Below are 48,373 nucleotides of genomic sequence, written 5' to 3'. Positions count from 1 at the left end.
AGACCGCTCCGGTGATCATGATGAAGAACACGAACCCCACGCCCGCCAGGATCATCGGGACCTGGGACCGTGGCGTCGCCTGGGGGCCCCTGAGCGGGGGGACGGGGGGCCGCGCCTGCGTGCCGCCCAGGTCGAAGGCGATGCCGCAGTAGCCGCAGGTGTAGTGCGTCTGCCCGGGCTTGAGCGCGAAGGGCGCGTTGCAGTCGGGGCAGCGGGGTGCTCTGGGTCCGGTCCGAGCCATGGGGTGGATCTACCATCCCCGCGCCACGGGCTGGCCGGTTGAAACACAGAAGCCCCCTTTCTCCAGCGTGGAGAAAGAGGGCTTCCGGACTCCCGTCAGGAGTGTGTTTCAGCGACTACGGGACGGTGGCCTTGATGGACACGCCCGTGAACGCGCTGTAGCCGCGCACGGAGACGTACCAGGTGCCCGCGGCGGGGCTGTTCAGGGTGCACGTCTCCGCGTTGCCGCTGGCGTACGGGCGGCAGTTGTAGGCGCTGGTGGTGGGCTGCGAGCCCTGGCGCACGTAGAGGTCCGCGTCACCCGTGCCGCCCGACTGCACGACGGTCAGCGTGGTGGCGCCGGCGGGCACCGTGATGGCGTAGTGCGTGAAGGAGCTGGCCGCGCCAGACAGGCCCGTCTTCTCCAGCAGCGTCGTGCCCGGAGGCGTCGTGCCGTTGATGGTGTTGTTGATCCACGTCTCGAAGGACGACACGCGGCCGTACAGGCCCGGGTAGCGCGAGTCCGCGCAGCCGTAGCCCCAGCTCACGATGCCCGCGAGGACGCGGGTGCTGCCCTTGAGGACGGTGAGGGGACCGCCGGAGTCACCCTGGCAGGAGTCCTTGCCGGGGGAGGCCGCGCCCAACTGGTCCGCGGAGATGACCTCGTCGGGGTACTTCGCCTGCACGTCGGCGTTGGTCATCAGCGCCACGTCGACCGTCTGGAGCGTGGTCGGCAGCGAGGATGAGCCGCTGCTCAGCGTGCCCCAGCCCGTGACGCGCGAGATGACGCCCGCGGCCGTCACGCCCGCGGCGGCGTCCGCCGCCGTGACGATGGGGATGGCCTTCGCGTTCGCGCCGGTCAGGTCCAGGGGAGCGGACAGCTTCAGCAGCGCCGCGTCCTTACCGATGTTCGCGTCCACGTAGCCCGGGAACACGACGACCTGGGTCACCGTGCGGACCTGCCCGTTGGTGGCCGTGCGGTTCGTGATGCCCGCGACAACGCGGCCCGGCTTGCTGATGGTGCCGCCCGAGTTCACGCAGTGCTGCGCGGTCAGGACCCAGTTCTCGTTGATGATGGAGCCGCCGCAGAAGTGGCTGCCGCCCGTGCTCTGCAGGGACACCTGCCACGGGTTCGCCGCGATGGTGGTCGCGGTGCCGCCGACGATCTCCTGCGTGGTCTCGGCGGGAGGCGCCTCCGTCGGGGCCTGCTCCTGGCTCGCCTGCGGCCCACAACCGATGACCAGCAGCGACATCACGCTCGCGGTAGCCCAGCCACGCACGACCTGACCTGAAAGCATGTGAACCTCGTCTAAGGGGGATTTGTGGAAACGGGCGCATTGTGGAGGAGCCCGGAGCTTCTTGTAAACTCCTCAAGCGCGTTTTTTATCGCAACCGGATGACAACAGTATGTTTCATTGGATTTCATCCGTTGACGCTGCCCGGTCGTTCCCACGGCGGAATTCCAGTGAACGCTTCGACGAGGAAGTCCACCATCACCCGGACCTTGGCGCTCACGTGGCGGCGGCTGGGGTAGAGGGCCAGCACGTCGATGTCCGGCAGGTGATGGTGGGGCAGCACGCGCACGAGCCGGCCCTGTCTCAGGTCCTCCGCGACGAGGAACGTGGGCTGCCAGGAGATGCCGGTGCCGGCGAGTGTCGCGGCGCGCAGGGTGTCACCGTTGTTGGTGTGCATCACGCAACGCACCTTCACGCTGGAGGACGCGCCGGTGTCATCCACGAGATGCCATTCGTCGGCGGTGGCGGAGTAGGAGTAGCCCAGGCAGGCATGGTCGCCCAGGTCCGCGGGGACCTTGGGGCGTCCGTGGCGGCGCAGGTAGGCCGGTGACGCGCACACGAGGTTGCGGGAGGTGGCCAGCTTGCGCGCCACGTGGGTGGTGGCGCCCGCGCGCGAGACGCGGATGGCCAGGTCGTAGCCCTCGTCGATGATGTCCACGACCCGGTCGTTCAGCGCCACGTCCAGCTCCACGTCGGGGTAGCGGGCCATGAAGCGGGGCCAGAGCGGCGCCAGGTGCAGGATGCCGAAGCTCACCGGGGCGTTGATGCGCAGCCGCCCGCGCGGCTGCAACGACGCGGAGGACGCCAGCGCTTCGGCTTCCGCCACCTCGTCCAGGATGGAGCGGCCCCGCTCGTAGAGCGCTTCACCTCCCTGGGTGAGCGACAGCTTGCGCGAGCTGCGGTTGAGCAGGCGGGTTCCCAGATGTGACTCCAGCTCGTTCACATACCGGGTGACATTGGCAGGCGATGTGTCGAGCGCATGCGCCGCCCGCGTGAAGCTGCCCTTCGCCACCACCGTCACGAAGACCTCGAATGCGCGCAGCCGGTCCATCCCCTGCCTCCTCAAGATTCACAAAAGCTGAAGGGTTGAACCATCTTCGCTGCCTTCTTCCAAGGGAAGCTGAACCCTATGTTTCCTTCATCGACGGGGCACGACGCCTCGCCGGGTGGTTGCTCTCCCTTCGCGTCCTGGAGTCCGTCATGTCCTCCTTCTTCACGTCGTCCCGCCGCACCCTGCTCGCCGGCGCCGCCGGTCTGGGCGCTTCGCTGATGATGGCCTCCGCCGCCAGGGCCGCGTCGGGCCCGTCGCTTCCCCGGGGCTTCGAGGAGCGCTACGCCGACGTCAATGGCACCCGCCTGCGCTACGTCATCGGAGGCCAGGGCTCGCCGGTGGTGCTGCTGCATGGCTACACGCAGACGGGCCACATGTGGCTGCCGCTGCTGCCCGGGCTCGCCCAGCATCACACCGTCATCGTGCCGGACCTGCGCGGCGCGGGTGGCTCCTCCAAGCCTGCTTCCGGCTACGACAAGAAGACGCTGGCGGTGGACATCCACGCGCTGACGACCTTCCTGGGCCATGAGCGCGTGCGCATCGTGGGACACGACATCGGACTGATGGTGGCGTACGCCTTCGCGGCCCAGTTCCCCCAGGCCACGGAGCGGTTGGTGTTGATGGATGCGTTCCTGCCTGGCGTCGGGGACTGGAAGCAGGTCTGGCTGCTGCGGGACCTGTGGCACTTCCACTTCACCGGCGAGACGGCCCTGGCGCTGGTGAAGGGCCGGGAGCGGACGTACTTCGAGCACTTCTGGAACGACTTCGCGGCGGATCCGAAGCGCTCGGTGCCGGAGGCGGACCGGAAGTTCTACGCGAAGGCCTACGCGCAGCCGGGCGGGATGCAGGCGGGCTTCGAGTACTTCAAGAGCTTCGAGCGCGACGCGCAGGACTTCGCCGGGTTCGCGGCGACGCCGCTGACGATGCCGGTGCTGGTGCTGACGGGGGAGAAGGCCAGTGGCAACGGCCTCATCGAACAGGCGAAGCTCGTGGCGTCCAACGTCCAGGGCCAGGTCGTCCCCGGCTCGGGGCACTGGCTGATGGAGGAGGCGCCCCAGGTGGTGATTCCCGCGCTCACCACGTTCCTGGATGCACCGTGAGGGACGCGGCTTTGGCGCCGCGCTCGGGCCAGGGCACCACGCCGAGCGCATCCGCCGCGAGCAGGAAGTCGCCCACCATCCGGCCCTGGGCTTCGAGCATCGCCGGGGAGGCCGTCGCCGCGAGCACTTCGCGGCCCCGCTCGCGCCACGCCGCGTCCTGCGTGAGGGCGTGCAGCGCCGCGAGGAAGCGCGCCGCCGCCACGTTGTGCGCGAAGGGACGCTCCCGCCTCGCGAACATGCCCACCGCGTCCCCGTCCGGCGTCTGTTCGTAGAGCGCGCCTCCTGACGGATCCGCGAAGTCCCGCGTCATCGCCCGGCCCACGCGCAGGGCGGCCTCCCGGTAGCGGGCTTCCCCCGTGGTCCGCGCGAGCAGCGCCAGGGCCCGGCCCAGTGCCGCCGCGTCAGCCAGGAAGCGCGGGCCCGAGTGGGGCGTGGCCTCGCGCCACACCTCGCCGTCGCTTCCCACGTGGGTCGCGAGCAGCACGTCCAGGGCCTTCCTCGCGGCGGCGAGGGATGCGGCATCGCCGGTCGCTTCGTGCAGCGTGACGAGCGCCGCCACGGCGAGCCCGTTCTCGCGCGCGTACACATGCGTGTCCACCCACGGCATGCCGAGCGCCCGGCGGCCCGCGTCGTCCCGCGCGTAGTACACGTGCCCGTCGACGAACGGAATGCTCCGGTCGTGCGCGCCCACGTCCGCGTCCTGGTTCGCGTGGAACGTGCCGTCCGGTGCCTGGAGGAAGCGCTCCAGGTAGCGGGCGATGCCGCGCGCGTCGTCCAGGAGCGTGGGTGTCTTGAGCAGGGCCCAGGCCCGCGCGTAGGCCTCCAGGTTCGAGGCCTGCATGAACATCAACTTCTCGAAGTGTGGGGCCTTCCAGTGGGGCGCCGCCGAGTATTGATAGACGCCGCCCCACACGGGGTCGAGCACCGCGCGCTGCCGCTCCAGCGTGTGGGTGATGCGCTCGCGCGCCGCCGCATCCCCGCGCGCGGCGCGGAGCACCTCGAACTCCACGTTGGCCCCGAGCGGCGCCTTCTGGGTGCGGCCCCAGCCACCCTCCTTCGGGTCGTACCAGCCGTCCATGCTCCGGGCCACGCTGGCGGTCACCCACGGCAGCATCGCGGGGGACGCGCGCAGGTCCAGCGACAGGGGGCGCGCGGTGTCTCGGGATTCGGCCTCCAGGGCCTCCACGCGCTGGAGGAGGGCGCGCAGTCGCTCCGGCGCGAGGTAGCCCCGGTACTTGCCCACCTCCTCCGCGCCCGGCGTCAGGAGGATTGTCGCGGGCCAGCCGTAATCCACCCAGCGCTCCGCGAGGTCCGGCCGCGCGTCCACGTCCACGCGGATGGCCACGAAGCGCTCGCGCAGCAGCCGGCCCACCTCCGTGTCGCGGTAGGTCGTCTCGTCCATCACGTGGCACCAGTGACACCACTCGGCCGCGCCATCGACCAGGATGTAGCGGCCCTCGCGCTTCGCCCGCGCGAAGGCCTCCGGGCCCCACTCCTCCCAGGTGAAGGATTGCGTCTGCCCCAGGGCCCGGGCCCGGACGATGTCCACCGCCGGGGGCGTGCCCTCACGCACGTGGCCTCCGGGCGCGGCGGCGCGGTGGCAGGCGGACAGGGTGAGCACGAGGAGCAGCGCGAGGGGCGGTGGAGCACGGTGCATGTGCTCCACGGTACGGCTCCGGGGCCTGGACGGTTTCACCGGCGGGTCAAGGCAGGGGGCCGTTGGTGACGACGAGGTCGTCGATGAAGCCCCGGGAGTCGCCGGACGCGGCGGGCTGGTCGTCACTCACGAGGGTCCGGTCGCCCGTCTTCCCGGCCAGCCACGGGTCTGCGTTCGTGATGGGGAGGTCCACGTTGAACATGCGCGGTCGCGCTGGCGTCCTTGGCCGAATCCATGAGCACGGCGATGCCCGTGTGGAGGGACTCCGCTCAACCGTGCTTTTCCGTACCACCTGCGCAGTGTCAGGGTTTACGCAGCCGGCGCGTGCGATTGCTTGCCGCGGGATGGAAGACGGGCTCGTGCCAGGCTGCTTCCTGGCGGCTGTTGTGGATTAGGATTGCAGCGCTGGCGTGGCCGGGACCGCCCGCGGGTCAGGGGATGATGAACATGCAGTGGATGTCGGGTCGGATGTGGGCTGTGGTGTGGGTGATGGGCAGCTTGATGCTGGCGGGATGCGGATCCTCCACGTCCTCACAGGACGCGGGCCCTCCGGACGATGCGGGCACCCTGGACGACGCGGGCTCTTCTCCCGACGCGGGTCCCTCTCCCGACGCTGGCAATCCAGACGGTGGAGAGACCGCGGAAGGCCTTCCGTGCGAGCGCACTCTGGGCGTCTGCGCGGGAGCCCGGCGCGCCCGGGTCGACGGTGTCCATGAATCGGTGTGCACGTCGCGCTCGTATGGCGCTGCGTACGAGGACGTGGAGACGCGCTGTGACGGCGTGGACAACGACTGCGACGGGGTGACGGATCCTCCCGCCCGGTGGTCGAAGGTCGCGTCGCTGACGGAAGCCAGCACCCGGAACAATGTGAGCAGCCTCCGCGTGGCGGACGGCGTGCTGCTGGCGACGGTCGGCTCGGTCGGGGTGGCCCGGCTCACGCGGCTGGATACCTCCCTGGCTCCGCTCGAAACCACGGAGGTCTCCGTGGCCGTCGTCACGCCGGAGTCCTTCAGCACGATGTACAGCCAACTGCTGGCCACCTCGCGGGGGCCCGCGCTGTACTACTCCTCGTCGGATGGGATGCCGGACAACACGCGGGGCTTTCTCATCCCGCTCGATGCGCAGGGGCATCCCCAGCCGGGGCCGCGGGGCGGCACGGTCCTCTTCGACCATCCCGTAGCCCGGGTCTCCAGCCGGGTGGCCCTGTCGGCGGACGGTTCGCGGGTGTTCGCGGTCTGGAAGGACGCTGCCAGCACGACCAGGACGGCCCGCGAATTGATTGGCACGGTCACGGACCTGGATGGACAGGTGCAAGTCGCCCCCAGGTCCCTGTTCCAGATCCGGCCGCCGTCGAGCGCCACCCTGACGGATGTGGATGTGTTGCCCTTGCGTGATGGCGGCTTCCTGGTGTCGGTCATCGAGGACGCCCTGGAAGCGGAGGGGGGAACGCTCCGGCTCCAGCGCTTCGACAGCGAGCTGCTGCCCGTTGGCGACGAGCGCTCCTACGAGCCGGGATACGAGGCCCGGCCCAGGCTCGTGGACCTGGGGGCGGAGGCCGGTGGGCCGCAGGCGTCCGCGGCCCTGGTGATGCGCAACCTGGAGGGCTTCTCCTCGCTGAAGCTCATGAAGAACCTCTTCGAGGGAGGCGCCGCCGAGCCCCTGACCCGGACGACCTCCAGCGAGCACGCCTGGTTCGAGCCCCGGATGACGTCACGGGGACTCCAGGTGGCCTGGCTCTCCGCCAGCTATCAGCCGCCGTCGGGAGGCGAGGACTGGTTCAACTGGCGCGGTCGCTTCTGGGGCCTGTCGCCGGGCGGTACACCCAGGGACTGGACCCCCGGCACCGAAGCGTTCCCCCTGCACCGGTACGCGCAGTGGGTGCTGCTGGAGGAGCTTCCGGAGAACTGGATGGGGGCCTTCGTGATGACCTCCACGCAGACGCCGGAGACGCACGAGCTCCAGGCGGTCCGCTACTGCGCGCCCTGAAGTCCGGGGCGCGCTACTCCGCGATGAAGGTGAAGCCCCCGGCCACGTCCAACCGGTAGCCGGGGTCCTCGAACACCACGCGCGTGCCGGTGCCTTCCAGCATCTCGCGCACGTGGCTCACGTGGACGCGCAGCGAGTTGTCGTGCAGCCGCGGGTCGTAGTCCGCGTTCCACATGGCGCGCACGCAGTCCTCCTTCGACAGCGTGCGTCCCGGCTGCCGGGCCAGCGCGTACAGCAGCCGGCGGGGCAGGGCGCGGCGCTCCAGGGAGACGACGCGCCCCGGGGCCCGCAGCTCGTGGCGTTTCGCATCCAGCACCACCGCGTCCGCTGGGCTGGCCGGCGCGACCGCGACCGCTGCGGGTGGGGAGGCGAGGGTGCCGAAGAGCTCCGGAATCAGCTCTGGATCCACCTCGCCCTCCGCCGCCGTGCGCGCGGCGTGCTCCAGCGCCTCCTCCGCTTCCCTCGCGCGGCCCGCGTGCCGGTGGAGCGCGGCCCGGGCCAGATGGCCCAGCGCCCGCTCCAGCGCGAAGTCCACTCCGAGCGCCATCGGCTCCAGCGCGGCGAGCAGCCCCGTGGCCCGCACGGAGTCCCCCTGCCGTGCCGCGCTCCAGGCCGCCAGGGCGCGCTGCCGGGCCGCGATGCCCGGGCGCACCTCGCGCGGCTCCACCGTGACGGGGACGTCCTTCGGTCCTGGCGCGTCCAGGGTCCTCGCCACCTGCACGGCCCGCAGCAGCCCCAACACGCCGCGCGCCCGGATGTCCGCCTCCACCGCGTCCAGCAGCGCCTGTCCCTCCGCGCGCCGGCCCAGCTCCAGCAACATGCGGCCCGCGCCCACCCGGCAGAGCAGCCGCACGAAGAGGTAGCCGGCGCGCTCCGCCCGGCCTTCCGTCTCCCGCAGTGCCAGAAGCGCCGCCCGCCGCTGTCCCAGCTCGCCCCGCACCCACGCGGCGATGCAGTCCAGCTCCAGCGCGAGCCGGGGCGCCCCCAACTGTCCCAGCCGCTCCCGGGCGCTCGCGAGCGCGGCCTCGGCTTCGGTGAAGCGCCCCAGCCGGCTCAAGATGCCCGCGGACATGGCGGCGACGAGCGGGCCTCGCGAGTCGAGCGGCGCGTCCTCCAACAGCGACACGCACCGGGCCAGCGGCTCCGCCAGCTCGCTGTCGCGGCCTTCAATCCACAGCATCAGCGCGCGGGCATAGGCGCACCAGCCCAGCACCCGCCGGTCCCCTCCGGACTCCGCGTCGCCGCCGGCCGCCGCCGCGGCGCCGTCCAGCATCGCCAGGGATTCGTCCAGGCGCCCCTGGAAGAAGCGCAGCGCCGTGAGGGCCAGGAGCTGCTGGAGGAACACCTCCGCGCTGCCAGGCACCGGCATCGCCTCCAGGGTGCGCTCGCACGCGTCCGGCTCCAGGGCGAAGAGGGCCACCCGCACCAGCACCGTGCCCACGCCCTCGCGCAGGGCTTCGGTGCCCGGGGCTCCGTCCGACGCCTCCAGCGAGGCCCGCAGCGCCAGGAGCTCCGGATAGGCCCGGCGAAGGTCCAGCAGCCGCACGCGCGCTCGGGCATGCGTGAGCCGCACCTCCGGCGTGCGCAGCGGGGCGGGCAACGAGTCCAGCAGGGAGAGCAGCTCGTCGGCGGCGCCGTGGCGCACCAGCGCTTCCCCCTGCGCGACGATGAAGGCCGCGCGCGCCTCGTGGCGGCCGAGCGCCTGGAGGTGGCGGCACACCGAGCGCACCCGCACCACGGCGGGCAGGGGTTCGAGCTCCAGCACCTCCAGCAGGGTCGCGTGCGCGGCGTTCACCTCGTCCGGTCCGAGCATCGAAACGAGCGCTTCGCGCACCAGGTCATGGACGCCGTGCCGGCCCCGCGCGTCCGTCTCCACCAGCAGCCGCGCGCCCAGCCGCCGCAGCGAGGCGTCCGCGGTGCTTCCGGGCAGCACCGCCTGGAGCGTGCTCGCGGTGAGCGGCACCGCGCTCAGGGCCAGCACCGCGGCCAGACGCCGCTCGTCGTCGGGCAGCGCCGAAAGCGCCGCGCGCACCGGTTCGTCTCCTCCGGTGTCGCCGGCATGGGCGCGGCGCAGGAGGAAGGGCAGTCCGCGCGAACGGCTCCACGCGGCCTCGAAGCCCTCCCGCTCCCCATACAGCGTGCCCAACTGCCGCCACAGCAGGCGCGCGGCCTCTTCCGGCAGGCCATCCAGCCGCAGCTCGAAGCGGTCCGGGCTGGTGGCGTGCCGGGGCACGGACTCGCGCGAGGTGGCCAGCAGTGTCCCCTTGCGCAGCCGTCCGCCCAGGTCCTCCAGCAGCACTTCACGCTCCGGGGGCCCCAGCACGTGCAGGTCGTCCAGCACGCACAGCGCGCGGTGGGACTCCATCTCCCGCACCAGGTCCTCCAGGCGGGACGCATCCGACAGGGCCTGGGCCACGGGCGCTTCGCGCAGGAGGCGGCGCACGTCGTCCACCACCGTGTCCAGCGTGTCCCCGGGCAGGACGCGCCGGTGCACGACGGGGCCCCGGTGCCGCGCGGCCACCGCCGCCACCAGCGCGGACTTTCCCGCTCCGGGCAGGCCGTAGACGACCCCGGTGTGCACGCGCCGGAGCATCTCCCCCAGCCGACGCACCTCCTGGGCACGGCCCACGAAGACGGCGGGTGGACCGAGCCCCGGGGTGGATGGCGTGCGCATGGCGCCCGCCATTGTAGGGTCGGAATGGCCCCGGCTGGCAGCCTGCCGTTATTTCGCGGTGACCGTGCCCGGCATCGGTCCGCCGCCGATGTCGTTCAGGTAGCTGGACATGTAACCCACTCGGTTGGCCACCGTGCCGACGTCGCCGTTCGCCGTCGGGGACATCATCAGGGAGATGGCCTCCTCGGGCGTCGCCGCATTGGCGATGTCCATCGCCCACTGATCCGGCCCGAGCAGCCTCATGTTGTAGGGGGCAATGCCGTGCTCGGGGTCGTGGGCCGCGACCCAGTCCCTGGCGATCTGCTGGACCTGCTGGGCCTCCTCGTTCGTCCAGGTCATCGTCACCGTCTCGCCAAAGCCTGTCATTCCTCCGAAGGACTGCCGCAGGCCATCCACACTGCCCAGGTTCACGCCCGAAAGGGTGGCCGCGTAGGTCTGGGTAGATGGGTCGCCCACGGTGCCCGCGATGTCGAGCGTCACCGGGCCAATCTGGCCGGAGTATTCGAACTCCTTCCGGCCGTCGTCGTAGGTCGTGTACGTGTACGCGTCGCTCACCGGGGTGTTCTCTCCCAGTGAGATGCCCACCGTCAGCTCCGTGGACACCTCTCCGGAGACGACCTGGACGGTCGCGGCGTTGGAGGTGCCCTTCGCGGCGTCGTTGCCGGGCAGCTCGCCGGTGGCCATGAAGCGGTCATAGGCCTCCTGGCCCGCGGGGGTGGAGATGTCGAAGTCCACCTGCCGCGCGGTCTGCTGGTCCACCTTGCCCGTGGTGGACAGGCCGACCTCCACGTCCGCCACCTTGAGGCTGAGCCCGTTGGTGCGCGACATCATCTCCGTGGGCCCGATGGTCACCCGGGCCGTCTTGTCGTCCACCTTGTTGATGGCGATGGACATGCCCTTGGCGCGCTCGACGCTCTCGTTCACCGTGACGTCGAGCACACTGGCGATCTTCTTGAAGGTCACCGACAGGCCGGTCTCCATGAAGGCCTCGCCGTGCATCTCGATGGTGGTCCCCACCGGCAGGTTCTCCGGCGCGAAGGGGCTCAGTTGCACGGCGGCCTGTTCGACAGAGGTGATGCCCGCCGCGGCCGTGGTGGGCACCGACACCTGGTAGGACCCGCGGGCGCCCACCGCTCCGGAGGCGGTGGCGTCCACGCGGGACGTCTCCACGCTGGCCTCTGCCTTGACGCCGACCTCCGCCTCCACGCTGAAGGTGGTCATGTCGCCGTCGGTGCTCTGGCTCCGCTCCAGCTCGCTGTACGCCGCGACCTTCACCGTGAAGGGCTTGGATTTGAGCTCCGCCTCCACCTCGGCGCTCTCCTTCACCGACACGCCGTTGGCGGTGACGGTGAGGCTGCTCTCCATCCCCGCGCTCACGGAGAGCGAAGTCTTCGCCGTGGCCGGCAGGGACGGGGCCTGGGGGAGCGCGGGCGCACTGAAGGGGTCCAGTACGGGGCTGCGCTGGGGGCTCCGGGCCAGCGCGGGCGTGAAGCCGTCCGCGAAGAGGCTGGGGCCCTGCTGGGGCTTCGCGGCCGGAGCCGGTGCGGGTGCCGCCGTGCTGACCGTCCCCTGCGGCCTGCCCACGTTCGGCTTCTGGATGAAGAGGCTGAAGGGCTTGTGGCCCTGGATGAGTCCCGACATGTGCGTCCCCCTGGTGATTCCCCTGGAGGCGTTGTCGCCCAGGTCGTGAATCCAGTGGCATTAAGCCGGGTTAAATCCGCGTCGCTCCCCCTCAGGTGTCATCGAGGCTGAGCCCGCGCAGGTGGTTGACGTCCCCCCAGGTCACCATCCGGAACTCACCTGCGTGGAGGTCGAACTGGTTCCAGCTCGCGTTGAGCACGGAGAAGGCGCGCGGCGTGGTGGGGGGGATGCCCAGGCAGGCGCGAAGGAGGCTGCTGAGCAGGCCCCCGTGCGTGACGACCACCACGCGGGCCTCCGGGTGCCGGGCCCCGAGCTCCTCCAGGCACTGGAGCGCGAGGCGCAGTCGCTGGGACGTGCTCTCCCCCTGGGGGATGGAGAAGTCGGGTCCGCCGGCCGCGTACTCGGAGAAGACCTCCGGGTGGCGCTGCTGGGCCTCCGTGCGCGTCAGCCCTTCGAGGATGCCCAGCCCGCGCTCGCGCAGGCGCGGGTCCTGGCGGACGTCGTGGCCCGTCTTCGTGGCGATGCGGGACGCCGTCTGCACCGCCCGGTCCAGGTCGCTGCAATAGAGGGCCTGGAAGGGCAGGGAGGCGAGGCGCGCCGCGAGCGCGTCCGCCTGCCGCAGCCCTTCGCGGCTCAGCGAGCTGTTCAGGTGCCCTTGCAGGCGCCCCAGGGCGTTCCACTCCGTCTCACCGTGGCGGAGCAGGATGAACTCGGTCGTCATGGGCCCCAGCGTGGCGGGACGCCAGCGGCGGAGCAAGCCAGATGCGCGGTAGGCTCCCGGAAGACGCGGTTGTCTGGCTTTGTGTGAGGGATTGCGTGGGGTTCGTGATAGGCTTCAGGCAATGAAAAACAAGAGCGGGTGTTGGTTGCTGGGTGTGTCCCTCTTCCTCTTGCCCCTGGCGCCTCCGGCGGAAGCGTCAGGTGGACGGGGAATGAGCTGGGCGAAGGTGTCCCATTCCTCGGGAGTCGACGAGGTCGGGTGCTGGGGTTGTGATGCCTATGTCGGAGAGACCTCCTGCACGACGGCCCTCCCCTTGCTGTGCATCCGCCAGGATGGCTCGGCGCGGCCAGCCCAGACCCCCGCCAGCTACTATCCCTCCTGGGCGGCCGGGAACATCGCGACGACCCTTCCCATCTCCGGCTCGCTGCTGACGAGCCTGTCGTCCGCCAACCAGATGTGCGTCCAGTTCTTCGGCGCCGGCTGGCGGATGGCGGAGTTCCACGACGCGGGCGGGTGGGGGTTCAACGCCTACGGCAACGTCCGGACCGACACCCGCTTCTGGGTCCACATCAACGACCAGCCCGCCAACTGCTGGAATCCCTGAACCGCGTTGACGGTCGTGGCGGGAGGAAGGGCCACAGCGCCTCCTCCCGCCTGACGCGGCGGACGACTCGAGGGTCTAGCGCGGCGACGGCGACCGGCAGCCGGAGCCCTTGCCCTGGTTGTTCACCACGATGGTGTAGTCGTTGTAGTCCACCACCTTGTCATTGTTCAGGTCCGCCGCGGGGGGCGCGGGAGGCACCCGGTAGCCATAGTTGCTGAGCACCAGGTTGTAGTCCGTGCCATCCACGCAGTAGTCCTGGTTGGTATCACCGAGCACCGGTGCGGGCTTCGAGTCGGCGATGCCGGTGAACGTGCCCCCCGTGGCGGTCGACAGCTTCTGGAGGAAGGCCTGGAAGTTGGAGATGGACGCGAGGGTGCGCGGCGTGGGCATGTCTCCCTCGATGATGACATCGCGGGGCTCCGAGGGCGTGCCGGTCAAGGTGATGAACGGGTCCATCAGCGTGGCGTAGATCGCGACCGGGAATGTCGTGATGGGACTGGGGTTGTTGGGGTTTCCCGTCCGGGCCTTGTTGAGGAGCTTCCAGTTCCACGAGTTCACGGTGGGGGTGGTGGGGTCCTGCGACGTGCTCAAGGGGCCGGCGCACTGGTCCGTGGGCAGCGTGTTGTTGTCCTCTCCATCGGAGTAGAGGTGCAGGAGCTTCGCCGCGTTGACGCTGTCCTTCTTGTAGGCGTCCAGCGTGTCGAGGGCGGCGCAGGCCGCGTGCGCAAGAGGGGTTCCTCCCGTGGGACCGAGCATCGCGTTCAGGGTGCCAAGGGTCGTCCCGGCGGACGCGAAACCCTGGACCTGGGAGGAGGTGGAGTCCTGGAAACGCCACACCGCGAAATAGTGGTTGGAGTTGTTGTTCGCCACCGCGCCCTTCGCCAGCTCGATGGCCGCCTGGAACCGGGTCTTGCCGGAGCCATCCGTGCGGAGGGTGGCCATGGAGCCGCTGGTGTCCACGAGGATGAGGTGGTGGAACTCGGTCGGAGGCGGCGGGAACTGCGCGCGGGCCTCCTGGAGGGGCAACAACAGGCTCAGTGCGGCAGCCGCCAGCGTCGGAATGGCAAGTCGCTCAAAACGCATTTGCATGCTCCGGGGGTGAGGGGTCATTGCTCAAACGTCGGGGGCTTCGTGCGGCAGCCTGTTCCCTGGTTGTTGACGACAATCGAGTAGTCGGCGTAGTCGACCACGCGGTCGCCATTCACATCCGCGGCGGGGTTCGCGGGCGGCACCCGGTGGCCATAGTTGCTGAGCACCAGGTTGTAGTCCGTGCCATCCACGCAATAGTCCTGGTTGGTGTCGCCATACACGGGCATGGGGCTCGTGTCGGAGATGGGCATGTAGGTGCCTCCCGAGGCCGTGGATACGCCCGACAGGAAGGCCAGGTACGCGGGCGGGAGCGTCGCGCTCATGGACTCCTCCGGGCGCTCGGTGCCGCTGTCCTCGCGGACAGGTTCCCCGGAGCCCGCGAAGGTGAGCTGGTTGGCGAAGACATCCACGTCGAACACCAGCCGGAACGGCGCCGCGCTGTCCCGCAGCGGGTCCCCCGTCTTGAGCATGTTGCGCACCTTCCACTGCCAGGAATCGACGGCGAGGTTTGGCCAGGCCGTGGTGCTGGACGGGCCGTGGCAGAGCGTTCCGGGGGGCGTGCTGTTCTCCTCGCCGTCGGAGACCAGGTGCACCACCTTGCGCGCCTCGACACCCGGCTCGTGCTGCAACAGCTCATCGACGGCATCACAGACCGCGTAGGCCAGGGGCGTCACGCCATTGCCCACGGCCAGCTTGGCCAGGGTCGCGATCGTCACCTTCGCGCTCGCGAAGTCCTGCGCCTTGACGTACGTCGTCCCCTCGAACGTCCACACCGCGTAGGAGCGGGGCAGCGCCGACGGCAGGAGCGAATAGGTCCGGGCGCGCGTGATGGCATCCGCGAAGCGGGTCCGGCCGGTGGACGGACGCACCGCCTGCATGGAACCGCTGCGGTCGATGAGCAGGAGGATGTGCTCCTCCGTGAAGTTCTGCGCCTGGGCTTCGCCGCCCCTGAGCATCAGCGCGAGACCGGCGAAGGCCAGCGCGCGCAGGGCGGCGCCGTACACCGTGGATGTCTTCATTGCATCTCCTGGGAGGACTGCTGGAATGTCTGTCACCGGGCTTCAGAGCCCCTGGGGCTTCAGAGCCCCTGCACCTGGACGGGCAGGAGCGTGTCGTCCCGCGTCCCGTCCCCCAACTGGCCTTCGCCGTTGTAGCCCCAGGCCCAGGTGGAACCGTCCGAACGCCGGGCCATGGAGTGGTAGTCCCCTGCGACCACGGACACGACGTTGCTCAGGCCCGCCACGTACACCGGGGTGTAGCGGTGATCGAGCGAGCCATCGCCCAACTGGCCATCGAAGTTGAAGCCCCACGCCAGCACGAAGCCGTCTGACTTCAGCGCGAGGGTGTGGAAGTCCCCGGCGACCACGGACACCACGCCGCCCAGCCCGGGCACCTGCGCGGGGAAGGCCCTGCTGGAGATGGTCCCATCCCCCAACTGGCCCGTGGCGTTGTAGCCCCAGGCCCACACCGTGCCGTTCGAACGCAGCGCCAGCGAGTGGTAGGCCCCGGCGGCGATGGTCACCACGCCTGTCAGCCCCGTCGCCTGCACCGGCAGGATGCGCCAGGCATTGCTGCCATCGCCAATCTGGCCGTCGAAGTTGTAGCCCCAGCTCCACACGGTGCCATCCGAGCGCAGCGCCAGCGAATGGCTGTGCCCGGCCGCGATGGCCACCACCCCGGACAGGCCGGAGACCTGCACGGGCAGCAGTCGGTCCGTGGTCGTCCCGTCCCCCAACTGGCCGTAGCGGTTGAACCCCCAGGCCCACACGGTGCCATTCGAGCGCAGCGCCAGCGAGTGGTAGCTGCCCGCGGCCACGGCGGAGATGCCCGACAGGCCCGCGACCTGGAGGGGCAGGGTGCGGTTCGTGGTCGTCCCATCCCCCACCTGTCCCCGCTCGTTGCCCCCCCAGCTCCACACCGTGGTGTCACCCTTGAGGACCACGGTGTGCCGGTACCCGGCGGACACGGACACGACGTTGCTCAGGCTGGTCTGCCTTGGGATGAGGCTGTCGATGTCCGTGCCATCGCCCAACTGCCCTTCGAAGTTGTCCCCCCACGTCCAGACCCTGCCGCTGGAGTCGAGCGAGACGGAGTGGAGCTGGCCCGTGCTCGCTCCCGCGTTGCCCAGGGTGAGGTTGCCCGCACGCACGGGGCTCACCTTCGGTTGGAAGGAGCCATCCCCCAACTGGCCGAAGGCGTTGTCCCCCCACGACCACACCGAACCATCCGCGCGCAGGGTCAGCGAGTGCTTGTAGCCCGCCACCAGGGTGGTGCCGCCCGTGAGGCCCGTCTGGAGGGGCAGGAGGCTGCTGGTGGTCGTCCCATTGCCCAGTTGACGATAGCGATTGTCACCCCAGGCCCACACCGCGCCGTCCTCGCGCACCGCCAGCGAATGGTAGTTGCCGGCGACCACCGCCATCAGGTCGTTCAAGCGCACCTGCACGGGCAGGGAGCGGTTGACGGTCGTCCCGTCGCCCAACTGGCCGTTGGCATTCAGGCCCCACGCCCAGGCCGTGCCATCCGAGCGCAGCGCCACGGCATGCGAGGCCCCGGCCGACAGCGTCGACACGTTCGCCAGGTTCTTCACCAGCGCTGGCGCACCCCGGGACGTCGTGGTGCCGTCCCCCAACTGGCCATACCGGTTCTCACCCCAGGCCCACACCGTGCCGTTGGATTGCAGCGCCAGGGAGAGGTTGCCGCCGGCCACCACGGCGATGATTCCGCTCAGCCCCGTCACCCGCACCGGGACCGCGCTGCTGGTGGCCGCGAGCGTCCCCAACTGGCGCGCGCGGTTGTCACCCCAGGCCCACACCGTGCCGTCCGAGCGCAGGGCCAGCGAATGGGCGAACCCGGAGCCCACGGAGAGCACTCCATTCAGTCCGGAGACCCGCACGGGCACGGTGCTGGCCGTCAGCGTCCCGTTGCCGAGCTGGCCGGAGGAGTTGTCTCCCCACGACCACACGCTGCCGTCCGCGCGCAGGCCCAGCGAGTGATAGTCGCCGGAGGACACGGCCACCACGTCGCCCAGGTTGCTCACCCGCACGGGCGTGGGGCTGTCGGTGAGCGCGCCGTTGCCAAGCTGGCCCTGGCGGTTGAACCCCCAGGCCCACACCGTTCCGTCCGAGTGCACGCCCACGGAGTGGTACTGGCCCAGGGCCAGCCTGGACGCCGAGGAGCGGCCGCCCAACGGCGAGCGCACCTGTCGCAGGCGCGGCGCGTCGTCGCCGTCCACGGGCCCGCAGGCCGAAAGCAGGCACGCGCCGAGCAGCACTCCCAAGGTCAGACGCCAGAGCCCCGTGGGGGGCTGCTTCATCCCGGACATGTGCATTCCTTTTGTCCCGGGTGCCGTCAACGACGGCACCAGGTCTTCCCTTCGGGGTCCTTGCAGCCTTCCAGCACCCAGCGCGCGATGAGGCCCCGCACCTGCGCGGGAAGCTCGGTGCCCGCCATGGGCATGCCGGGCTTCGCCGCGACCAGTCCGTGCTCCGCTTCCAGGGAACGGGTCTCCAGGCGGCGCCAGAACTCCTCGCCTGACTTGCGGCCCAGGTAGGCCTTCAGCCCCTCCGCGTCCGCCTTGAAGGCCCCGGCCGCGCGCGGGCTGGTCGCGTGGCAGTGGACGCAGGTGGCGTCCCGGAAGAAGGAGCCCCAGAGGTAGGGGATGAACGCGGGCGGCACCGCCTGGGGGACCGCCGCGGCCTCCAGCTTGAGCTGGGCGACGCTCGCATCCAGCGCGCCCTCCGCTTCGGTCCTCGCCGCGCCGAACCAGCGGTAGAGCAGCTTCGCGTCGTCCAGGGACAGGTCCACCACCGGCATGAGGCGCGTCCTGCCCGGCACGCTGGCCTGGCCCTTCGCGTACGCGTGCAGCCACTGCGCGGTGTGCAGCCCCAGCGCCAGGGGACCCCGGCCCGCCATGGGCTTCGTGCCGCCGTGGCAGGAGCCACAGCGCGCGGTCCACAGCGCTTCGGCTGCCTTCTTCTCCGGCTCCGTCAGCTTCGCGGGCACTTCCTCACGCAGGGGCTCGCGCACCGCCAGCAGCGCGGCCACGGAGCGCAGCGCCTTGGGGGTCAGCGCGGGGTAGGCCATCATCCGGGGCGCCCGACCGCCGTCCTTCGAGGACAGGCTGGCGGGGCGCCGCAGGAAGGCCGCGAGCCGCTCCCCGGACACCCGGGGCACGGCGCCGCCACCGGGCTCCACCGCCTCCGGTGCATTCATGTACGACAGCGGCGAGGTGGCCATGCGCACCAGCTTTTCCTCGCGCACGGGCACGGCGAAGTAGCGCGCGTCGCGCTGCCCCTGGTGGTTCAGGCGCGCGACCTCGTTCAATTCCGCGTGGCAGCCGTAGCACTGGCTGTCGTTCCACCGGCCCAGGCCGTTGCCGAAGCGGGCCTGGGGCTCGGTGCGCTTCGGGGTGTGGCAACCCACGCACTCGGTCGCCTCCGGCCCGCTGGCCGCGGCGAGGACGGGCGTGCTCCACGCCAGCAGGAGCAGGACGAGCAGCTTCATCCGCCGCTTCCCGGTGAGGCGGTGATGCGCACCCAGGACGGCTCCGCCTGCAGGTCGGCCATGCCTTCCGTCACGGCGCGGAAGTCCGCCGCCGTCGACGTCTCCCCGGCGTCCAGGCACCGCGCATAGGCCTCCACCAGCACGTAGCCGGACACCGTCCACGCCTCCGCGCCCACCTGCGCCGGGGGCAGCTTCTGGAGGATGCATCCGCGCAGCTTCTGCTTGCGCGCTTCCGGGTCCTCCGGTTCGACGCCTTCATTGCCCGAACACGCGGCCCAGCCGAAGAGCCCCGCGACGACCCACATCCCTCTCCACATGGTCAGACGTCCTCCTCACGCCGGAGGCGGCCATGGCGCGCGCCATGGCCGCTTCCGGGAGTTGTTGCCGCGAAACGGGAAGCCCCCGGGGCTATCCGAACGTCAGGGACAGCGGCGCGGGCGTGCAGATGTAGGCCTGCTGGCCCGCGGTGAGCGCCGTCATCGTCGCCGTCTGGGCGGTGAGATCCAGGGTGAAGGACTTCATGTAGATCTCCCAACCCACCTGCGGATCCGACGTGACGAACAGGTAGGGCGCGGTCTGGGCCAGCTTCGCGGACTCGAAGAGGACATCCCAGCTATTGCCCACCAGCTCGCTGGCGGCGTTGGTGCTCAGCACGCCGGCCTGCACGAGCCGCTGGTTGATGGGGCCCAGGCTGAGCCGGGCGCTCGCCGGGTCGCACAGGGGCACGGTGGCGCGCATCATGATGACCGCGTGCGTGTTGATGAACGCCATCGTCGCGGCCTCTTCCTCGGGGAGGAAGTACACGCTCAGGCTGCACAGGGTGGGGTAGTTGCCGGCGAGGACCTTGGGCCGGTAGGCCTCCGGCATGTAGGCCGTCATGGCCTTGATCTCCTCGGACGGCTGGCAGGCGCTGGCCGCGGTGACCGCGTTGAGCCGGGCGTCGGTGATGCCGTTCTGGGAGATGAAGCTGTTGTATTGGTTCAGCCGGTGCGCCGTCGGGGTCAGGTTGAGGATGACCCGGCGGAACCCGCTGGCGCCGGAGACGCCCGTCGAGACCTGCTCATACTTCGTGTAGTAGACGGGGCCGCGCGTCATGCCCATGTAGGGCACGAAGACCATCTCGTTCTGCTGGATGCGGCGGACGTAGTCGAGCGGCGGGGACGTCTGGGCATTCGCGGCCGGAGCCAGGACGAGCAGGCTCAGCACGGCGAGGGTGATGGCGTGTTGGATGCGCATGGGGGTGTCTGCCTGGAAGGAGGAAAAGGAAGACGCGGGGCCACGGCCCCCCGGGGGGAAACTCCCCCGGGAGACAGCCGGCCCCGCGCTTCCGGTCAGGCCCTTACGGCTGGCCCAGCATCGCGCGGCAGCCGGCGTCCGCCATGTCCCAGTAGGTGCGGCCCGACTCGAACCCGCCGATGAGGCACGTCACGTTGAGGTTGGTCTTGGCGTTGAACTCGGTGGGACCCGGGTTGTACTGGACGTAGACGACTTCGTTCTTGTCCAGGATGAGCTTCTCGTAGTTGGCGCGCAGCGTGAAGACGGAGTTGACCTGGTTGGAGACCTGGCCGTTGACCGGCGTCGTGTAGCGGCGCACTTCGTTGAACAGCTCCGTCTGCAGGCGCTGCTGGACGGCGTTCACGACGTTGATGAAGTTGGCGTCATTGGGAGCGCGGGGACCCCAGGTGCCGTTGGTCTGCAGGTACTCGATGCGGATGCCGCACGCGTTCTCCGCCGTGCACTGGGTCAGCCGCTCGAAGAAGCCGCGAACTTCGATGTCCACGCAGGAGCTCAGGTGGAAGGCGGCGAAGGTGCTCGCCTGCTCGAACATGGACTTCCAGTTGATGTTGAAGCGCGCCTGGCGGGTCAGCTCGCTCGTGCGAACGGTCCACTCGACCTGCGCGTTGACGACGTGGTCCCACTGACCGCCGCTGCTCATCATGGCGCGCAGCGGGCCGGCCCAGTTGGGCAGCGTGGTCGCCTGGAACGGGATGTCCTGCGCCACGGTGCTGTTGCCGACCGGCGGCGCGCTGGTGAACTTGTACATCACGTTCGTGTCCAGGTCGTACGGCTGCGTCGGGTCGTCGTGCGTGAAGCACTTGGGAATCGTGACGTTGCGCACTTCACCCGTGGACGGGCTGGTGACCTGGATGATCTCCTTGTCGCACTTGATCTCCACGCGGCCGTTCGGCGGCGCGTAGCCGGAGAGCATGAACTGGCTGCGGGCCGCCTTCGACGGGGCCGGGGCGATGCGGAAGCCCTTGTTGAGGGCCTCCGTCTGCAGCAGGCCCAGGGCGCCCAGGTCGCTGGTGGTGGAGAACGAGCCACCCAGCGTGGTCAGCTCCTCGCCCGCGAAGAAGCCGAAGGACGGGGTGTAGGCGGTGATGTTGAAGCGCGGGATGGGATTGGTGCTCAGCGGCGACTGCACCGCCACGCCACCGCGGCGCGGGATGTAATAGACAAGCTTCAGGTCGTCCGTGTCACCCAGCAGGGTAAAGGCATCCTGCACGGTGGCGGAGAAGTTCTGTGCCACGGGGCGGGCCGAAGGAGACATCGGCGCGGCCATGGCCTGGGTGGAGGAAAGCGCGATGACGGCGGCGGACATCAGCAGTTTCTTCATGTGTCTGGGTCTTCCTTGATGCGTGTGGGGTGTAACAGAGGGCACACCCGTCTCGTGTCCGCGCACCGGAAGGTGGCGGATTGTGTCTGGCATTACCGTGGCACGGCTGTCTTCCAGCGCGTGCGACAGGGATTTGCATGGAGTCAATGCCCAGGCCTGTGTGCGCAACGCGTGGTTCGCACACTGGGTCTGCTGTGAGACGTGATGGATTCCCCCCCGATCCAGGGCACGGCAGACCTGCCTGGATGGGACACAGCATACAGAAAGAAGACATCACGGAAAGTGAAAATCGAACTAGTCGAGAAAAATAGTTATTCCTGCGATGTGCTGAATTGCGTCATTTGTGTGTCATTATTCAGCGGGTGAATATTGCTGTCTGGTTTTAGCTGTGACGCGACCCAGGGGGTGGGGTCACTCCGGGTGAATATTGCGGACGTGGGCGTCCGGTGATGTCGCGGTGCGGCGCGCGGGAGGGGTGGGTCCGGTCGCTCCTCCTGGCCCTTTTGCTCCGGGGTAGGCTCCCCCGGGTGCTCCGAGGGGAAAGTTCCGTATGAGCGAGGCCTTGGCTGTCGCGGTCTGGTTGTTGGAAGCGATGCTGGCCGTCATCCTGGTGGGGACCCTCCTCCTCGCACTGGCCTTGAGCAGTGCGTCCCACCGCCGTGGGAGGCGCCTGCTCCATTGGGGGCTGAACGGGTTGGCGTTGCTGCTGGCGGTGCTTCCGCTCGGGCTCACGCTCTGGGTCGGTTACCGGCACTTCCTGTTGGGACGGTCCTGGGGAAGCGTCCCCCTGAGCCTGGGGCTGCTCCTGGGCGTGGGCGTGGTGTGCGCGGGGGCGTCCCTGCTGTTGCTCGTTGCCGGCGAGTGGGTCTCGGGCTTCGGCACCGCGGGCCAGGGCCAGCGGCGCCGGGCGGAGATCCGCGAGAAGGTCGAAGGCGGTCGCCTGGACCTGGCCTGTCATGTGGTGGCGACGGACCCGGACGCAACGCCCGAGGACATGCGCCGGTGTCGCACACGCATTGAATCCCTGACCGACCCGAAGGCGCGCTGGGCCGCCTTCCAGCTCTTCCTGGAGCGCCATTTCGAGCTGAAGACCTGGCATCCGCAGGAGGTGGGTCTGAGCCGCTACTGGGACCTCAACGAGGGCCTCGTCGTGGTCCGGCACGACCAGGAGTGGTTCCTGCGCACCTTCTATGAGACCTGGCTCGCGCAGCCGGAGGCGTTCCAGTCCCTGGAGGACCTGGAGCGACTCCAGGCCTGCCTGCGGCGCACGACGCGCTCCTTTGGATGGACCCTCGCGGCCCTCGAGGGGCTGCGCACCCAAATCCTGCCGGAGCTCCTCCAGCGCCTCGAAACGCGGCCTGGGCGCTCCCGGCCTGACAAGGAAGCGCTGCGGGACGCATCCCGGAAGAGGATCGCCACGCTCCTGGAGACGCCGGAGGCGGGGGGCGGTCCGCCGGTGCCCTCGCTTCCGGACGCGCCCGCTCCGGACGCCATCGGGGTGGCGCGGATGGGGGACGACGACACGCTGCACCTCTGGATGCGCGCCACGGCGACCCATGGCCAGTTCGGCGACGTCTACTTCTGCTTCGCCCGGGAACTCGCGGAGTACAACGGGTGGATGACCGTGCTGGGCCCCATGCGGAGAGGACAGGTCCGCGGGGTGCCTCCCTTCAAGCTCCCATGAAGACGGTTCCTGCAGTGGAACCGTGGATTCCGCTCCTGCTTACCTGAGAGGGTGGAGGGCGACCTGCGAGGACGCGGCCAGCGGGAACCGCGGCTGACCGGGTGGCCTTCAACGCCGCCCGGCGCCAGCGCCGGGCGGCGGTCCTGCTTCAGGGCAACCACTCTCCGTTGAAACACACCTTGAGGCGGGATGTGTCCGGCGAGGGGTCCTCGAAGAAGCGCGTCACCATCTCGCGGAAGTCCGGCACGGTGTACGCGGGCAGGTCGTCGCACACGTCGTTGGCGGCGTTGAACGGCTTGAAGGGCAGGCGCCACGAGCCATAGACGCCGTGCAGTTGGGAACCCACGCGCGGATCATCCGAGGGCGCGAAGAGCCAGCGCACGCCGGAGTCGCGCATCTCGCGCGCCATCAGGTCGTCCCACTCCTGCAGGGCGGCGTTCGTCTTCGCGCTCAGGTCCGTGAGCCCGTGGTGGGTGGTGTACACGGGGTCCCGGCGGTTGGTGGCCGCCAGCGTCCGCAGTCCCAGCCCGCCCCGGGCCACGGGCAGGTGGAGGGACGCCACCGTGGGCAGGCCCGCGAAGCAGTCGGACTCCTGGCGCCCCGCGGCCCTCGCCAGCGCGCGGCACTCGGGGCTGAACTCCGCCTGGTAGAGGGTGGCGAGCTGTGCGGAGACGACCGGGTCGGGCATCCCCATGCCGCTCTGGGTGTAGTCCGGGTTCGTCCAGTTCAAGGGCATCCAGCCGGCGCTGGAGATGACCCACAGCCGGCGGGCCGCCTGGGCCCGGGGCAGGGCGCGGGCGAGCTGATCCGCGTTGTTCTGCGCGCCATTGCCGCCGGCGGACGAGCCCGTCCACACCACCTTGAGGGCGTTGTTCCGGTCATCCAGGCCGTAGTCGCGGCGCAGCACCTCCAACAGGGCGCGCACGTTGAGCCGGCCGTTGAAGCGCAGGCGCAGCCCACCATCCACCGGTTGCGGCGTGGGATTCGTGCCAGTCCACAGGTCGCTTGAGCAGTAGTGGGCGCTCACCTGGTTGGCGTCCGCGAAGGTGGGGTTCTCCTCCGGGTCGCGCGACAGGATGCCGGAGCCCGCCCGGGTCTCCAGCGCCCGGTCCGCGGGCTCGCCCTTGCTGGTGAGCAGCACGCCCCGGTTCGCGCACGCGCTGGTGGTGCCGTCGCAGTAGCCGCCGCCGCCCAGGTTGATGACCCACACCTTGCTGCCGGTGGGCGAGGGGCTGAAGTTGAAGGCGAAGCTCGTCCCGTCGTTGCACTTCGCCCCCGCCCAGCGTGAAGCGTCCCGGAGGGCTGGGCGGATCGTCTCCACCAGGACACCCGGCCTCACGCGGCAGTCCCGCGCCACCTCGTAACCCCGGCAGGTGCTGGCGCAGACCGTCTGCCCTCCGGTGTACAGCGCGGACAGGCCCGTGCACGCCACCGCGCCGCCTCCGTCACACAGCTCGTCCTGTTCCACGATGCCGTTGCCACAGGTGGCCACGGCGGCGGAGGCCACCACGCCAACCGCCTCCGGTGGCTCTGTGTCCCACGACACATCCCTGCCACAGCCCACCACCAGCCCGAAGGCGACGACGAAGACATCCATCCGCATGGGTTTTCCTTCCAGCAAGACACACTGGAGGGGTTCAACCCGACCTGTTCGATGAGGTTTCAGAAAAAACCAAGAAACAGGATTTCCAAGGAAATATCTGGGCGTCGGTAAGCAGACCCCGGGTGCGGTGCGGGTGCTCACTGACGCCCACGGGCCTCGTGCGGAGGGTCGGATGCCCTGCGGGACGGCTTGGGATTGCCCTCCGAGCATCCAACCCTTCCTCGCGTTTCAAAGACTGGGGCGAGCTTCCTTACGGACATCCGGGGGAGGCGGATTCAAAGCCGCGCCAGGCCAAAAGGGCGGGAGGCCACATGATGAGTTCCTCGAAGGTCGAAGGGTTGAGCACCACGGCTGCATCCGTGGAAGGCACGCCAGGGAGGTCGCCCCTGCTCTGCTCGCTGCGCATGTTGCTGGTGGACGCGACCCTCATCACGGGGGCGCTCTTCTTCGCGGTGCTGACGCGCTTTGACGGCGTGCTGCCAGCCGGGATCCGGGATTCCTTCCCGCGTGCGCTGGGGCTGCTGCTGGCGGTGCGCCTGGTCGCCCTGGTGTGGCTGGGTTTGCACCGCTGGTCGTTCCGCCGCTCCGGCATCAACGAAGCGGTCCGGCTGGTGATGGCCAACGTCGCGGCCAGCATCGTGTTCGAATTCCTGCGCCTGGTGTTCTTCGCCCGGGCTGTGCCGGGCCAGGTGGTCGCGCTCGAGTTCTTCGCCACCACCACGCTGTTGGGGATCCACCGCTTCGCGCCGCGGATGGCGCGGCAGTGGTACCTGGAGCAGCGCCGCTCGAGGGACGACGGCGCCCAGCGGACCCTCATCGTGGGGGCGGGCAGCGCCGGGGACCTGCTCCTGCGCGACCTGATGCGCGGTTCGGGCAGCCCCTGGCATGTCATTGGACTGGTGGACGACGACCCCGGCAAGCAAGGCACCTTCCTCAATGGGAAGCCGGTGCTGGGTGTCATCGACGCGCTGCCGGAGCTGATGACGAAGCACCGGGTGACGCAGGTGCTCATCGCCATCCCGCGCCTGTCGCCGGAGCGCACCCGGCACATCCTGAGCCTGTGCCGGCACCAGAGCGTCAGCTTCAAGATCATCCCGGCCTCGTTCGCCTACCTGGATGAGAAGATCTCCGCCGCGATGCTGCACGACCTCAGCCCGGAGCATCTGCTGCCCCGGGACGCCATCGCCTTCGACCACCAGGAGGTCCACCGGCTGGTGTCCGGCCGCCGCATCCTCGTCACCGGCGGCGCGGGCTCCATCGGCAGTGAAATCACGCGCCAGGTGGCGGGACATGCCCCTGCGTCGCTGGTGGTGGTGGACATCAACGAGAACGAACTCTACCTGCTCGTGCGCCAGCTCCAGGCGCGCTACCCCGGGCTGCCGGTGAGCTCCGTCGTGGCGGACATCCGGGACCTGGACCGGATGCTGCGCATCGGCCAGGAGTTCCGGCCGCAGTACGTGTTCCACGCGGCCGCGCACAAGCACGTGCCGCTGATGGAGGACTCGCCCGAGGAGGCCATCAAGAACAACGTCTTCGGCACGCAGAACGTCGCGCGCATGGCGGACGCCTGCGGCGCGGAGCGCTTCGTCCTCATCTCCACCGACAAGGCCGTCATGCCCTCGTCGGTGATGGGCGCGTCCAAGCGGCTCGCGGAGATGGTCATCCGGAACATCGCGGCGAACTCACGCACCACGTTCTGCGCCGTCCGTTTTGGCAACGTGCTGGGGTCCGCGGGCAGCGTGGTGCCCCTGTTCAAGCAGCAGATCCAGGCGGGCGGCCCCGTCACCGTGACGCACCCGGATTGCACCCGCTACTTCATGATCATCCCGGAGGCCGTGGGGCTGGTGGTGATGGCGGGCCTGGGGGGCTACGGCGAGCTGTGCATCCTGGACATGGGCGCGCCCGTGCGGATCGCCGAACTGGCCGCGAACATGATCACCATGACGGGCCTGGTGCCGGACAAGGACATCTCCATCGTCTACACGGGGCTGCGCCCGGGCGAGAAGCTGGAGGAGACGCTGATGAGCGACGAAGAGGAACTCACGCAGCAGGTCCGCAACCGCATCAAGGTGGCGCGCAGCCCCGCGCCTCCCCGTGACTTCGACCTCCAACTGCTCCGGTTGGACCGGGCGGCCCGGGCCGGTGACGTCCTGGCCGTGAAGCTCGCGCTCAAGGACCTCATCCCCTCGTACACCCCGTCGAAGCCGCGCAACGTCCTCGCGCCGGGCAGCGCCCTCCTGATGGATGGCGTCAACCCGCAGGGGTCGGGCGGTCCCCGGATCCCCCCGCTTTCCCTGGGCGCCGAACAGACCGTGAGCGCCTGAAGCCTTCCGAAGTGCCACCCGAGGCCCCGGCGTCCTCACGCTCCTTCTCCCCGGAGCGTGGGAACGCCGGGGCCTCCGACGTTTCCGGCGACGCAGGTCAGTGCCGCGACGCCCGGTAGGCCGGAAAGAAGCTCCCGGAGGGCTGCCCCTCGGTCAGCCGCGCGTACACCCCCGGCTCGCAGACAATCTCATGCGTGTGGACGCGGGCGCTCGCGTTCGCGAAGCCCCGCTTGAAGTCCGCCAGACCGTCCCCGTGCTGGAGCCCACCGCCCAGGTGCAGGGGGAGCCCCAGGTCCCGGCTCAGGTCGATCATCGCGCCGAAGACGTTCTTCGCCGGCGAGCGCGCCAGGTGCGCATCCGCCGTTCCGCCCAGGTAGTAGTGCAGCAGGCCATCACTGCGCACGACGAGCGCGCTGGAGGCGACCTGTCCGTCCGGCGCGCGCGTCGTCGCGAGCCAGACAACGGGCGAGGCGAACACCTCCTCGAAGTATTCGTTGGAGAAGAAGTACCTGACGCAGGCCCGGTCGCGGACCATCGTCTGCCGGTACACCTCCAGGAAGCCCTGCCGCTCCTCCCAGGAGACCTCGCGTGCGGGACGGACGGTGCTCACGAAGCCCAGCCGGTCATTGCGCCGCTGGTGCCGGCGGTGCATCTCCTTGATGTCGAGCGGCAGCTTCGGGTCCACGAAGAAGACCTCGTTGCGCGCGGTCGGCTCCGCGAAGCAGGGCGGCCCCTGGACCCGGTCCCTCACGAAGATGCTGACCAGCTCCGTGCTCCTCCAGTCCACGTCCAGCTTCGGCACCTCGCACAGCCCGTCCAGGCTCCCTCCGGGAAACCCGTAGGGGGAGATTCCGTCGCGGTAGGGCGTCCCTTCAATGGGGCGCACGATGAGTGGCAGGTGCAGCACTCCCCCCGCGTGTCCGCGGAGGACCAGGGTGTGGGTCACCCGTTCGGCCCGCAGGTGGTGCGCGGAGCGGAAGTACTCCTCCGATAGCGCCGAGGCTCCCGCGTCGGGAACCAGCATGGCGCTCGCTTGCACCCTTCTCATGTGTGTCTCCCCCGCTCCGCGTGCGTGCTTCACCGGCTCAGGCAGCCAGGCCCATGCCACCTGGTACCAAAGACAAACGGCCAGACATTCCCTTTGTTTGTCTAAACACAAAGGAATTCTGTGGGGCACTCAACTCTTTGAAGGCCGCGAACGCACTCCGGCGTTCTCACAACAGGGTAGCGCACCGGGCAGTACACCGGACCTACCCCACGGGACCCACTGATGTCGGAATCTCGTCGTAGCAACACGTCTGGTCTTGCCCTGTCGTCCCTGCTGTCGCTCGCCCTTCTGGTCGGGGGTGCCTGTGGCCCCAACCCGGAAGCCACCCCCGGCGAGACGGCCTCGGTCGACACCAGCGGAGAAAACGCGCAAGGCACCCCTGAAGCCGTCAACCCTGAAACACAGACGCCCGCTCCCTCTTTCCAGGACGAGGACGCGCTTGCTCCCTCGGACCAGGAGGCGGACGCACTCGCACCCTCGGACTCGGAAGCCGTCGCCCAGGTCCCGTCGGCTCCTGCCGCGGACCCGGCCGCTCCGTCCCAGGAGGAGCTGGGCACCACCGCTCAGGCAGCCGTGGGTCTTCGGACCGTGGCGGCCTGGGAGACGCTGTTCCTCGGTCGCTGGAACTCCGAGCACACCTCCAGCTTCCTGCCCATGAGCAAGTCGCTCGATAGCTGGCAGTTCTACAACCTGGGCTACGGTGTCGACGGCAACACCGCGATGTACCGGGCCACGGGCAAGACGCAGTACCTGGACCGGGCCCTGCTCTACGCCAACAACGTGGTCAACAACGCTCGGGTCTCCTCGTCGCTGCCCCGCAGCCAGTTCAAGGACAGCTACATGGGCTGGGCCTCCGCCCGTTCGGACACCGTGGGCCAGGAAGTGCCCCTGTTCGAAAGCTATTGCTGGCGGTACGTGACGCGCATGCTGCGCGTCATCAAGGAGACGCCGGCGCTGTACAACAACAGCAACTACCGCGCGCAGTACGACAAGCTGCTGGCCTTCACCGAACGGAACATGTTCGAGAAGTGGCTCAAGCGCGGCGCCAACAGCTACATCTATCGCGTCAATACGCACATGGCGTCGCACTGGGCGTACATGGCGATGGACCTGTCGCGCATGACCACGGACGCCACGAAGAAGGCGACGTACATGACGGTCTTCAACAACATCAACCGTGACATGCCGAACAACACCTCCTCGCTGCGCGGACAGTTGAAGACAAGCATGGTCAACCCCGCTGCGTACTTCTGGGCCGCCAACTGGGGCTCCAGCGCTCGCCCCGGCCAGGATGTGGCCCACGGCAATGGCGTGATGGCCTACCTCGTGGAAGCGCGCGACGCGGGCATGGAGTGGACGGCCGCGGACATGCAGAAGTTCGTCGTGACGCTCAACAACGTCATCTGGCCCTCGGCCACCCGCTACGCCAACTACGTGGACGGGACGGGCAGTGGAACGGGCTGGTTCAACGACGGTCTGATGAAGCTGGGCCGCTATGATGCCAACCTCCAGCGCCGTCTGGAGACGCACAAGGTGGGCAACAACACGCAGTTCTACGGCAACGGTGCCCTCAACGCGAAGGTGCTGTCCGGCCAGTAGTTCCGCAATGCGAACAAACACCCCCTCCCCCCGCCCGAGCGCGTGGGGGAGGGGAGTGTGCGAACGCTTCGGGAAACGCCGGGGACGGGCCCCGGTCCGAGCCCCGGAGCCTCATCGCATGTCTTCCCGCATCTACCTGTCCTCGCCCCACATGGGCACGCTTGAGCGTCGCTATGTCGAAGACGCCTTCGCGAGCAATTGGATTGCACCGCTGGGACCGCATGTGGACGCGTTCCAGGAGGAGTTCGCCCGGTGCGTGGGCAGTCCCCACGCGCTCGCGCTGAGCTCCGGCACGGCCGCGCTGCACCTGGCCCTGCAACTGGTGGGCGTGGGGCCCGGGGACGACGTGCTGGTGAGCACGCTCACGTTCTCCGCCTCCGTGAACCCCATCCGCTACCTGGGCGCGTCGCCCGTCTTCATCGACAGCGAGCGCACCTCCTGGAACATGGATCCGGCCCTGCTGGAGGAAGAGCTCGCCACGCGCGCCCGCGCGGGCCGGCTGCCTCGCGCGGTCATCGTGGTCCACCTGTATGGCCAGAGCGCGGACCTGGACCCCCTGCTGGCCGCGTGCGACCGCTACGGAGTGCCCGTGGTGGAGGACGCCGCGGAGGCCCTGGGCAGCTCCTACAAGGGAAGGGCCCCGGGCACGTTCGGCCGGGTGGGCATCTATTCGTTCAACGGCAATAAAATCCTGACCACGTCCGGGGGCGGGATGCTGGTGTCCTCCGACGGGGAGCTCATCCAACACGCCCTCAAGCTGGCCACGCAGGCGCGCGACGCCGCGCCGCACTACCAGCACTCGGAGATTGGCTACAACTACCGGCTGAGCAACGTGCTGGCGGCCATTGGCCGGGGGCAGTTGCTGGTGCTGGAGGACCGCGTGCTCGCGCGCCGCGCCAACCACGCGTTCTACGCGAAGGCCTTCGCGGACCTGCCCGGCATCGCGTTCATGCCGGAGGCGCCGTGGGGCCGGCACACGCGCTGGCTGACGACCCTCACCATCGACCCGGAGGCGTTCGGCGCGGACCGGGAGACGGTGCGCACCGCGCTCGAGAAGGAGAACATCGAGGCGCGGCCGGTGTGGAAGCCCATGCACCTCCAGCCCGTCTTCGCGTCCTTCGACCGGCGGCGCGGGAGCGTGTCGGAGGAGCTGTTCGAGCGCGGGCTGTGCCTGCCCTCCGGCTCCAACCTCACGTCCCAGGAGCTTGAGCGGGTGGTGGAGGTGGTGCGCGCCGTGGCCCGGAATCCGGTCCGTCGGACGGGGAGCTGAAGGGTTCGTCGCCGCCCTGCCGGAGCGCCACGACGTTGGACTCGGGCGGGGCGTTGCCGGCGAACTTGTGCATCGTCGCGTCGCTCACGAAGGAGATGCCCTGGCGCTGCACGACGCGCAGCAGCGTCAGCGCGAGCACCTTCGCGTCCAGCGCCAGGCTCCAGTGGTCCACGTACCAGACGTCCAGCCGGAAGCGCTGGTCCCAACTGATGGCGTTGCGGCCGTTGATCTGCGCCCAGCCGGTGACGCCCGGGAGCACGTCGTGGCGCCGCGCCTGTTCGGCGGAGTAGCGCGGCAGGTACTCCACGAGCAGCGGCCGGGGCCCGACGAGGCTCATGTCGCCCCGGAGCACGTTCCACAACTGCGGCAGCTCATCCAGGCTGGTGGAGCGCAGGAGCCGCCCGGCCCACGTGAGGCGCTGCTCGTCCGGCAGCACGTTGCCGTGCGCGTCCGTCGCGTCCAGCATCGAGCGGAACTTGAGCACGGTGAACAGCCGGCCCCCCAGCCCCGGCCGCTGCTGGCGGAAGAGGACGGGGCGGCCCATCGTCATGCGGACGAACAGCGCGGTGGCGGCCATCACCGGGGACAGGCACACGAGGCCCAGTCCCGCGGCTGCCACGTCGATGCACCGCTTGAGGAACCTTCCGGTTCCTGTCTGTCTTTGCATGTGTCGTGCTCCCAGGCGTGGGTGTCCGGGCAGGTGCTCCCGCTTTTTCCGAGGACGCCGTGCGCTCGGAGGCTGGGAGCGTAGGCAGCCGCCCGCAAGGCCACCACGACCCCCGGGACTCAGCCCGCTGTCCGCTCCCGAGCATCCACGGCGGCCCGCGCGGGGACGGACGCCCCCAGGGAGACCTCTTCGCGCCCCAGCCGCCGCCAGGCCCGCACCGCCAGCCAGACGCTGCCTGACAGTTCGGTGATCCACCCGAGCCCCAGCGCCCATGCGGCCCCCACCGGCCCCACCAGGGGAACCCAGTACGCGCTGCCCAGCGCCACCACGCAGACGGACGCGACGAGCAGCACCACCTGGGCCCTCAGCTCCCGCGCCGCGGTGAGGCCAATCTGGAGGCTCACGCAGACGTACTCCAACGCCGCGGCCCCCATCAGCCAGACGAACAATTCCAGGTTCTGCGCGTAGGCGGCCCCGTAGAAGAGCGTCAGCGCCCAGCGTCCGAACAGCGCCGAACCGGCGATGGCGCACAGGCCTATCAGCGCGGCGATGCCCGCGAAGCCCGCGAGCATCCTGCCGTAGCGGCGCTGCTCCCCCGCCGCGTGGTAGCGGCCCAGCCGGGGACTCACGGCCTGCCCCAGCGAGTGCACCACGCGGCCCCCCAGCGCGGTGAAGTACGCGAGCGCCGCGTACATGCCCAGCTCCGCCTGGCCGGAGTGCGCCTCCAGCAGGTAGCGGGGGATGTTGGGCCGCAGCGCCCCCAACAGCGAGGTGATGCCCAGCACGTAGCACAGCAGGAAGAGCGCCTTCACCTTGCCGCCCTGCTCGCGCCACGGCGTGCGCCACAGCGGGCGCCAGGGGTGCGCGTCGGGGAATTCGCGCCGGAAGGCCTGCGCGTCGAAGCAGAAGAGCACGATGGCCCAGGAGAGCCCCAGCGCGGCCGCCGCGGCGACGGGGCTGCGCGTGAGCCAGAGCGTCAGCGCCACCCCCACCACCGACAGCGCGCTCTTGGCGATGGTGGAGCGGGCGATGAGCGCCAGCCGCTCGCGCTTCTGGAGCGCGCCGTAGAACACCTCGCTCAAGGCCTCGAAGCCCTTGGCCAGCGCCACCATCGCGGTGACAGCCATCGCGCGGGGCGAGGGCGCCACCACCCACGCGATGGCGCAGCACACCGCCACGCCCGCGAGCACGTTGAGCACCATGAGGCCCAGGTAATGCTCGAAGCCGAAGGCGCCCCGGGCGTCGGTGGACTGGAGCGTGCGCATCTGCATGCGGGCCATCAGCAGCACGGGCGCGGTGATGGCGAGGGCGAGCGCGAAGTCGCCCAACTCCTCCATCGTGCCCAGCCGGGCGAAGGCCACCAGCACGCCCCATTGGGCGAACGCGTAGATGAGCCCGGCGGAGAGCGACCAGGCGAAGTTGCCCCCCACCGAGCGCTGTTTCACGAACGCGCCGCCGCTGCCGCTCGCTGCAACACTTCCGAAAGCCGTACGGCCGCGGTGTCCGCGGAGTAGCGCTCCTTGCCCAGGCGTCCCGCGAGCGCGCCGGCCTCCGCCAGCCACTTCGGGTCGCGCAGCTTCTTCGCCAGCATGTCCGCCGCGGCGGGGAGGTCCCGGGGCGGCAGGCGCAGGCCGAAGTGCTCCTGGTCGAGCAGCTCCGCCTGCCAGCCGCCGTAGTTGAGCGCCAGCGGCCGGCCCGCGGCGAGCGCGTCGAAGAACTTGTTGGCGGAGTTGTCCTGCATGCCGTCCACGTCGGTGAAGAGGGACGTGGCGATGGTGGCCGCGCTGAGCACCGCGGGCACCTGCGCCTTGGTCACGCTGGGCAGGAAGAAGAGGTTGTGGTCCTTCACGCCCAGCTTCTCCGCCAGCGCGTGCAGGTCCGCCTCTTCGCGGCCCTGGCCCATGATGACGAAGCGCACCTCCGGGTCGCGCGTCAGCATCTCCTTCGCCAGCCGCACCAGGTAGCCCACGCCGTTCACCAGCCCCAGCGTGCCCGCGTACAGCACCATGGGCCGGTCCTGGAGCCACGGGTACTTCGCGCGGAACTCCTTGCCGGCGGAGGCTGGCACCTGGAAGCGCTCCGGGTCGCAGAGGTTGGGGATGATGGTGATCTTCTCCGACGACACGCCCGCCGCCTCCACGCCGGCCTTCATGCCCGGCGACAGCGCGACGATGTGCGCCGCGCCCGCGTACGCGGCCTTCTCCAGCATCTGCGCGGCCAGGATGGCGGAGCGGCTCTTGAGCGCGCCCACCGCGATGGGGATGGCGGGCCAGAGGTCGCGCACCTCGAACACCATGGGCCGGCTGTTCCAGCGCGAGGCGAAGATGCCCGGCACCGCGATGGTCAGGGGCGTGCTGGTGGCGAAGAAGACGTCGCCGGACAACTGCGCCGCGCGGCGCGTGGAGTTGACGGCGAAGTTGCTGAAGGCGCGGATGCGGTCCGAGTTCTTCATGGAGTTGCTGTAGGGCACCGGCAGCCAGTGCACGTGGATGCCGCTCTCGTTCGTCTCGCGCCAGCCGCGCGTGGGCGCCTGGGGCCGGGTGTCGGAGGTCACCATGTGGACCTCGTGGCCCATGCCCACCAGCCGGCGCGCGAGCTCATAGGAGCGCGTGCCCCCGTGCATGGTGGGCGTATTGAAGTACTGGTGCAGGTAGACGATCTTCATGGGTTGGTTCCTGGCATCGCGGGAAGGAGTGGGGCGTGCTGCGGGGCGGCGCTGGGGGTCCTGCGTCCCGCGACCGCGGTGCAGGAGGCCATCACCATCAAGAGGAAGAGGGCGCGGCTGTCATAGAGGTCTCCGCTGGACTGACTGCCCAGCAGCACCAGCACCGCCGCGCCCACGGTGGCGCCGTCCAGGCCGTGGCGTCGCAGGAATGCCGAGCGCAGGAAGGTGACCACGACGCTCGCGAAGAAAAGCAGCCCCACGGTGCCGCCCTCGCAGAACACCTCCAGGAAGAGGTTGTGCGGGTACACCCCCAGGCCCAGCCCGGGGAACGCGGCCAGTCCCGCCCCGGTCACCGGGTGGTCGCGCCCCAACTGGATGGCGGACGCGTAGAGGATCTCCCGTCCGGACAGGTACACCTGGCCGCCGCTGCCAGGCGCGCCGCCCGCGCCCGTCTCGTAGTTCAGGGTGAGGCGCAGGAAGCGCTCCTCCACGGAGCGGGTCAGCGCTTCGCCCAGGGGGGAGAACAGCGTCACGGCCGTGACAGCCACCGTGGCCAGCAGCGTCAGCAGCAGCAGCCGTCGCATGGGCACGCGCCCCACCACGAGGCAGGTGATGACGCCCGCGAGGATGGCGACGGTGCCGCCGCGTGAGCCGGTGAGCAGCGCCAGGATGACGCCGGTGGCCGCCAGCGGAATCCACAGCCACGCCTGTCCCCGCCAGTACCAGAAGTACAGCGCGCCCAGCGCGAGCAGCCCCATGAGCCGCGCGAAGATGTTGGGGCCGCCGCCCATCACGGCCAGCCGCGCGCCGCCGCCGCCGCCCAGGAGCTGCCGCACGCCGGTGAGCGCGAGCACCCCCGTGGCGAGCACGATGATGCCCCAGAACGCATCCAGCACCCGGGGGGCGGGCTGCCGGAGCGCGGCGAGCCCGAAGCCCACGCTCATCACCAGCAGCAGGCCCAGGTCATAGACCTTCAGGAGGGCGAAGGTCGTGTTGGGGGCCCACACGGCGCTGGCGGCCAGGTAGCCGAAGAACCCCATCATCGCCGCGACGAGCGGCGGGTCGAAGCGCGTCTCGCCGGGCCTCGCCTCGCGCGTGGCGCGCAGCAGGAGCCCCACGGACGCGAGCACCAGCCCGCCCGTGACGATCCACAGCCGCAGCTCCAGGAACGGGTTGACCTCCGGCACCGCCTCGGCCAGCCGGTGGAAGCCCCAGCGACCCGCGAGCACGTAGATGGCCGCGATGAAGCCCAGGCCTGTGCGTCGGACGAAGCTCACGGGCGGCTCAGTCTTCGGACGGGTAGTCGTACTGGTAGATGCCGCTCACCGCGCGCCCGGAGCGGGAGCGCGGCACGCCGTTGAGGACGACGCCCTGCACCGGCACGCCGTTCTGTTCCAACTGGTGCAGCGCCGCCGCGACCTCCCGCAGTGGGTGCACGCCCGAGCGCACCACCGCGAGGCTCACGCCCGCGTGCCGGCTCACGAGCGCCGCGTCCGTCACCGCGAGGATGGAGGGCGTGTCGAAGACGACGACGTCGTAGCGGCCGGCCAGGTGCGCCACGAGCGCGGTGAACCGGTCGCTGGACAGCAGCTCCGCGGGGTCCGGCGGCAGTTCGCCCGAACCGAGGAACGCCAGGCGGGGACCGGCTTCCTCCACCACCGCCTGCTCCAGCGGAAGGGTGCCGCTCAGCACCTCCGAAAGTCCCGGCGCGCGCGTGTCCCGGAAGCAGCGGTGGAGCCAGCCTTCGCGCAGGTTCGCGTCCACCAGCAGCACGCGCCTGCCGGACTCCGCCAGCGCCCACGCGAGGTTGAGCGCGACGAAGGACGTCCCCGCGCCGGGGCTCGTCCCCGTGAGGGCGACGACAGGGGAGGGCGCGTCCTTCAGCGCCAACTGCAACCGGGTCCTCAGGCCGCGCACGCTCTCCGTGGTGCGGTCGCGGGGGCGGATCCGCGCGAGGATGGAGGGCCTTGCGCCGCCGCGTGGCGAGCGGTCCGGGCCCAGGGGAAGGCTTGCGAACACGGGCTTCGCGAGCGCCTTCTCCAGCGCGGCGGGGCTGGTCACACCCGCCTGGAGCGCCTGCTGCGTGAAGGCGAACGCGACGCCGAGCGCCAGCCCCAGCACCAGGCTGACCGCGAGCACGTCCGGCTTCGTGGGCCGCACCGGGAGGCGCTTCGCCACGGGCGCGTCGATGATGCGCGCGTTGGTGATGGTGCTCGACTTGAGCACCCGGTACTCCTGCGCCTTGTTGTTGAGCTGGAGGTACAGCTCGTTGGCGACCTTCACGTCGCGCGTGAGCTGCGCGGACACCAGCTCCGCGCTCGGCATGCCCTTGAGCTGGGTGGTGAGCTCGTTGCGCTCCGCCCGCAGGCGGGCCAGCTTGCTCCCGGTGGCGACGAGCAGCGGATGGTGCCGGGTGAAGCGCTGCCGCAGCTCCGAGCGCTCCAGGGAGAGTTCGGAGATGGACTTCTCCAGCTCCACGCTCCGGTTGAGGATGGCCTGGACCTCCATCCCCAGGTCCACGCTGCCCTTGCCCATGCGGTAGTCGCGCAGGGCCACCTCCGCCTGGTCCAGGCCCTGGCGCAGGCCGGGCAACTGGCTGTCGAGGAACGTCAGCGTCCGGCCGGCCTCCTCGCTGCGGCGCTCCACGTTGGAGAGGACATAGGCCTCCGCGATGGCCTTGAGCGTCTCGGTGGCCACCCGGGGATCCGGCCCCTCCAGGGTGAGGTTGAGCACGCCGGTGCCAACGCCCTTCTCGCTCAGGCGCAGCGTGCGCTGGAGCATTTCCACCACCGCGGCCCGCGAGTGGCGGATCACCCGGAAGCGGGTCCCCGGCCGGGCGTGCAGTTCGGTGACGTTCAGCTCCACCTCGTGCGCCGCGCCCGGAGGGGTCGTGGCGACGGTGCCGGCCTTCCCGTGGAGCAGTTCGACGGCGTCGGGGTCCAGGAGGGTGTACGCGCCGGAGGCTTCCACCACCAGGGTGAGCGGGAGGTCCTCCAGCGCCTCGGGCACGTTCAGCCGCTCCACCTGGAGCCGCTCGCCGCCCCACGCATAGGACTCCCGGCCCCACCAGGGGACGGGCGCCAGGTCCGGCCCCTCATGGGCGCGGGCGAGCGCCGCGCCCAGCACGGGGAAGTAGCGGGGGTCCGCGGACACGCCCAGCCGCAGGGAGTCCGCCACCCGGCCCAGCAGGGCCCTCGAGTTGAGGACCTCCATCTCCGTGGCGGCCACGCTGGGCGCATCCGAGAGCAGCTCATCCAACTGGCCCAGGCCGCTGGCCTTCTGCTCGATTCGCAGCACGGCGTTCGCGCGGTAGATGGGCGTCGCCGTGAGCAGATACAGGCCGCCCACCACCAGGGCCAGGGCGAGGGTGGTGGCGATGGCCTGACGACGCTCGAAGAGGATGGCCAGATAGCCACCCAATCCCAGCTCATCTTCGTTTTCAGGAGGGGGCATCATGGGTTGTCGATGATGATGGTTCTGTCTCCGATATCCACTGCCTGCCAGAGCAGCTGCACTGTCGGCTGGATCTGCTGGATGATGCGGTTCCAGCGCGTCAAGTCGTGCGCGGAGACGAAGATGACGTCGTGTGGTTGTAATTGGAATTGCGCCGCGAGCAGCAGCGCGTCCGGGGAACTCGCGTCGAGTTTGTAGATGGAGGGCCGGTTGAAGTTGCCCCGGATGACGTAGACGCGCCCCGGGTTGGAGGTCAGCGGATCAAAGCCCTCGCTGTCGCCAATCGCTTCCGCCAGCGTCATCCGCCCCTTCACCATCAGGCGGGAGGAGGGTTTGCGCACCTCGCCCATCACGAAGACCTTGTTCCGGTTGCGGTCCGCGACGTTGATGATGTCGCCGTCCGTGAGCAGCCAGTTCTGGCTGACGTCCCCCTGTTCGTAGAGGGCCTGCAGGTCCAGGTTGAAGGTGGTGCCCGCCCGGCTGAGCGTGACGGTGCGCAGGTCCGCTTCCGGTCCGAAGCCCCGCGCCTGGCTGATGGCGTCCTGCACGCGCAGGGGCACGTCGGTGATGGGCAGGCTTCCCGGAGCCACCACCTCCCCCGTCACCTGGATCTTCTGGCCCCGGAAGCCCACCACGCGCACATCCAACTGGGGCCGTTCGATGACGCCGGCCAGCTTCCGCGTGAGCAGCTCGCGGATCTCCCGCAGCGTCTTGCCCGCGACCGGGAGGACGCCCACGTGGGGGTAGAACATCGTCCCGTCCGCCGCCACCGGATGGCCCGTGGCCTCCGCGGAGCGGAACTCGCCCGCGGGGATGGTGAGCTCCGGGTGGTCCCAGACGATGACGCTCAGCACGTCATGGGAGCTGACCTTGTAATCGTAGTCCACGGCCACCTGCGCCAGCGGATCCTTCAAGGGGGCGGTCCGGGCCTGTCGGCGCGACTCCTGCTGTCGGCCCAAGAGGGACGCGTCGATGGGGACGATTTCAAAGGCGTCGTCTCCCGCGTCTGCCTTTCCGGCGTACCGCTCCCGGAAGGAATCTTCGTCCATGTGCATACCTGGGCCCCACGCGCATGCGCTTGCCCACAGTGACAGGACGATAAGAGGGATTTGCTTCATTGGCCGGAATTGTTCGTGTCTGTCACCGCGCGCGTAAACCCATGCACGCACCGAGGTGTCCGGAAGCCGTTAAGGCCCCGAGCCGAGTCGACACATGCCCTGCCCTGGAGTGCTCCGTGGTGGGGTGAACCGCTGGAATCACGACATCAGCGCCACCCCCGGGGGGCGTGACGCCGAGGGGGCGTAAGCCCATACCCTTGCGCTGTCTTGAGGGCTTGATGTGGCTGCCCGAGTCGCGCTCCTCGCGACCATGGGAGGAACCGACATGCAATCCATGACCCAGTGGAGGGCCATCCTCGTTCCGGATGGGGGGCAGCGGGCTTGCTGCGCGGACTACTTCCGGTCGGAGCCGTACCTGAAAGCCGAAGGCGTCACCCACAGCCTCATCGTGGAGGACGGGGAGGGCCGGGCGCTGCGGGTGCCGCTCATCGTGCGGCCCATTGAAGGCACGCCCTACCGGGACGCGGTGTCGCCGTATGGGTTTCCCGGCGCGGAGCTGAACGGGATGAGCGAGGTGCCCCCGGACGCCATCGATTGGCGGGGCATGGAGCTGGTCAGCATCTTCGTGCGCGACCGGATTGGCGGCCCGTGCTGCTTTTCGGGCGGGAGGCTGCGCACCGACGTGTGCCTCATCGACAGCACCCAGCCGGTGCGCTTCCGCGACGACCACGCAGCGGACATCCGCCGCAACACCCGGCTGGGTTATGTCAGCACCTATGTGCCGGTGAAGGAGTCCACCGAGGAGCAGCGCGAGGCGCTCAAGGCGCTCTACCGGCGGACGCTGGCCCGCGACAGGGCGGATGCCCGGTATGACTTCACGGATGCGTGGTTCGAGGAGGTGTTCACCTGCGGCTTCGCCTGGCTGGTGACCACGCGCGCCCCGGATGGGGCCATCGCGTCCTCCGCGCTCGCGGTCCTCAGCGACGGGCTCCTGCACCACTTCATCGGGGGCACGGCGGACGCCTACCTGAAGCACTCGCCGGAGAAGAACGAGTACCCGGTGCTGGTGGAGCTCTCCGCGAAGCTGGAGGCCCCCATGCACCTGGGCGGCGGCCTCCGCCCGGGTGACCGCCTCGAGCAGTTCAAGCGGGGCTTCGCCAACAGGATGTCCAGCTTCTACACGCACGACCTCATCTGCGACCCCGACGTGTACGCCGAACTGTCCCGGGGCCACGAGGCCACGGATTACTTCCCCGCCTATCGCGCGCCGCGGTCCTGACCGCGGCTCGCAGGCGTTCCAGAAAGGACTGCCATGGTGCTCTCGCTTCCCCAGCTTCGCGACGCCGAGAACGCCCACTTCGCGTGTCTCACGGAGCGGGAGCTGGCTGAACGTCGGCGCGAGGAAGGTGTTCGCGTCATCTCTCATCGGGGCCACTACTGGGAGCAGTCGGGCGCGCCCGGCTTCTTCCAACCGGTGCACCTGTTGGCCCGGCTGACGCCCGCGGAGGCCACCTCTCCCACGCCGCTCTCCTGGGGCTTCCGGGCGGCGCTGACGCCAGAGACGGCGAAGTCCGCCACCGGCACGGTGCCCGTGGTGCGCATCAAGGACCTGAACACCTACGACGCCAGCCACCTGTCCTCGAACCGGCGCAACAAGCTGCGCAAGTGTCAGAAGACGGTCCGCATCGTCCAGCTCACCGGGCCTTCGGTCCTGCTGGAGCAGGGCTATGGGGTCGTCCGGGATGCGCTGAGCCGGACCCAGCACAAGAAGATCCCCACGCCGGAGGCCTACCTCAAGGACGTGAGGAAGTACTTCATCTCCGACCACTGGTGCGTGCTGGCCGGATTGATTGACGGCAAGCTGGGCGGCTACCTGGATGGCTACGTGGTGGACGGCGTCGCGTATGGCTTCAGCGCCTACTACGCCACGTGGGCGCTGCCGACGAACATCTCCACCGGCCTGAGCTACGAATTCGCGCAGGTCTGCCGGAGGCTCAAGTCCGTCCACACGCTGGTGGGCGGCCTGCACGCCCGCGAGGTCTCCCAACTGGGACAGTTCAAGGACGACCTGGGCTTCATCGTGGACAACATCCCCATCCAGTGGGGGATGAACCCGCTGGCCCAGGCCTTCATCCGCTGGCGCCGCCCCCACGCCTACTACCGGCTGACGGGCCAGGAGTAGGCGCGCGGCGGGGCGCCTACGGCGACAGGACGACCTTGATGCAGCCCTCTTCCTTGTCGCGGAACTTCTTGTAGAGGGCGGGCGCCTCCGAAAGCTTCGCGCGGTGGGTGATGAGCCGGGTCGGGTCGATGGCGCCCGCCTGGATCTTCTCCAGCAGGGGCCGCGTGTAGCGGTGCGTGTGCGTCTGCCCGGACTTCATCGTGAGCCCCTTGTTGACGAAGGCCCCCATCGGGACCTTGTCCAGGAAGCCCACGTAGACGCCGGGGACGGACACGGTGCCGCCCTTGCGGCAGCAGTGGATGGCCTGGCGCAGCGCGTGCGGCCGGTCCGTGGCGAGCTTCACCGCGGCCTTCGCCTTGTCGAGCATCGCGTCGAAGCTGCCGGTGCCATGGGCCTCGGCGCCCACCGCGTCGATGCAGCGGTCCGGCCCTCGGCCCTTCGTCAGCTCGTTGAGCGTGTCGAAGACGTCCTGCTTCAGGAAGTCGATGGTCTCCGCCTTGCCCCAGGACTTCGCGAGCGCCAGTCGTTCCGGCACATGGTCGATGGCGATGACCCGGCCCGCGCCGAACATCCAGGCGCTCTGGATGGCGAACTGGCCCACGGGACCGCAGCCCCACACCGCCACGGTGTCGCCCTTCTCCATCTCACAGTGCTCCGCCGCCATGTAGCCGGTGGGGAAGATGTCCGTGAGGAAGAGCACCTGCTCCTCGGTGAGGCCGTCCGGAATCTTGAGCGGGCCCACGTCCGCGTACGGCACGCGCACGTACTCGGCCTGGCCGCCGGAGTAGCCGCCCAGCATGTGCGAGTAGCCGAAGAGGCCGGAGGGCGAATAGCCCATCACCTTCGCGGCGACCTCCGCGTTGCGGTTGGAGCGGTCGCACAGCGAGAACAGCGTCTTCTTGCAGAAGAAGCACTCGCCGCACGCGAGGTTGAAGGGGACGATGACCCGGTCGCCCTTCTTGAGCTTCGTGACGCTGGCGCCGGTCTCCACCACCTCGCCCATGAATTCGTGGCCGAGCACGTCCCCGCTCTTCATGGTCGGCATGTAGCCGTCCAGCAGGTGCAGGTCCGAACCACAGATGGCCGTGCGGGTGACCTTGATGATGGCGTCGCTGGGGGCTTCGATTTTCGGGTCGGGGACGGTCTCGTAGCGGACGTCCCCGTGACCGTGCCAGCAGATGGCTTTCATCGGGTGCTGCTCCTTGGAAGGGGAAGAAGGCTTTCCAGGAAGCTGGGCCCTCCCTTCGTCGTGAGCAGAGGCTGGCCCCGGAGGCCGCCTGCCTGTCTGCCTTCCTGGGAAGGCGATGCAGGCAGGCGAGCAGGGGGAGGATGCGCTCAGGGCGTGTGCGGTCTCATGCCGAAGGCCGCCACCCGGTCCTCGGGGGTGAGCACCACGAAGTAGCGGAAGGTCCGGGGCCCGAACGTCACCAGGTACGTGTAGAGGCGGTCATCGCCCCGGGTGAGCCGCTGCGCCAGCACCAGGGCCCCCGCGGGCCCCAGCGCCCCCAGGGCCTGCTGGTGGCGCTTCGCGAGTTCCTCGAAGGCCTTCGGCGGAAGGGACGCGAAGTCACCGGGAGAGAGCGTCCCGGTCCGGGCCTGCTCCAGCAATTGCTTGAGTCGAGCGGTGACGTGGGGCTCGCGGTCCTCGATGGGCGCGAGGGGAGGGATGGCGAGCGAGGGATTGACGAGCGTGGCGATGCCATCCACGAAGCTCCCGGTCTGGGCGAAGTCCGCGTTGGCCAGCACGACGATGGAGAGCGAGTCCCCGATGTAGCGCGCGAAGGTGCTCCGGAAGCCCTGCCACGCGCCGCCGTGCAGGTGGATGGGCTTGCCGCCGCGCTCTTCAAGCTGCCATCCGAAGCCATAGGGGTAGGGGGCCCCGCTGTTGAGCTTCACGGGGGAGAGGATCTCCTTCCAGCTCTCCGGGGTGAGGAAGGCTTGCCGCTGCACGGCGGCATCCCAGGCCAGCATGTCCTTCACGGAGACATAGAGCGAGCCGTCTCCGGTGGTGTTGAGCGACGGGGAAACCCACTCCTGGTTCTTCAATTCGCCGTCGACCTGCCGGTAGCCGGCCGCGCGGTTCGGGACGATGTCCGCCTCGCTGATGCCGCGCGCGGTCTTCATTCCGGCGGGCTTGAAGACCTGCTCCGCGAGGACGTTCCCGTAGAAGGTGCCCGCGACGCGGTTCACGAGGATGCCCAGCAGGACATAGCCGGTGTTGCTGTAGTTCCAGCGGGAGCCGGCGGAAAATTCGAGGGGCAGGGCATACGCGAAGCGCGCCAGCTCCTCGTCCGTGTAGTCCTTGCGCGTGTCGAGCAGTCCCTCCAGGTCGGCGATGCCGGAGGTGTGCGTCAGCAGGTGGCGCACCGTGATGGCGCTCCAGGTCGCGGGCGCGTCGGGGAAGAACTTCGTCACCTTGTCGGACAGGGACAGCCTTCCTGCCTCCACCTGGGCCATTACCGCCATCGTGGTGAACTGTTTGCCCACGGAGCCGGACTGGAAGAGCGTGTCGGCGGTGACCGGGACGCGGTGTTCCAGATTGGAAAAGCCATAGCCTTTCGCCAGCAGGACCTTGCCATGGCTCACCACGCCCACGGCGAGGCCGGGCACCTTCTGACGGGCCAGTTCAGCCTGCACGAAGGCGTCAATCCTTGCCCGGAGCGGGGCCTGCGCGGAGGCGGTGGGGGCGACGAACAGGCTGCACATCAAGACCGCGAACATCGCGAGCGGCTGGGACGGATTGCGCATGGGGGCCCCTGAAGCGTGGGTTGTCATCGCGCTCCAGGATAGCCGTGCGAGGGAGGTGCTTCATCCCAGTCCCTCCTCGGCCTGGGGGGGCGGGCCTGGAGGTCTACCCCACGGGCGCCGCGAGGCTCCGCGTCACGGGGGCGTGTCCCCGGCCGTGGCCTTGTCGCCCAGGCGCTGCTTGAGGGCATCCCAGCCCTTGCTGCCCGCTTCTCGCGCGCGGTCGAGCGTCTCGCCCGCGCCCTGGGCCACCTGCTCCGGGGAGAGGGTCGCGGTGCCCTGGCGCACCCGCTCCATCCAGGCGATGGGCGCGTAGAGCTGCTTCGCCTGTTCGGGGCCGAGCGCCACGGTGAGCACGTGCTCCAGGCCCCCGGCGCGCGCAAGCAACGCCCGTCCGAGGAGGAGGCCCGCGCGGGCCTGCTGGAACACGGGCAGGCTGTCGCCGTGGTTGCGCAGGGCCGCCGCGCTTTCATGGACCTCGCGGCGCTCCGTCTCCTCCAGGAAGGGACTGGCCGCGAGCTTGTCGAGCGAGGCCGCGGCCTCCGCGTAGCGTTCGCGCCGTGCGTGGATGAAGGCCCAGCCCCACCACGTAAGCTCGTTCTCCACGCCCAGCGTCTGGAGTGAGCGCAGGCCCTGTTCGATGTCGTCCTCGGCGGCCGGTTGCCGCTTGAGGGCCATGCGGTTCCACGCGCGCAGGAAGTGCCCGGCGGCGAGAACCATCTCGCGCGACTGCGCGGGCGTGCTTCCGCGGATGGACCCGAAGTCCTCGGCGGGGAGACGCTCGGCCTCGATGAGGAAGGCGTTCAGTTCCTCCTCGGCGGCGTAGTGGTAGCCGGCCTGACAGAAGGCGAGGCCCCGGTTCGCCTGCACCGCCGCGCGCAGGGGCGGGGACCAGGTGGGGGTCGGCGTGGCGCGCGACAGTTCGTAGAGGGCCAGCTCCGTGGAGGGGATGTGGCCGGCCTTCGCGGCCCGGTCCAGCAGGAGCCAGACGGAGGCGAGCATCGCGTGCTCGTGGCCCGCGTCATAGGCGGCCATGGGCACGGGGCTGCCGGGCATCCATTTGGACCACAGCAGGGGGAACTCGTCCTCGTCGCGCGTCTGGAGCGTCTTGCGTGCCTTGTAGAAGGCGACGCCCAGGTTCAGGTATGTGCGGGCCGCGTCGCGCGTCGCTTCGTCGGTGAGGGGCTTGTCGGGAAGCTCGCGCGTTTCGGCCAGCGCCTTCCAGAGCAGGGCGACCTCCTCCGGGGCGCGGGGATCGCCATCCGCGCGCAGGGTGAGCTTGAAGGCGCGGTAGGGGAGGATGGCGACGGAGTCGCGCATGCGCTCCTCGATAGCCGCGCGCTCCTTCGCGGCGCGCTCGGCATCGGTCGCCTGACAGCCTCCGCACGCGGTGGCGCCCACGAGGAGGAGGGCGGCGAGGCGGTGGAGCAGTGAGCGGTTTCGCGAGGGACAGGCCTTCATGGCCGCGACGGTAGCACCGGGCCCTGGGACGTCGCATCGGGCCAGGATGCGTTCCACGACGAGGTGGGATGTGCCAGCCTGCGAGGGGCGGGAAGACCCTGGCGAAGGCAGGACGCATGAGCGCATCCGACGAAGCGACTGGAGCTGAATCCGCCACGGAGGTCCTGGGCCTGACCCGCCGGGGCCACCTTGGCGCGATGATGTCTGGCTTTGTGCTCTATGCCCTGCTCGGCGAGGCGCGGGCCGCGCCGCCCTCCCGGCGTCTTTCGCCGGGCCGCTGGGTGGACCGTCAGCAGGAGCTCGCCCGGACGCTTGCTTCTGGCCAGGTCCGTCCGGAGGGCTGGTGCACCGAAGTGGAACGGCTGGCCGCCGAAGTCGATGTCGCGGAGTTGATGGCCGAGGTGCGGCGGTCCCGGCTCAAGGCGGGGAATGTCGGCGGCACGAATGACCCGAGGAAGCGCTCGGTCGTGTTTCTCGATGGTGCGGGTGCGCCACGCCGCCTGAACTACGCCACGGCCCTGTTCGAGTTCCAGCCCCACAACGTCATCACGCCGCACGGACACAAGAACATGGTGTCCGCGCACATGGTCGTCGAAGGCCGGTTCCGCATCCGCAATTTCGATCGGGTGCGGGACGAAGACGGAGCGATGGTCATCCGTCCCACCCGGGATCATCTCGCGGCCACGGGGGAGGTTTCGACCATGTGCTCGGCGCGAGACAACATCCACTGGTTCGTGCCCCAGGGCGGTCCGGCGACGACCTTCGATGTGATCATCTCGGGCCTGGATCCGAAAGCACCGTCCTATGCCCTTGATGCCATCGACCCTCTCGGAGGGCGCCGCCTGCCCGACGGATTGCTCGTCGCGCCCATCATCGGCTTCGAGGAGGCTTCCCGGAAATACACCTCCTCGATGTGAGGCTGCCGCCCATCACACGCCGAGGAGCGCGGCGAAGAGCTCCCGGGGATCGAGGCCGGGCGGAAGGCCGGAGACGCCTCCGTCATTCACCTCCACCACGGCCCATCCGCCGTCCTCCATCATCGCGACATCCAGGGTGAAGAAGGGCGACGGGACGCGCCTGCCCAGCGCTTCGAAGGCGGTGAAGTCCGGAACCTCCACGTCGAACTCATGGTACGGCTCGGCCGCGATCAGCCGGCCCCTGCCGAAGAACAGGCGGAACTCCAGGTGCGCGGGTCCCGCCGGGGTCCTTCCGTAAACCTTGAGTGGCAGGAAGCGGCGGACCACGAAGCCCCGCTCGAAGCGGTCGCCGCGCTCGTCCAGGAGGTTGGCGCAGGTGCGCTCGAAGTCCTCGCGCGTGGCGCCGGCTGGAACGAAGCACGCCTCCGCCCAGCGCTCCTTGGCGGACTTCACATGGTCCTTCACGATCCACGGCGGAGGCCCCAGCACCCGCGCCGCCTGCCACGCTCCGGGGGCATCCGGCCCGTCGGTCCACACGGAGCGCGCGGTGTAGCCAGCGAGGCGCGGATACCAGTTCGGCAGGTAGTTCGCGGTGGCGTACTGCTCGGGGGTGGTCATCAACCGGTGGCCGAGCGCGGTGACGGCTTCATCGAGTGCGCCGTACTCCTCTTCCGTGAGCATCCAGCCGCGATAGAGCAGCGGGAGGTGTCCTCGCTCCGGAACGCCCGCGAGCGCCCGTGACGCATCGCCGGACAGCAGTGCGGAGAGGTCCGCCTGATACGTGTCGAGTCCGAGCGCTTCCGCCGCGTCCGCTTCCACGTCGAACGTGTCGGACTGGTGCGGATTGCGACCGAAGAGGAGGGCGGGAGGGACGGACCGGGAGCGGGGAAGGGACATCCACGAACCTTTCGTCAGGGTGGGCGCGGCCCTTCCGGGGTCGGCGATGCGGCGTGGAAGGGCAGGCGGGCCGTGTCTGACGCCGGCACCTGCGGGACCTGACACGGCCACGGCGAACGCCAGCAGGGGCGAACGCGGGCGACGTGTCGTGGGTGCGTGTCCTTCCAACAGGTGGACGCTGGCGCAGGGGCACGCCTGACAGGAGCGGTCTGGAAGGCTTGCGTCGCGGGGCAGGGGGCCCGTAAGAGCCGCACCACCCCATGCCGATCCCTTCCGAACTCCTCCAGGCCGAGACGCGGCGTTACGTGCGCGGGTATCGCTCCGCGGCCCTGTGCGCGGGCATCACCCTGCGGGGGGAGCACCACGTGCTGGGCCTCAAGGGCAAGGGGACACCTCCGCCCACGGATGCGGTGTTCTCCCTGGGCGCGCTCACGGAGGTCTTCACGGCGGCGCTCGCCGCGGTATTGGTGGAAGGGCAGCGGCTGCGGCTCGACACTCCGCTGTCGGAGCTGATTCCCCGGGCCCTGCTGGTGGACGACGTCGCGGGCCGCATCACGGTGGAGCAGCTCGCGACGCACACCTCGGGCCTGCCGCACCTGCCGCCCAACCTGCACGCGGCGCCGCAGAACCCGGAGGATCCGTTCGGCCATTATTCGGCGGGCCTGTTCGGGGAGTTCCTGCGCGGCTACCACCCGGAGCGTCCGTCACCGCGTCCCCATGCGGAGTCCTTCCTGGGCATGGGCGTGCTGGGCCATGCGCTCTCAAGGCGCGCGGGGCTGAACTACGGACACGCGCTGCGGGATCTGCTCTTCAAGCCCCTGGGGATGGTCGACACCACGGCGAGGGTGTCCGACGAGCTGCTCCCGAGGCTCTTGTCCGGACACACCGCGCGCGGCAAGCCCGTGCCGCCCTGGACGTTTCCGGCGCTCCCCGGCGCGGGTGCGCTGCACTCCACCGCGGGAGACCTGCTGCGCTTCCTGGATGCGAACCTGGGACGGGGCGAGCCGTCCATCGTTCGCGCCCTGGGGATGACGCATGCGCCGCGCGTGGAGGCGGGGCCCGTGCGTATGGGATTGGGATGGACCGTGTCCCAGGTGCGTGGGCACGACGTGCTGTGGCGCTCGTCGGTGATGGGGGGCTCCGTGGGCTTCCTGGGCTTCGCGCCCCAGGCGGACGCGGGGGTCGTCCTCCTGTCGAACCATGGGTGGTCGCTGTTCGCCGCGTTGCGCGGGCGTGTGCCATTGGAAGCGCCGGGGCTTGAGATGCTCGCGCGGCTCCTGACCGGCCCTTGATTCAAGGCAGGCTCCCATCTTTCGTGTTTCACGGAAGGGATGGGAGCCTGTCGGTTCGGCTCAAGGGATGCTGAAGCGGTAGATCTGCACGGCGCCCGAGGGCTCCATCTCGAAGTCGCGCACGTTCTTGGGAGAGCCACGCTCGGTGCGCTGGCCGAGCTTGAAGTCGCCATTGCCGTTGCGGGTCTGGAAGCGGAACTCGTATTGGCCCGGCTCCGTAGGCAGCGTGAGCGTGGCCATCTTCGACACCGACAGGTTGACGAAGCCCGGCAGGGGTTCGCCGTCCACGCGGCGCACGAAGCCGATGGCACGCAGGAAGGGCGAGCCTCCGGTGAGCACGAGGTACTGGGG

Annotated in this window: 39 protein-coding genes; 11 read left to right on the top strand and 28 right to left on the bottom strand. The window is 69.7% G+C overall.

Annotated features, from left to right (window positions below):
- From D7V88_RS05985 to D7V88_RS05975, 3 genes are all read right to left on the bottom strand, one after another.
- On the bottom strand, nt 1-241 hold a 241-nt coding region (locus D7V88_RS05985; RefSeq protein ID WP_504813515.1), incomplete at its 3' end, for an Rcat domain-containing protein.
- A 115-nt stretch (nt 242-356) separates the two neighbouring features.
- On the bottom strand, nt 357-1,517 hold the full coding sequence (locus D7V88_RS05980) for a trypsin-like serine protease (RefSeq protein ID WP_120539635.1): 1,161 nt from the start codon (nt 1,515-1,517) through the stop codon (nt 357-359).
- A 124-nt stretch (nt 1,518-1,641) separates the two neighbouring features.
- The gene (locus D7V88_RS05975) at nt 1,642-2,565 is read right to left on the bottom strand and encodes a LysR family transcriptional regulator (protein WP_120539634.1); all 924 of its coding nucleotides are present in this window, start codon (nt 2,563-2,565) and stop codon (nt 1,642-1,644) included.
- Between the two features lie 149 nt (nt 2,566-2,714).
- Here D7V88_RS05975 and D7V88_RS05970 point away from each other — a divergent pair, with 149 nt between their 5' ends.
- Nucleotides 2,715-3,665, top strand: coding sequence for an alpha/beta fold hydrolase (locus D7V88_RS05970; protein WP_120539633.1), 951 nt, complete (start codon nt 2,715-2,717; stop codon nt 3,663-3,665).
- On the opposite strand, the gene D7V88_RS05965 is transcribed toward D7V88_RS05970, so the two are convergent.
- Both D7V88_RS05965 and D7V88_RS42915 read right to left on the bottom strand, forming a co-directional pair.
- A complete protein-coding gene (locus D7V88_RS05965) occupies nt 3,640-5,322 on the bottom strand; it encodes a DUF255 domain-containing protein (protein WP_120539632.1) in 1,683 nt (560 codons plus the stop codon). The genes D7V88_RS05970 and D7V88_RS05965 overlap by 26 nt on opposite strands.
- Before the next feature lie 46 nt (nt 5,323-5,368).
- Nucleotides 5,369-5,524, bottom strand: a complete 156-nt coding sequence (locus D7V88_RS42915) for a hypothetical protein (RefSeq protein ID WP_158625011.1) — start codon at nt 5,522-5,524, stop codon at nt 5,369-5,371.
- A gap of 266 nt (nt 5,525-5,790) precedes the next feature.
- Between D7V88_RS42915 and D7V88_RS05960 the strand changes: the two genes are divergently transcribed.
- Entirely contained in the window at nt 5,791-7,308 is a 1,518-nt protein-coding gene (locus tag D7V88_RS05960) for a putative metal-binding motif-containing protein (RefSeq protein WP_147448632.1), read from the top strand.
- A gap of 13 nt (nt 7,309-7,321) precedes the next feature.
- Here the strand turns inward: D7V88_RS05960 and D7V88_RS05955 are convergent, their stop codons facing one another.
- The 3 genes from D7V88_RS05955 to D7V88_RS05945 all read right to left on the bottom strand — a co-directional run bounded on the left by D7V88_RS05955 (nt 7,322) and on the right by D7V88_RS05945 (nt 12,344).
- On the bottom strand, nt 7,322-9,982 hold the full coding sequence (locus D7V88_RS05955; protein WP_120539630.1) for a winged helix-turn-helix domain-containing protein: 2,661 nt from the start codon (nt 9,980-9,982) through the stop codon (nt 7,322-7,324).
- A gap of 48 nt (nt 9,983-10,030) precedes the next feature.
- Entirely contained in the window at nt 10,031-11,623 is a 1,593-nt protein-coding gene (locus D7V88_RS05950; protein WP_120539629.1) for a hypothetical protein, read from the bottom strand.
- 91 nt (nt 11,624-11,714) lie between these two features.
- On the bottom strand, nt 11,715-12,344 hold the full coding sequence (locus D7V88_RS05945) for a histidine phosphatase family protein (protein WP_120539637.1): 630 nt from the start codon (nt 12,342-12,344) through the stop codon (nt 11,715-11,717).
- 211 nt (nt 12,345-12,555) lie between these two features.
- Here D7V88_RS05945 and D7V88_RS05940 point away from each other — a divergent pair, with 211 nt between their 5' ends.
- The gene (locus D7V88_RS05940) at nt 12,556-12,948 is read left to right on the top strand and encodes a flagellar hook-length control protein (protein ID WP_244238008.1); all 393 of its coding nucleotides are present in this window, start codon (nt 12,556-12,558) and stop codon (nt 12,946-12,948) included.
- 75 nt (nt 12,949-13,023) lie between these two features.
- On the opposite strand, the gene D7V88_RS05935 is transcribed toward D7V88_RS05940, so the two are convergent.
- The 7 genes from D7V88_RS05935 to D7V88_RS05905 form a co-directional block, all read right to left on the bottom strand.
- Nucleotides 13,024-14,031, bottom strand: a complete 1,008-nt coding sequence (locus D7V88_RS05935; protein ID WP_158625010.1) for a VWA domain-containing protein — start codon at nt 14,029-14,031, stop codon at nt 13,024-13,026.
- Nucleotides 14,032-14,054: 23 nt separating this feature from the next.
- Nucleotides 14,055-15,056 carry a hypothetical protein gene (locus tag D7V88_RS05930; RefSeq protein WP_120539626.1) on the bottom strand — a complete coding sequence of 334 codons (1,002 nt, stop codon included), beginning with the start codon at nt 15,054-15,056 and terminating at the stop codon, nt 14,055-14,057.
- Between the two features lie 59 nt (nt 15,057-15,115).
- Nucleotides 15,116-17,359 carry an RCC1 domain-containing protein gene (locus D7V88_RS05925; RefSeq protein ID WP_120539625.1) on the bottom strand — a complete coding sequence of 748 codons (2,244 nt, stop codon included), beginning with the start codon at nt 17,357-17,359 and terminating at the stop codon, nt 15,116-15,118.
- Between the two features lie 26 nt (nt 17,360-17,385).
- Nucleotides 17,386-18,540, bottom strand: coding sequence for a hypothetical protein (locus D7V88_RS05920; RefSeq protein ID WP_120539624.1), 1,155 nt, complete (start codon nt 18,538-18,540; stop codon nt 17,386-17,388).
- Nucleotides 18,537-18,857, bottom strand: a complete 321-nt coding sequence (locus tag D7V88_RS05915) for a hypothetical protein (protein ID WP_244238007.1) — start codon at nt 18,855-18,857, stop codon at nt 18,537-18,539. The genes D7V88_RS05920 and D7V88_RS05915 overlap by 4 nt, the downstream gene beginning before the upstream one ends.
- A gap of 91 nt (nt 18,858-18,948) precedes the next feature.
- Complete coding sequence (locus tag D7V88_RS05910; RefSeq protein ID WP_244238006.1) at nt 18,949-19,776, bottom strand: hypothetical protein; 828 nt, start codon at nt 19,774-19,776, stop codon at nt 18,949-18,951.
- Between the two features lie 103 nt (nt 19,777-19,879).
- A complete protein-coding gene (locus D7V88_RS05905; RefSeq protein WP_120539622.1) occupies nt 19,880-21,157 on the bottom strand; it encodes a hypothetical protein in 1,278 nt (425 codons plus the stop codon).
- 550 nt (nt 21,158-21,707) lie between these two features.
- On the opposite strand from D7V88_RS05905, the gene D7V88_RS05900 reads away from it, so the two are divergent.
- Entirely contained in the window at nt 21,708-22,841 is a 1,134-nt protein-coding gene (locus D7V88_RS05900; RefSeq protein ID WP_147448631.1) for a hypothetical protein, read from the top strand.
- A 148-nt stretch (nt 22,842-22,989) separates the two neighbouring features.
- Here D7V88_RS05900 and D7V88_RS05895 read toward each other — a convergent pair whose 3' ends face one another.
- On the bottom strand, nt 22,990-24,444 hold the full coding sequence (locus D7V88_RS05895) for a pectin acetylesterase-family hydrolase (RefSeq protein WP_120539620.1): 1,455 nt from the start codon (nt 24,442-24,444) through the stop codon (nt 22,990-22,992).
- A gap of 311 nt (nt 24,445-24,755) precedes the next feature.
- Between D7V88_RS05895 and D7V88_RS05890 the strand changes: the two genes are divergently transcribed.
- The gene (locus D7V88_RS05890; protein ID WP_120539619.1) at nt 24,756-26,768 is read left to right on the top strand and encodes a polysaccharide biosynthesis protein; all 2,013 of its coding nucleotides are present in this window, start codon (nt 24,756-24,758) and stop codon (nt 26,766-26,768) included.
- Between the two features lie 97 nt (nt 26,769-26,865).
- Here the strand turns inward: D7V88_RS05890 and D7V88_RS05885 are convergent, their stop codons facing one another.
- Nucleotides 26,866-27,816: a GNAT family N-acetyltransferase gene (locus D7V88_RS05885; RefSeq protein ID WP_244238005.1), complete on the bottom strand. Its 951-nt coding sequence runs from the start codon at nt 27,814-27,816 to the stop codon at nt 26,866-26,868.
- Nucleotides 27,817-28,038: 222 nt separating this feature from the next.
- Here D7V88_RS05885 and D7V88_RS05880 point away from each other — a divergent pair, with 222 nt between their 5' ends.
- Both D7V88_RS05880 and D7V88_RS05875 read left to right on the top strand, forming a co-directional pair.
- Nucleotides 28,039-29,415 (top strand): hypothetical protein, encoded by a 1,377-nt coding sequence (locus tag D7V88_RS05880; RefSeq protein WP_120539617.1) that lies wholly within the window; start codon nt 28,039-28,041, stop codon nt 29,413-29,415.
- Nucleotides 29,416-29,533: 118 nt separating this feature from the next.
- Nucleotides 29,534-30,685, top strand: a complete 1,152-nt coding sequence (locus tag D7V88_RS05875; protein WP_120539616.1) for a DegT/DnrJ/EryC1/StrS family aminotransferase — start codon at nt 29,534-29,536, stop codon at nt 30,683-30,685.
- Here D7V88_RS05875 and D7V88_RS05870 read toward each other — a convergent pair.
- From D7V88_RS05870 to D7V88_RS05845, 6 genes are all read right to left on the bottom strand, one after another.
- Complete coding sequence (locus tag D7V88_RS05870) at nt 30,606-31,352, bottom strand: sugar transferase (RefSeq protein WP_120539615.1); 747 nt, start codon at nt 31,350-31,352, stop codon at nt 30,606-30,608. The genes D7V88_RS05875 and D7V88_RS05870 overlap by 80 nt on opposite strands.
- A 119-nt stretch (nt 31,353-31,471) precedes the next feature.
- Nucleotides 31,472-32,797: a lipopolysaccharide biosynthesis protein gene (locus tag D7V88_RS05865; RefSeq protein WP_120539614.1), complete on the bottom strand. Its 1,326-nt coding sequence runs from the start codon at nt 32,795-32,797 to the stop codon at nt 31,472-31,474.
- Nucleotides 32,794-34,017 (bottom strand): glycosyltransferase family 4 protein, encoded by a 1,224-nt coding sequence (locus D7V88_RS05860; protein ID WP_120539613.1) that lies wholly within the window; start codon nt 34,015-34,017, stop codon nt 32,794-32,796. Before D7V88_RS05860 ends, D7V88_RS05865 begins: the two co-directional genes overlap by 4 nt.
- On the bottom strand, nt 34,014-35,294 hold the full coding sequence (locus tag D7V88_RS05855) for an O-antigen ligase family protein (RefSeq protein WP_120539612.1): 1,281 nt from the start codon (nt 35,292-35,294) through the stop codon (nt 34,014-34,016). Before D7V88_RS05855 ends, D7V88_RS05860 begins: the two co-directional genes overlap by 4 nt.
- A 7-nt stretch (nt 35,295-35,301) precedes the next feature.
- The gene (locus tag D7V88_RS05850; RefSeq protein WP_120539611.1) at nt 35,302-37,473 is read right to left on the bottom strand and encodes a polysaccharide biosynthesis tyrosine autokinase; all 2,172 of its coding nucleotides are present in this window, start codon (nt 37,471-37,473) and stop codon (nt 35,302-35,304) included.
- A complete protein-coding gene (locus D7V88_RS05845; RefSeq protein ID WP_120539610.1) occupies nt 37,470-38,588 on the bottom strand; it encodes a polysaccharide export protein in 1,119 nt (372 codons plus the stop codon). The genes D7V88_RS05850 and D7V88_RS05845 overlap by 4 nt, the downstream gene beginning before the upstream one ends.
- 265 nt (nt 38,589-38,853) lie before the next feature.
- On the opposite strand from D7V88_RS05845, the gene D7V88_RS05840 reads away from it, so the two are divergent.
- Both D7V88_RS05840 and D7V88_RS05835 read left to right on the top strand, forming a co-directional pair.
- Entirely contained in the window at nt 38,854-39,807 is a 954-nt protein-coding gene (locus D7V88_RS05840) for a GNAT family N-acetyltransferase (protein ID WP_120539609.1), read from the top strand.
- Nucleotides 39,808-39,840: 33 nt separating this feature from the next.
- Nucleotides 39,841-40,710 (top strand): hypothetical protein, encoded by an 870-nt coding sequence (locus tag D7V88_RS05835; RefSeq protein WP_120539608.1) that lies wholly within the window; start codon nt 39,841-39,843, stop codon nt 40,708-40,710.
- 16 nt (nt 40,711-40,726) lie between these two features.
- Here D7V88_RS05835 and D7V88_RS05830 read toward each other — a convergent pair whose 3' ends face one another.
- The 3 genes from D7V88_RS05830 to D7V88_RS05820 all read right to left on the bottom strand — a co-directional run bounded on the left by D7V88_RS05830 (nt 40,727) and on the right by D7V88_RS05820 (nt 44,916).
- A complete protein-coding gene (locus D7V88_RS05830) occupies nt 40,727-41,899 on the bottom strand; it encodes a zinc-dependent alcohol dehydrogenase (protein WP_120539607.1) in 1,173 nt (390 codons plus the stop codon).
- Between the two features lie 146 nt (nt 41,900-42,045).
- On the bottom strand, nt 42,046-43,458 hold the full coding sequence (locus tag D7V88_RS05825) for a serine hydrolase domain-containing protein (protein WP_120539606.1): 1,413 nt from the start codon (nt 43,456-43,458) through the stop codon (nt 42,046-42,048).
- A gap of 132 nt (nt 43,459-43,590) precedes the next feature.
- A complete protein-coding gene (locus tag D7V88_RS05820; protein WP_120539605.1) occupies nt 43,591-44,916 on the bottom strand; it encodes a hypothetical protein in 1,326 nt (441 codons plus the stop codon).
- A gap of 116 nt (nt 44,917-45,032) precedes the next feature.
- Between D7V88_RS05820 and D7V88_RS05815 the strand changes: the two genes are divergently transcribed.
- On the top strand, nt 45,033-45,833 hold the full coding sequence (locus tag D7V88_RS05815) for a cupin domain-containing protein (RefSeq protein ID WP_120539604.1): 801 nt from the start codon (nt 45,033-45,035) through the stop codon (nt 45,831-45,833).
- Nucleotides 45,834-45,845: 12 nt separating this feature from the next.
- On the opposite strand, the gene D7V88_RS05810 is transcribed toward D7V88_RS05815, so the two are convergent.
- Nucleotides 45,846-46,730, bottom strand: coding sequence for an ATP-grasp domain-containing protein (locus tag D7V88_RS05810; protein WP_120539603.1), 885 nt, complete (start codon nt 46,728-46,730; stop codon nt 45,846-45,848).
- 260 nt (nt 46,731-46,990) lie between these two features.
- Here D7V88_RS05810 and D7V88_RS05805 point away from each other — a divergent pair, with 260 nt between their 5' ends.
- Nucleotides 46,991-48,022 (top strand): serine hydrolase domain-containing protein, encoded by a 1,032-nt coding sequence (locus D7V88_RS05805; RefSeq protein ID WP_120539602.1) that lies wholly within the window; start codon nt 46,991-46,993, stop codon nt 48,020-48,022.
- Nucleotides 48,023-48,082: 60 nt separating this feature from the next.
- Here D7V88_RS05805 and D7V88_RS42910 read toward each other — a convergent pair.
- The coding region (locus tag D7V88_RS42910; RefSeq protein ID WP_158625009.1) for a hypothetical protein at nt 48,083-48,373 on the bottom strand (291 nt) is incomplete at its 5' end.

This window comes from Corallococcus terminator, assembly GCF_003611635.1.
Lineage (GTDB): Bacteria > Myxococcota > Myxococcia > Myxococcales > Myxococcaceae > Corallococcus > Corallococcus terminator.
Note: the sequence above shows the minus strand (reverse complement) of the source record. Positions and strands in the feature narration are given on the sequence as shown.

Excerpts from the sequence above, each read along its gene's own strand:
- D7V88_RS05965 (WP_120539632.1), bottom strand. The coding sequence starts at position 5,322 with ATGCACCGTGCTCCACCGCCCCTCGCGCTGCTCCTCGTGCTCACCCTG.
- D7V88_RS05860 (WP_120539613.1), bottom strand. The coding sequence starts at position 34,017 with ATGAAGATCGTCTACCTGCACCAGTACTTCAATACGCCCACCATGCAC.
- D7V88_RS05915 (WP_244238007.1), bottom strand. The coding sequence starts at position 18,857 with ATGTGGAGAGGGATGTGGGTCGTCGCGGGGCTCTTCGGCTGGGCCGCG.
- D7V88_RS05945 (WP_120539637.1), bottom strand. The coding sequence starts at position 12,344 with ATGACGACCGAGTTCATCCTGCTCCGCCACGGTGAGACGGAGTGGAAC.
- D7V88_RS05810 (WP_120539603.1), bottom strand. The coding sequence starts at position 46,730 with ATGTCCCTTCCCCGCTCCCGGTCCGTCCCTCCCGCCCTCCTCTTCGGT.
- D7V88_RS05870 (WP_120539615.1), bottom strand. The coding sequence starts at position 31,352 with ATGCAAAGACAGACAGGAACCGGAAGGTTCCTCAAGCGGTGCATCGAC.
- D7V88_RS05820 (WP_120539605.1), bottom strand. The coding sequence starts at position 44,916 with ATGAAGGCCTGTCCCTCGCGAAACCGCTCACTGCTCCACCGCCTCGCC.
- D7V88_RS05925 (WP_120539625.1), bottom strand. The coding sequence starts at position 17,359 with ATGTCCGGGATGAAGCAGCCCCCCACGGGGCTCTGGCGTCTGACCTTG.
- D7V88_RS05875 (WP_120539616.1), top strand. The coding sequence starts at position 29,534 with ATGTCTTCCCGCATCTACCTGTCCTCGCCCCACATGGGCACGCTTGAG.
- D7V88_RS05920 (WP_120539624.1), bottom strand. The coding sequence starts at position 18,540 with ATGAAGCTGCTCGTCCTGCTCCTGCTGGCGTGGAGCACGCCCGTCCTC.
- D7V88_RS05930 (WP_120539626.1), bottom strand. The coding sequence starts at position 15,056 with ATGAAGACATCCACGGTGTACGGCGCCGCCCTGCGCGCGCTGGCCTTC.
- D7V88_RS05900 (WP_147448631.1), top strand. The coding sequence starts at position 21,708 with ATGAGCGAGGCCTTGGCTGTCGCGGTCTGGTTGTTGGAAGCGATGCTG.
- D7V88_RS05880 (WP_120539617.1), top strand. The coding sequence starts at position 28,039 with ATGTCGGAATCTCGTCGTAGCAACACGTCTGGTCTTGCCCTGTCGTCC.
- D7V88_RS05950 (WP_120539629.1), bottom strand. The coding sequence starts at position 11,623 with ATGTCGGGACTCATCCAGGGCCACAAGCCCTTCAGCCTCTTCATCCAG.
- D7V88_RS05825 (WP_120539606.1), bottom strand. The coding sequence starts at position 43,458 with ATGCGCAATCCGTCCCAGCCGCTCGCGATGTTCGCGGTCTTGATGTGC.
- D7V88_RS05805 (WP_120539602.1), top strand. The coding sequence starts at position 46,991 with ATGCCGATCCCTTCCGAACTCCTCCAGGCCGAGACGCGGCGTTACGTG.
- D7V88_RS05955 (WP_120539630.1), bottom strand. The coding sequence starts at position 9,982 with ATGCGCACGCCATCCACCCCGGGGCTCGGTCCACCCGCCGTCTTCGTG.
- D7V88_RS05815 (WP_120539604.1), top strand. The coding sequence starts at position 45,033 with ATGAGCGCATCCGACGAAGCGACTGGAGCTGAATCCGCCACGGAGGTC.
- D7V88_RS05845 (WP_120539610.1), bottom strand. The coding sequence starts at position 38,588 with ATGAAGCAAATCCCTCTTATCGTCCTGTCACTGTGGGCAAGCGCATGC.
- D7V88_RS05910 (WP_244238006.1), bottom strand. The coding sequence starts at position 19,776 with ATGCGCATCCAACACGCCATCACCCTCGCCGTGCTGAGCCTGCTCGTC.
- D7V88_RS05890 (WP_120539619.1), top strand. The coding sequence starts at position 24,756 with ATGATGAGTTCCTCGAAGGTCGAAGGGTTGAGCACCACGGCTGCATCC.
- D7V88_RS05835 (WP_120539608.1), top strand. The coding sequence starts at position 39,841 with ATGGTGCTCTCGCTTCCCCAGCTTCGCGACGCCGAGAACGCCCACTTC.
- D7V88_RS05840 (WP_120539609.1), top strand. The coding sequence starts at position 38,854 with ATGCAATCCATGACCCAGTGGAGGGCCATCCTCGTTCCGGATGGGGGG.
- D7V88_RS05980 (WP_120539635.1), bottom strand. The coding sequence starts at position 1,517 with ATGCTTTCAGGTCAGGTCGTGCGTGGCTGGGCTACCGCGAGCGTGATG.
- D7V88_RS42915 (WP_158625011.1), bottom strand. The coding sequence starts at position 5,524 with ATGTTCAACGTGGACCTCCCCATCACGAACGCAGACCCGTGGCTGGCC.
- D7V88_RS05975 (WP_120539634.1), bottom strand. The coding sequence starts at position 2,565 with ATGGACCGGCTGCGCGCATTCGAGGTCTTCGTGACGGTGGTGGCGAAG.
- D7V88_RS05830 (WP_120539607.1), bottom strand. The coding sequence starts at position 41,899 with ATGAAAGCCATCTGCTGGCACGGTCACGGGGACGTCCGCTACGAGACC.
- D7V88_RS05905 (WP_120539622.1), bottom strand. The coding sequence starts at position 21,157 with ATGAAGAAACTGCTGATGTCCGCCGCCGTCATCGCGCTTTCCTCCACC.
- D7V88_RS05850 (WP_120539611.1), bottom strand. The coding sequence starts at position 37,473 with ATGATGCCCCCTCCTGAAAACGAAGATGAGCTGGGATTGGGTGGCTAT.
- D7V88_RS05935 (WP_158625010.1), bottom strand. The coding sequence starts at position 14,031 with ATGCGTTTTGAGCGACTTGCCATTCCGACGCTGGCGGCTGCCGCACTG.
- D7V88_RS05885 (WP_244238005.1), bottom strand. The coding sequence starts at position 27,816 with ATGAGAAGGGTGCAAGCGAGCGCCATGCTGGTTCCCGACGCGGGAGCC.
- D7V88_RS05960 (WP_147448632.1), top strand. The coding sequence starts at position 5,791 with ATGTGGGCTGTGGTGTGGGTGATGGGCAGCTTGATGCTGGCGGGATGC.
- D7V88_RS05970 (WP_120539633.1), top strand. The coding sequence starts at position 2,715 with ATGTCCTCCTTCTTCACGTCGTCCCGCCGCACCCTGCTCGCCGGCGCC.
- D7V88_RS05940 (WP_244238008.1), top strand. The coding sequence starts at position 12,556 with ATGAGCTGGGCGAAGGTGTCCCATTCCTCGGGAGTCGACGAGGTCGGG.
- D7V88_RS05895 (WP_120539620.1), bottom strand. The coding sequence starts at position 24,444 with ATGCGGATGGATGTCTTCGTCGTCGCCTTCGGGCTGGTGGTGGGCTGT.